42 protein-coding genes are annotated in these 50,492 nt (G+C 43.5%); 14 read left to right on the top strand and 28 right to left on the bottom strand.

The window, feature by feature from the left end:
• The 4 genes from WS40_RS02920 to WS40_RS02935 all read right to left on the bottom strand — a co-directional run.
• The coding region (locus tag WS40_RS02920) for a glycosyltransferase (RefSeq protein ID WP_046440051.1) at positions 1-497 on the bottom strand (497 nt) is incomplete at its 3' end.
• Entirely contained in the window at positions 494-1,096 is a 603-nt protein-coding gene (locus tag WS40_RS02925; RefSeq protein ID WP_046440053.1) for an acetyltransferase, read from the bottom strand. The genes WS40_RS02925 and WS40_RS02920, both read right to left, overlap by 4 nt.
• Positions 1,096-1,710, bottom strand: a complete 615-nt coding sequence (locus tag WS40_RS02930) for a sugar transferase (protein WP_046440055.1) — start codon at positions 1,708-1,710, stop codon at positions 1,096-1,098. Before WS40_RS02930 ends, WS40_RS02925 begins: the two co-directional genes overlap by 1 nt.
• The gene (locus tag WS40_RS02935; RefSeq protein ID WP_442973344.1) at positions 1,710-2,969 is read right to left on the bottom strand and encodes a DegT/DnrJ/EryC1/StrS family aminotransferase; all 1,260 of its coding nucleotides are present in this window, start codon (positions 2,967-2,969) and stop codon (positions 1,710-1,712) included. The genes WS40_RS02930 and WS40_RS02935 overlap by 1 nt, the downstream gene beginning before the upstream one ends.
• Positions 2,970-3,387: 418 nt before the next feature.
• Here WS40_RS02935 and WS40_RS02940 point away from each other — a divergent pair, with 418 nt between their 5' ends.
• Together WS40_RS02940 and WS40_RS02945 are read left to right on the top strand one after the other, a co-directional pair.
• A complete protein-coding gene (locus WS40_RS02940; RefSeq protein ID WP_118053555.1) occupies positions 3,388-3,570 on the top strand; it encodes a hypothetical protein in 183 nt (60 codons plus the stop codon).
• 195 nt (positions 3,571-3,765) lie between these two features.
• On the top strand, positions 3,766-4,380 hold the full coding sequence (locus tag WS40_RS02945) for a sugar O-acetyltransferase (protein ID WP_046440061.1): 615 nt from the start codon (positions 3,766-3,768) through the stop codon (positions 4,378-4,380).
• 58 nt (positions 4,381-4,438) lie between these two features.
• On the opposite strand, the gene WS40_RS02950 is transcribed toward WS40_RS02945, so the two are convergent.
• Together WS40_RS02950 and WS40_RS02955 are read right to left on the bottom strand one after the other, a co-directional pair.
• On the bottom strand, positions 4,439-8,596 hold the full coding sequence (locus tag WS40_RS02950; RefSeq protein ID WP_046440063.1) for a C1 family peptidase: 4,158 nt from the start codon (positions 8,594-8,596) through the stop codon (positions 4,439-4,441).
• Between the two features lie 75 nt (positions 8,597-8,671).
• Positions 8,672-9,136, bottom strand: a complete 465-nt coding sequence (locus tag WS40_RS02955; RefSeq protein WP_022287567.1) for a DUF3592 domain-containing protein — start codon at positions 9,134-9,136, stop codon at positions 8,672-8,674.
• A gap of 296 nt (positions 9,137-9,432) precedes the next feature.
• Between WS40_RS02955 and WS40_RS02960 the strand changes: the two genes are divergently transcribed.
• From WS40_RS02960 to WS40_RS11325, 5 genes are all read left to right on the top strand, one after another.
• Complete coding sequence (locus WS40_RS02960) at positions 9,433-10,017, top strand: TetR/AcrR family transcriptional regulator (RefSeq protein WP_046440066.1); 585 nt, start codon at positions 9,433-9,435, stop codon at positions 10,015-10,017.
• A gap of 83 nt (positions 10,018-10,100) precedes the next feature.
• Complete coding sequence (locus tag WS40_RS02965; protein ID WP_046440068.1) at positions 10,101-11,426, top strand: hypothetical protein; 1,326 nt, start codon at positions 10,101-10,103, stop codon at positions 11,424-11,426.
• 31 nt (positions 11,427-11,457) lie between these two features.
• Positions 11,458-11,604, top strand: a complete 147-nt coding sequence (locus WS40_RS11320) for a hypothetical protein (protein ID WP_022287570.1) — start codon at positions 11,458-11,460, stop codon at positions 11,602-11,604.
• Between the two features lie 388 nt (positions 11,605-11,992).
• Positions 11,993-12,181, top strand: a complete 189-nt coding sequence (locus WS40_RS02970; RefSeq protein WP_046440070.1) for an alpha/beta-type small acid-soluble spore protein — start codon at positions 11,993-11,995, stop codon at positions 12,179-12,181.
• 132 nt (positions 12,182-12,313) lie between these two features.
• The gene (locus WS40_RS11325; RefSeq protein WP_325208379.1) at positions 12,314-15,967 is read left to right on the top strand and encodes an Ig-like domain-containing protein; all 3,654 of its coding nucleotides are present in this window, start codon (positions 12,314-12,316) and stop codon (positions 15,965-15,967) included.
• A 169-nt stretch (positions 15,968-16,136) separates the two neighbouring features.
• On the opposite strand, the gene WS40_RS02980 is transcribed toward WS40_RS11325, so the two are convergent.
• The 8 genes from WS40_RS02980 to WS40_RS03015 form a co-directional block, all read right to left on the bottom strand.
• Positions 16,137-17,552: an SGNH/GDSL hydrolase family protein gene (locus WS40_RS02980; RefSeq protein WP_325208380.1), complete on the bottom strand. Its 1,416-nt coding sequence runs from the start codon at positions 17,550-17,552 to the stop codon at positions 16,137-16,139.
• A gap of 142 nt (positions 17,553-17,694) precedes the next feature.
• Positions 17,695-19,653 carry a type I pullulanase gene (gene pulA, locus WS40_RS02985; protein WP_046440072.1) on the bottom strand — a complete coding sequence of 653 codons (1,959 nt, stop codon included), beginning with the start codon at positions 19,651-19,653 and terminating at the stop codon, positions 17,695-17,697.
• A gap of 42 nt (positions 19,654-19,695) precedes the next feature.
• Positions 19,696-20,568, bottom strand: a complete 873-nt coding sequence (locus tag WS40_RS02990) for a phosphatidylserine decarboxylase (RefSeq protein ID WP_046440074.1) — start codon at positions 20,566-20,568, stop codon at positions 19,696-19,698.
• Positions 20,569-20,675: 107 nt separating this feature from the next.
• A complete protein-coding gene (locus WS40_RS02995; protein ID WP_022288453.1) occupies positions 20,676-21,305 on the bottom strand; it encodes a CDP-alcohol phosphatidyltransferase family protein in 630 nt (209 codons plus the stop codon).
• Positions 21,306-21,319: 14 nt separating this feature from the next.
• Positions 21,320-22,411 (bottom strand): lysylphosphatidylglycerol synthase transmembrane domain-containing protein, encoded by a 1,092-nt coding sequence (locus WS40_RS03000; protein ID WP_022288454.1) that lies wholly within the window; start codon positions 22,409-22,411, stop codon positions 21,320-21,322.
• Positions 22,412-22,470: 59 nt separating this feature from the next.
• Positions 22,471-23,466, bottom strand: coding sequence for a phospho-N-acetylmuramoyl-pentapeptide-transferase (locus tag WS40_RS03005; RefSeq protein WP_325208381.1), 996 nt, complete (start codon positions 23,464-23,466; stop codon positions 22,471-22,473).
• A gap of 153 nt (positions 23,467-23,619) precedes the next feature.
• Entirely contained in the window at positions 23,620-24,036 is a 417-nt protein-coding gene (locus tag WS40_RS03010; protein WP_046440078.1) for a putative toxin-antitoxin system toxin component, PIN family, read from the bottom strand.
• Positions 24,037-24,039: 3 nt separating this feature from the next.
• Positions 24,040-24,339 (bottom strand): type II toxin-antitoxin system RelB/DinJ family antitoxin, encoded by a 300-nt coding sequence (locus tag WS40_RS03015; RefSeq protein ID WP_046440079.1) that lies wholly within the window; start codon positions 24,337-24,339, stop codon positions 24,040-24,042.
• Positions 24,340-24,523: 184 nt separating this feature from the next.
• Here WS40_RS03015 and WS40_RS03020 point away from each other — a divergent pair, with 184 nt between their 5' ends.
• The 4 genes from WS40_RS03020 (at position 24,524) to WS40_RS03035 (ending at position 29,873) form a co-directional block, all read left to right on the top strand.
• Positions 24,524-25,498 carry a biotin--[acetyl-CoA-carboxylase] ligase gene (locus WS40_RS03020; RefSeq protein WP_046440081.1) on the top strand — a complete coding sequence of 325 codons (975 nt, stop codon included), beginning with the start codon at positions 24,524-24,526 and terminating at the stop codon, positions 25,496-25,498.
• Positions 25,499-25,814: 316 nt separating this feature from the next.
• Positions 25,815-26,291: a complex I 24 kDa subunit family protein gene (locus WS40_RS03025; protein WP_022288457.1), complete on the top strand. Its 477-nt coding sequence runs from the start codon at positions 25,815-25,817 to the stop codon at positions 26,289-26,291.
• Between the two features lies 1 nt (position 26,292).
• On the top strand, positions 26,293-28,185 hold the full coding sequence (gene nuoF, locus WS40_RS03030) for an NADH-quinone oxidoreductase subunit NuoF (RefSeq protein WP_256320618.1): 1,893 nt from the start codon (positions 26,293-26,295) through the stop codon (positions 28,183-28,185).
• An 8-nt stretch (positions 28,186-28,193) separates the two neighbouring features.
• The gene (locus WS40_RS03035; protein ID WP_038670850.1) at positions 28,194-29,873 is read left to right on the top strand and encodes a [FeFe] hydrogenase, group A; all 1,680 of its coding nucleotides are present in this window, start codon (positions 28,194-28,196) and stop codon (positions 29,871-29,873) included.
• 222 nt (positions 29,874-30,095) lie between these two features.
• Here WS40_RS03035 and WS40_RS03040 read toward each other — a convergent pair whose 3' ends face one another.
• From WS40_RS03040 to leuC, 9 genes are all read right to left on the bottom strand, one after another.
• Positions 30,096-31,250, bottom strand: a complete 1,155-nt coding sequence (locus WS40_RS03040; protein WP_046440086.1) for an AI-2E family transporter — start codon at positions 31,248-31,250, stop codon at positions 30,096-30,098.
• Between the two features lie 57 nt (positions 31,251-31,307).
• The gene (locus WS40_RS03045) at positions 31,308-31,886 is read right to left on the bottom strand and encodes a hypothetical protein (protein WP_046440089.1); all 579 of its coding nucleotides are present in this window, start codon (positions 31,884-31,886) and stop codon (positions 31,308-31,310) included.
• A gap of 26 nt (positions 31,887-31,912) precedes the next feature.
• Entirely contained in the window at positions 31,913-33,604 is a 1,692-nt protein-coding gene (ilvB, locus tag WS40_RS03050; protein WP_046440091.1) for a biosynthetic-type acetolactate synthase large subunit, read from the bottom strand.
• Positions 33,605-33,669: 65 nt separating this feature from the next.
• The gene (locus WS40_RS03055) at positions 33,670-34,635 is read right to left on the bottom strand and encodes a PP2C family protein-serine/threonine phosphatase (RefSeq protein WP_046440093.1); all 966 of its coding nucleotides are present in this window, start codon (positions 34,633-34,635) and stop codon (positions 33,670-33,672) included.
• Positions 34,636-34,669: 34 nt separating this feature from the next.
• Complete coding sequence (leuB, locus tag WS40_RS03060; protein WP_046440095.1) at positions 34,670-35,752, bottom strand: 3-isopropylmalate dehydrogenase; 1,083 nt, start codon at positions 35,750-35,752, stop codon at positions 34,670-34,672.
• A 1-nt stretch (position 35,753) separates the two neighbouring features.
• Positions 35,754-36,428, bottom strand: a complete 675-nt coding sequence (locus WS40_RS03065; RefSeq protein ID WP_046440096.1) for a hypothetical protein — start codon at positions 36,426-36,428, stop codon at positions 35,754-35,756.
• A gap of 73 nt (positions 36,429-36,501) precedes the next feature.
• Positions 36,502-36,981: a 3-isopropylmalate dehydratase small subunit gene (leuD, locus tag WS40_RS03070; RefSeq protein ID WP_022288466.1), complete on the bottom strand. Its 480-nt coding sequence runs from the start codon at positions 36,979-36,981 to the stop codon at positions 36,502-36,504.
• Between the two features lie 27 nt (positions 36,982-37,008).
• Entirely contained in the window at positions 37,009-37,398 is a 390-nt protein-coding gene (locus WS40_RS03075) for a hypothetical protein (protein WP_022288467.1), read from the bottom strand.
• A gap of 91 nt (positions 37,399-37,489) precedes the next feature.
• Positions 37,490-38,752 carry a 3-isopropylmalate dehydratase large subunit gene (gene leuC, locus WS40_RS03080; RefSeq protein ID WP_038670838.1) on the bottom strand — a complete coding sequence of 421 codons (1,263 nt, stop codon included), beginning with the start codon at positions 38,750-38,752 and terminating at the stop codon, positions 37,490-37,492.
• Between the two features lie 362 nt (positions 38,753-39,114).
• Between leuC and WS40_RS11330 the strand changes: the two genes are divergently transcribed.
• Positions 39,115-39,288 carry a hypothetical protein gene (locus WS40_RS11330; protein WP_022288469.1) on the top strand — a complete coding sequence of 58 codons (174 nt, stop codon included), beginning with the start codon at positions 39,115-39,117 and terminating at the stop codon, positions 39,286-39,288.
• Between the two features lie 50 nt (positions 39,289-39,338).
• Here the strand turns inward: WS40_RS11330 and WS40_RS03085 are convergent, their stop codons facing one another.
• On the bottom strand, positions 39,339-41,171 hold the full coding sequence (locus tag WS40_RS03085) for an SH3 domain-containing protein (RefSeq protein ID WP_325208382.1): 1,833 nt from the start codon (positions 41,169-41,171) through the stop codon (positions 39,339-39,341).
• A 408-nt stretch (positions 41,172-41,579) separates the two neighbouring features.
• Here WS40_RS03085 and WS40_RS03090 point away from each other — a divergent pair, with 408 nt between their 5' ends.
• Positions 41,580-43,133 (top strand): cohesin domain-containing protein, encoded by a 1,554-nt coding sequence (locus tag WS40_RS03090; RefSeq protein ID WP_046440099.1) that lies wholly within the window; start codon positions 41,580-41,582, stop codon positions 43,131-43,133.
• Between the two features lie 98 nt (positions 43,134-43,231).
• Here the strand turns inward: WS40_RS03090 and WS40_RS03095 are convergent, their stop codons facing one another.
• The gene (locus WS40_RS03095) at positions 43,232-44,983 is read right to left on the bottom strand and encodes a helix-turn-helix domain-containing protein (RefSeq protein ID WP_046440101.1); all 1,752 of its coding nucleotides are present in this window, start codon (positions 44,981-44,983) and stop codon (positions 43,232-43,234) included.
• 323 nt (positions 44,984-45,306) lie between these two features.
• On the opposite strand from WS40_RS03095, the gene WS40_RS03100 reads away from it, so the two are divergent.
• Positions 45,307-47,775 carry an InlB B-repeat-containing protein gene (locus tag WS40_RS03100; protein ID WP_046440103.1) on the top strand — a complete coding sequence of 823 codons (2,469 nt, stop codon included), beginning with the start codon at positions 45,307-45,309 and terminating at the stop codon, positions 47,773-47,775.
• 68 nt (positions 47,776-47,843) lie between these two features.
• Here WS40_RS03100 and WS40_RS03105 read toward each other — a convergent pair whose 3' ends face one another.
• Genes WS40_RS03105 through WS40_RS03115 form a run of 3 tightly spaced genes read right to left on the bottom strand, consistent with a single transcriptional unit; the run spans position 47,844 to position 50,130 of the window.
• Entirely contained in the window at positions 47,844-48,716 is an 873-nt protein-coding gene (locus WS40_RS03105) for a DegV family protein (RefSeq protein WP_046440105.1), read from the bottom strand.
• 28 nt (positions 48,717-48,744) lie between these two features.
• Positions 48,745-49,251 carry a tRNA (cytidine(34)-2'-O)-methyltransferase gene (locus tag WS40_RS03110; protein WP_046440107.1) on the bottom strand — a complete coding sequence of 169 codons (507 nt, stop codon included), beginning with the start codon at positions 49,249-49,251 and terminating at the stop codon, positions 48,745-48,747.
• Positions 49,252-49,272: 21 nt separating this feature from the next.
• Entirely contained in the window at positions 49,273-50,130 is an 858-nt protein-coding gene (locus tag WS40_RS03115) for a pyridoxamine kinase (RefSeq protein ID WP_038670828.1), read from the bottom strand.
• Positions 50,131-50,492: the final 362 nt, after the last annotated feature.

The raw sequence follows: 50,492 nt of genomic DNA on the forward strand, positions 1-50,492 counted from the left end.
AAACAGGTTTGATTCCTTGTAATGATTTTCTCGTCAAGGAAAATTTGCATATTTTCAGAGTTCTCAAAAAAAACAGTTTTAGCCATTTTCAAACTAATCTTATACATAAATGTAACAAGTTTTCTCAACAATCCATCTTTTTGAAATGCTGTTCCAAGACCTGTTATATTGACCGCATAAGGTATTTTTAGAAGCCGGCAGGCAAAGCCCCCGTATATGTTAGGCTTTATTGTATATGTAATAACTAAATCAGGCTCTAGAATCTTAAGTTTTTTCTTATACTTATGAAATAATGAGATATCTTTAATGGGATTTATTCCCCTTCTATCAATAGGTGTCTCAATAAGTTTTATTCCAATATTCTTTAGTTCAGAGACCATATCATCAAACGGAGTTAATGCAACAACCGAATTATCTTTTTCAACAAAAGTCTCTATTAATTCTTTCCTAAAGCTGTATAAACCGCCCGAATTATTGGCAAAAATTACTATTTTCATTTAATTTTCCTTATTGGCACCCCAACATAAGTACCACTTTCATTCACATCTCTAATAACAACAGCACCTGCACCGATAATACAACCCCCGCAAATACTAACATTATTGCTAACTGTCGCACCTATACCGATCCATGTCTTATTGCCGATATCAACCGTACCAGCAATATGAGCACCAACTGATATATGCACATAATCGCCGATTACGCAATCATGATCGACCGAGGCACAGGTATTTATTATACAGCCTTTTCCTACAACAGCGTCAGCATTGATAACCGCATTTGCCATAACGACAGTTCCGCTCCCTATTTGAGCAGACGGCGATATGACCGCACTTGGATGTATTAAAGTCTGAAAATTTCTGCTAGCCACGCTGTCTTGTATACGACTGCGGATTTCAGCATTGCCTATAGCTACTATGATATCGCCTTCGTACCTATCTATCTCAGAAGAATAACCTACAACTGTATGTTTTCCACACTTTTTCAAAGTTTCGTTATCGTCAAAAAACAAGATGCTATCATAACCATTCAATTCTGCAATATCCGCAACAACTTTGCCATGCCCACTAGCACCGACTATAAGTAATTGTTTCATTAACTTACCTCTTTAGTTCCCATAAATTCTTCCATAGTAGCCGATGTATCAGAACTAATACCGTCCCTTTTTAATACAACTTTAACTGTATCAATTATAACTTTTACATCTGTTATAAACGAAATATTGCGAGTATACCAAACATCCATTTTAAACTTTTCTTCCCAAGTAACAGCATTTCTACCGTGTGCCTGGGCATATCCCGTCAAACCAGGTCTAACATCATGACGATGACGCTGTTCTTCGTTGTATCTCGGAAGATACTTCACTAGCAGCGGCCTCGGGCCCACAATGCTCATATCCCCTATCAAAATATTGATAAGCTCTGGCAATTCGTCAAGCGAAGTACTCCTAAGTATCCTTCCATACTTATTCAAACGCACATCATCAGGCAAAAGCTTTCCGTCCTTGTCCTTGCGATTGTCCATGGTACGAAACTTTATGAGTTTAAAGATCTTCTCATCCTTACCCGGTCGTGCCTGAGTAAAAAACGGGTTGCCCCTCATAAACACCGCACCAAGAATTATCAATATCACCAACAGCGGAGACAGCACGATAAGTGCCATTAAACTCAAAACAAAGTCAAGTATTCTCTTTATGTATTTCGCATACATTACTCAAAACAACTCCTGATAGCCCAAATAATTCTCTCCTGCTGTTCCTCAGTCATCTTATTATCACTAGGCAGGCAAGCGCCTCTGTCAAAGATATCAGCGCCTACATCTTCTGCACCGCCTGCAATATAAGCATTTGTGCGGCATCTGATACTGCCAGCACGTCCAACGCACTCGTGCATTCTGTACATAGGCTGCATGTGCATTGGCTTCCATATTGGTCTTCCCTCTGCATTTATGCTTGCTATCGCTTCCAAAATTTCAGTAGGACAAGTCTTGCCAGCTTCTTTGATGTACAAAGCCTCGCTGTCATTTCTAACCTGCTTGCACATTGCGTCTTTATCTATGATAAGTGCAGACAGCCAATAATTCGGCTCTGTACCCTCAACGATAGGATTCATTTTAACAGGAAGCCCTTTAAGGCCCTCTTTGTATCTCTCGTATATTGATTTTTTCTGTGCAATATGCTCCTCAAGATGCGGATACTGACCACGAACGACTCCTGCAATAACATTCGACATACGATAGTTGTACCCGACCTCTTCATGCTGATACCATGCCGCATTCTCACGAGCCTGCGTTGACCACTTACGAGCCCTGTTTGCATCTTCAAGGCTGTTCGTCAGCAAACATCCGCCGCTAGAACCTGTTATTATCTTATTGCCATTGTAGCTTACAGCACTGTAATCGCCAAAGCTTCCACACTGTCTGCCGTCAATTGTAGCACCCATAGCTTCAGCAGCGTCCTCGATCAAAAGCGCACCATGCTTCTCGCATATCTTCTTTATCTCGTCCATTCTTCCAGGAAAACCGTATAACTCAGCGCTTACTACCAGCTTGACTTCAGGATACATCTCAAAAGCCTTTTCAAGCGCCACAGGATCCATGTTCCAAGTATCTCTGTCAGTGTCGATAAAAACAGGGATACCGCCCTCGTAAACAACTGGGTTGAGAGTAGCGTCAAAGGTCATGTCACTGCAAAAAACTCTTCTGCCCTCAAGAGCGCCATGAGATATAGCAGGCTTGCCATAAAGCCTCTCGCCAGCAAGCTTACAGCACAAGTGAAGCGCAGCCGTGCAGCATGAAAGACCAACAGCATACTTGACTTCAGACTTCTCCGCCGCTATCTTCTCGACCTCATTTATATTCTTACCGACTGTAGACATCCAGTTGGTATTATAAGCCTCAGTAACATATTCAAGCTCCTCACCATGCATTGTAGGTGACGCAAGCCATACTTTTTGTTTAAAGGGTTCTATTTTTTTCATTATTTTTCCCTCTTCCATATTTACTTCATATAAGTAACAATAATTACACTTGTTCACGTTAATAATTTTATCACAAAATTTTAATCTAGTCAAGTATTTGCCCCATACTTATGTATAATTTTTCAAGAATCGTACATTTTCAGTGTAATATACAATGCTAACCATTTACAAAAAGCTCAGTTTGTGCATTTTTATACTAAGCTGAAAGCTATAATTTTCTTCATTTAAAATTGTTAAATCATGAAACGTTTTGAAAAATATTTTTACCACAAGATTTTCGTTGCAGACAAAAGCTGACTTGATTTTTATCTGCATTTTACACGGCTTTTATTGATTATCAGGCAAAACCAGCATATAATCATAATAGTAATTATGGCGAAGTATGAGAAATATGATTGGAGCGGTGTTTATGATAGTAAAAATTTTCTGTGCGGTTTTGGTAGTCCTTGGAGTGAGCGTTGCAATTGTTCTAGGCGGTCTGATAATTTTGGCTTCTTGTGTTAGTGGCAGAAAAAAGCCTGCTGGTGACAATACCGCTGATGACGAGGACACATTTATGTACACAAATTATATGCAGGGATTTTACCTATAACTTTTTCTACACTGCCACGCTTTTTATATAGTATACAAAAAGTGGAGAGTGATTTGCCCATAAGCATTCTCCACTTTTGTATACCATTTTTTATTCTATCACTCGACCCCCAAAAAAACTATTGACACAGCCCGAAACTTGTGCTATACTCTCAACAAAATCAAATGAAACTACACGCAGAAAGGGCGTTTTATAATGACTGAAAAAGGAAAAATGCTTGCGGGCAAGATATATGACTCCTCCGACAAGGAGCTTGCAGAATTGAGGACAAAGGCTCACAAGCTTTCACAGCAGTACAGCAGTTTGTATGAAGATGATGAGAGAAGAAAAGCTATCCTTGACGAGCTTCTGCCCGACCATGGCGAGGGATTTTTTCTCCAAGGTCCTGTGTATTTTGACTATGGCGTTTTCACAAAGTTCGGCTCAGGCTGCTATGCAAACTTCAATCTGACAGTGCTTGACACCTGCCCTGTGACGATTGGCGACAACGTGTTTTTCGGTCCCAACTGCACCATTGCCACACCTGTTCACCCATTCAGATGGCAGGAGCGTAACATGAAGAAAAAGTCTGACGGCACTGTTTATGATGATGAATACGGCAAGCCTATCACAATACACTCCAACTGCTGGATAGCGAGCAATGTTGTCATCACAGGCGGAGTTACCATAGGCGAGGGCTGTGTTATCGGTGCAGGAAGCGTTGTCACCCGTGACATACCGCCAAATTCTCTTGCGGCAGGAAATCCATGCAGAGTTATCCGTGAGATAACAGAGGAGGATTCTATCAAGTACAAAGCAGAACTTTTCTAGGCACACCAAAATACCCCTGACCAGAAAATGATCAGGGGCATTTTTATCGTCTGTCGGATCATTGAGTATAGACCCATTTTCTATCGGACCACGCTCCGTTATAAGTCTTTCCGCCTTTGACAGTGTAGCTTCTTACACGTACGTAATATTTTTGATATCTTGCAAGCCCAGAAACTGTCTTTTTATCGGTGCGGTTGTTTGTTACCTTTACGCTTTTTGCTCCCTTAAAGTCGGAACGCTGTGAGTATGATATTTCATATCCCGTGGCAGACCCTTTCTGTGCATAATCTATAAAGAAGCCTGCATATGTGCCGTAAAGCTTCTGTATCACCTGCTTTGCAGGATAGATAGCAAAGCTTTTGGTGATAACTCCGCCGTAAATGCCCTTGCCTGTGATAGTCACCTTTGCGGTGCCGACCTTGGTGTTTGCAGAATATTTCACAGTGTAGTCTGTGCCGTTTTTAAGTGTCTTTGAGCCGTATTTTACTGTGATCTTCTGCGTTATCGCCTTGCCGGTAAAGCTTTTTGAAGAAATACCGCTGACCTTTGCGTTTGCAAAATTAGTCTTTGCCGTCACAATGCTTTTAGCGTCTGACCAATTGCCGTAATAGGTCTTTCCGCCCTTGACAGTATAAGAGCGAACTCTTACATAATATGTCTTTGAAGCCCCTAATCCAAGTACCGTCATCTTATCCGTCTTGTTGGTGGTGAATCTGTATGTGGAAGCATTTGAAAAATCAGATCTTGTGCCATACTGGACCTCATAGCCTGTTGCAGATCCTTTCTGCACAAAATCCACAAAAAAGCCCTTGTATCTTGTTTCAAGCACCTGTATCTGCTGTTTTGCAGGATTTATAACAAAAGAAACGGTCTGCTTGCCCTTATAGTTTCCGTAAAATTCAACTGTTATCTTGCCCGTGCCAACATTCACGTTTGAGAAATACATCACCATATAATCAACATAACGTTCAAGGGTCTTATTGCCGTCCTTTATAAGCACATCAGGTGTTATCTCCTTGCCGGTGAACGACAGTGGTGTAGCATAATAAAGCTTTAACTTGGAAGCGTCCTTTGGCTGGATAGTAAAGCTTTTTGCAACAGAGCCAATGTATTCGCCTTTTCCAACAAAGGTCATTTTTGCAGGTCCTGCGTTACAATTGGTCTTATAATAAACAGTGTAATCCACGCCCTCTTTAAGCTCTTTGCCCTCATAGGTGAGCGTTACGTCAGGCTGTTCAATATTCTTTCCTGTGTATGTGAAACTGTTCTTGAAGCCTGATATCTTGCAGTCTGCAATAAGCTTGCTGTCAGAATACTCCGCTGTGACAGTCATATCCTCTGTGACGTTTTTATAGTCCTTGTCCCAGCCTGTAAAACGCAGACCCTTCATAGCAGGGGCTTTCGGAGCTTTTGCAGACTTACCATATTCCACTGTCTGCTGACTTATAACCTTGCCGTCCTTATCCACAAACGTAACGTTATATGTATAAGGCTTCCATGCGGCATAAAGGGTCTTTGCGCCGCCTGAATATGAGATGCTTTCTATTCTTTCACCTGAAAGTGCAGCGTTATCATACCAGCCTGCAAAGTCTGCACCCTCTTTTGTCGGCTCGGAAAGCGTCACGCTTTCGCCTTTGCTGAGGTATTCTGGATTGCCTGTGCTGTTCGTGCCGCCATTTAAAACATAGTCGATAGTGACAAATTTTGCTTCAACAAGCTTTGCCTTTACTGTGCTGTCAGCAGTATAAACTGTGTTTGCATCGACAGCAATGCCGTTCTTGTACCATTTAAGAGCATAACCGCTTTGCACTTTGACAGCAGGATATTTCACCTTGCCGTCCTTATCAGTGCAGGCATAATGCTTGCCGTCGGGAGCTTCAAATGTTATCTTGTGCGAAGCCTGCTCCCCAGGACGAGTTAGCCTTGCTTTGCCGCCTGCCATTGTCCACCTGCCGCTGTCTGTCTGCTTTCCGCCAACGGTATTCAGCGAATAAGCTGCAGAGCTTGTAACGTTAGACAAAGCCGTTTTCTTTACCTTGCTGTCAGAAAAGTTGCTATTATACCAGCAACCGGCAGATTGCTGTCCATAATAAAAAGCGTCATTATCGATACTGCCCACCATAGCTTTAGCATTTGAACTGCTTGACTTTGCAAGGTCTGAAGCGCACTCTGTCAGGGTCAGACCACCTGCTTTGCCCACGATTCCGCCTGCCGAACTTGTACCCTTGACAGTTCCGCTGAACGTACAGCGTTGGATAGATACCGCATCAAATTCACCAACGACCCCGCCTGCGTACTTACCGCTGACAGTTATTTTCTCAGCACTGAGATCTCTTATCTGCGCTCTGTCCTCAGCATAGCCGAACAGACCTGCATAAGAATTGTTTTGGATAACAGCGTTTGTCAGAACGTGTCCGTTTCCGTCAAAATATCCGCAAAAAGGCTTTGAAGCCGTTCCTACTGCCGATATCTTTGCACCACCGAAGTCGATGTCTTTTTCAAGCACAACACGCTTTCCTGCAAAGCTTTCACCGCCTGATACACGCTTTGCGAAGTTTTTCCAATCCGTCGCTGTCTTTATAACAAGGCTTTGTTCCTTTATCTCTTTCGCCTTTGCCTTTATAAGAAGCTTGGCATTGGTGATATCGTTCTTTGAAGCGTTTTCATCTGCAATAACTTTCTTGCCGTTGTTGACCTCACGCTCATAACCGCTCTGCTTTTCATACTTTGCCACAAGTGTTTCAAGCTCGCTTTTATCAGACTTATCTATATCATCGGTATAGGCAAATATTATAGGCTGACCAGTATAAGCGTCCTTGTCGGTAACGTCGGTCCAACTGTCGCCGTCATTGGAAATATACGCCTGACCAGGCTTCATGACCCCGTCTGAATAGCCATAAACGGTCACATAACCTGAGCCGTCATCACCGCTGAATGTCATCACGACAGAATATCTTTCACCCTCGTCAAGCTCAACATCAGGGATATCCACGGTATAGAATCCGTCGCTCTGCACCTTTCCGCTGACCTCACATTCAAGTATCCCCACAGGAGTGCTGTCTGAAACAGAAGTGTAGACCTGCACGGTGTAGTCAGACTTTCCAGTGTAGCCAAGATACATAAAGCCCACTTTGTCAAGAAGCTCGTCTTTTTTTGCTGTAAAAACATCAGCACCGCTCATTTTGTTTTCATTGCTAACATAAAATATAGAATTATCCTTATTAGCAGGATAATGGTAATTATTATCACAGCTTTCAGTGAGGTCGAACGCCACCCAATCGGTCATTTCTGCCTCTTCATAGGATATCCAGTAATAACCGTCCGTGCCACTGGATACTCCCCAAGAGCCTTTCACAAGCCATGCCCCGTTTTTCTTTGGCTGATAGCCTGCAAGGAAATTTGACTTGCTGTAATTATCGTCCCAGCCCACTACGCTTACGGCATGATTTATTCCACTATATTTTGTAGTTTCCGGATCGTAATAGCTTTTGTTATCAAAGGTCATATACAGGTCGTCTGCATAATAGCTCACCATTACTCCGCCAAGCTCTTTTATCTTGTTTTTAATGGCGTTTCGTCCGCCTGTGATAGTGGAAGCGTAATTAAGCTGATATTCGCAAACGCCCTTTTTCTCCTCAGATACGATAGTGGCTTCCGTTCCGTCGGACACGAAAGGCTCATATTCATCATAGCAAAGTCCTCTATGAGCCGCCATTGCAAGGGACGAATCCATCCACGTTCCGCCGCAATCCCATATTGACTCGTCAAATCCGCCGTTAGCATATGTAGAGAGGGCAAGGCTCGGCACAGAAAACTGCACGTTTTGATTTTCAAGCCCCTTTTGGATAAGATTGCTCTCAGTGCAGGAAAGTGCCGCAAACGCCCAGCAAGTGCCTGTCTGGAACTGATTTTTGATAGTCGTCAGCGTATTCTTAGATCTGGGGTCATATTTCGCAGGCAGCGAAGCCGTTGCCTTTTGTGCATAAGCTGAAGCCCCATCGTCCGTACCGACCAAATCTTCATCAGCGATCTCCGATTTTTCCAGACCTTCCTTTTCGTAGCCATAACCATTATCAGTAAAAATTATCCTGCCCATCTTAAATTTCGGGCTGTCATTATCTCCGCCATGCTCCATATCCGCAAAAGCTGCGCAAGGAAACTGCACTGACAATATCGCCGCCGTCAAAATGGCGGCACATTTATAGATCACCTTCATAAAGATCTCCTTTCTGCTTTTCTGTTATTTAGTTGCACAAAGTTTCTTTTGGTTACTATTTTAATGATTACTTTTTTATCTTTTTCTCCCCACTGAGATAATATTTTTCTTAGTAAGCACAAGTAGCACAATGCCAAGCAAAAGTATCAGCGGCCAAGTAAGATACGGTCTTTTATCATTATCAATATCGGTCACGACCTTATCAGGCTCACCATTTTTATCAGTGTTGTAATACACGTTCACTTTTTCGTTCTGACTCACATAATATGTGCCTGTGAAGATCTCTCTTGTGTACTCCTTGCCGCCAACATCAAAAGCGACAGTTATGTAATATGTTTCAGCTTTGTTGCTTGCCTTTTTGTTATGTCCCCAAGTTTTCAACTCATGGTCTATCCACTTCACATAGCCTGTGGTTTTCTCAGCACTTGACATGAAAACCCTGTTTGAAACATACTTGCTGAGATTATAGATAGTAGAGAAACCACCCATAAGAATAAAAACGATACTCAGAGCGATAAGCCCTGCATTTTGCTTTTTCATTTGATATACCCCCTGAACAGAAATGTTGTGTTAATATGAATTTATTATATCATATGAGAACATGGAAAGTCAATAAGCCTATCCCATCTTTCCATAAGTCTTATGGACATATTTATTAGTACGGTTTTGATCGTTGAGGTAAGCCGCTATTTTCTTTCTGCTGTAAGGACTTTTTTTATAAGATCATGTTGAAACTTTATTTTCTTCATTTTTTGAACAATTCTTGACTTTGTTGCAAATCTGTGTTATACTAATCATAAACGAACGGTCGGTACGCATAAAAGGAGCGAAGCAACATGAAAACAACTGAGCAACAGCACAATGAGCGGAAACGTGAACTAATGGAAAAGTGCTTCGAGTGCTATGCGGAAAACGGGCTCACAGGCACAGGAATTAAAGCACTAGCCGATGCGTGCGGATGCACGAAAGCAAATTTGTATTCGTATTTTAAAAACCTTGATGAACTGATCATTGAGTCAACGGCATACTGTATGGAAAAGGTTGAGGACGACTTTATGGAGATGGCACCCACCGACCCCGAGGATGTTGTCCGTTTTGTGAAGGAGGTCCCGTATTGGACAGCAAAAAAGCACGGAAAAAAATATCGCCTGATGTATCAGATATATACGCACCCGAAGTATATCGAGCACGGCAAGAAATTCTTTGAGGGCGTGAACGAACGCTATACCGAGTACGCCAAGCGGCTTGAGCCGAAGATCGGCATTCCATATACGGTCATCACGCCGCTGATCTTTATATTCGTCCGCGCCTGCGTTCATTATGCGATGTTTGAGGATGAATATTATCTGAAAACCCAGATGGAGGTCTTAAAACAGGGGGTCGCCCTGTTTGTGGATAAGTACAAAGCAAACCAAGCATAAGCCTATCGACCGCCGCTCATTTACGGCGTGGGCAGCGGTGCAAAGCTCCGCCGTGATAAACAATTCCGAACGGAGGAAAAAAGATGAAAACAGAAAAAAAACTACTCACAGGTACACTTTTGGCGCTTTGCACCGCTCTTTTGGTGCTTTGCAGCGTGCTTGCAATAGGATGGAGCAAGGCGGCAAAAACAGGCGACGCACTGCCGGAGGTGCGAAACAACGGCACGGCGATTCAGTGGAAATACAGCGACGAAGCCGACTGGCACGACCTTGTGGCGCTTACTGAGCTGCGGGGCGCTGCCGGAGAAAACGGAACAGACGGTAAAAACGGTAAAGACGGCTCTGACGGCAAGAACGGAATAAACGGTACAAACGGAAAAGACGGCATTAACGGCTCCGACGGCAAGGACGGCATTAACGGAGTTGACGGTAAAGACGGCATTAATGCCAAAAGCATAGAGGTGCAGCGAGCTGAAACCCACATACAGTGGCGTTACGAGGGCGATGAGTGGCAGGACCTTGTGGCGATAGCCGACATCACAGGTCCCACCGGGCAGAAAGGTGCAGACGGAGCAAACGGAAAGACACCGGAGTTCCGTGTAAGCGAAAACACCCTGCAGTGGCGCTATGTCGGCGATGAAATATGGCTGAACCTGTACGATCTTTCGGTTTTGAAAGGTCTTGACGGCAAGGACGGTATAAACGGAAAAGACGGAGCCGACGGCAAGGACGGAACAAACGGACAAAACGGCTCTGACGGTGTGGACGGAAACACCCCGTTTATCGGCGAGAACGGCAACTGGTGGATTGGAGAAACCGACACCAGCGTAAAAGCCGCAGGCATTGACGGCACAGACGGCGAAAAGGGAGACAAGGGAGACAAAGGCGACAAGGGAGACAAAGGCGACAAGGGAGACAAAGGCGACAAGGGAGATAAAGGCGAAAAAGGAGATAAAGGCGACAAGGGCGATGCCGGTCAGAACGGCAGCTGTTCGGGGTATTTTCACGCCTCAAACGGCGGCACCGGCGCTTCATTCAATCAGCCGCTTCAGTTGTTTGAAGATTGCAATTCCGGAGGACTTTTTGTATGGGATCGAGCCAATAGAACCGTAACGCTGAAAGCCGGACATACATACAGTATTTCATTCAGCGGTTCGGTCTGCATTTCTCACGACATGGGTGGATGGTACTCGGTAGTATTGAAAGGCAGACAAGGCATTCTTAATGATACATTGATCGAAAGGTATATGAACGATGCAGATAATTCACGAGTGTGGATGCCGTTTGCATTCAACCGCATCTACAATGCCGGCAGTGATATTGTGCTGCAATATGAATTTATCCAGTTGACCCCCGGCACACAGCTGAACGGTGCTGTCTATAATATTACAATCATTGCTCTTGATTGAGCCGACATATACAAAACGGAGGTAGCAAGAAATGAAAAAACGAATACTCAGCATCCTGCTCACCCTTTGTATGGTTCTTTGCCTTGTGTCGACAAGTGTATTTGCCGAGGATAATATGGCAGCGAGTGGGACGGCGGAAGTTTCCACAGCGGCGGAACTGGTTTCAGCAATCAGATAAGCTTCATACGGAACAGTCAAACTGACGTCAGACATTACCATTTACACCACATTAGTGGTCAACCGCACCGTCACCCTTGATCTCAACGGTTATGTGCTGAAATACGGCAGCAGCAGTGCAGGGCATGTAATCACTGTGTCCAGTGGTATTTTGACAATTGAAAACAGTGACTATACAAAATCACACAATTTCCAAAAGAAGTATAATTTATATGTAAATGATTTTTTTTGAATTTTGCTCCGTTTAAAATCATACTAATTTTAGCTTTTAATTTTTTTCATTCCAAAAACCGCCCCATTTCGTTCTATAAATTACCTCTTATAATCAAATCATGCAGACATATAATATTATTGCAAACCCGAAAAACAAATGAAAAGGAGATACGAAAATGAAAGGTATCACAACTCAGGAAGGCAGAGAAACACTCAACAAGTTCAAGATGGAAGCAGCTAACGAAGTTGGCGTAAACCTCAAGCAGGGCTACAACGGCGATCTTACAGCTCGTGAGGTCGGCTCTGTAGGCGGTCAGATGGTCAAGAAGATGATCGACGCTTACAAGACAACAGGCAACAAGTAATTTCTCCCAAAAGTCCTAAAAACTCCGCCGTGGCATTCGCTGTGGCGGAGCTTTTTACTTGAAATCAGGCAAAAAAAGTAGTATAATATACACATAGGGTCGGGGTAAAGATCATAGTAAAGAGGGATAAATATGTTGACTAAAAAGATCACCGCAGGACTTACAGCTTTTGTTATAACAGCTTCTGCCGCACTGCTTCCGCTTCCAGAAAGCCTCAACGGCATATTGGGGAACACCGCTATATCAGCTCAGGCTTATTCTGCAAACGGCGCCGTAAAAATGCCGTCAGATTTTCTGGCTTTTAACAGCTCCGATCAGGTTTTCGTAAACGTGGTTTCTGCCACTAAAAACGGACTATACTATTATACTGTGGAAAACTACAAGAAGCTAATTAAATTCTATAGCTTTTCCAACAACTCCGTGAGAACTGTAGCAACGCTTGGTGACATTATAAATGTATATGCCAACAACTCCAAGATCTATTATATCGAAAGAGATACCAGCACATACAATTCCAGCGTAAAGGGCTCGTCATATTCTTATTACATAAAGACCTTTGACACCGATACGGAAAAGGTGACCAAAAGCGTTAATGTGAGCAAGTATACGCCCAATGGTATTTTAAATTACCCAAACTGTTTTGGCGTTGACGATAACGGCAGGATATATTACTATGTAACAGACAGCAGCGGTGCTGAAAAAGGCGATAATCTATTTGTCCTGGACTCAAACGGAAATAAGCTGTCCTCCTGCAGCACCGATGTTGCCATAACAAAGTTCTCAGGCTTTGACAGCACAAACGGAAACTTCTATTTTGAAAGAAACGCTGATTACGTTTATTGGGGCTATAGTCACAAAATGAACGCCCTTGGCTTTGGAAATATTTCAAATAACAAAATAACCGTGTCTGATAAATCTATCGACTATTTCTATCAGAAATATTACGATTATCATTATGACAACGCACAAATGCTTGGCAACGGCAAGCTTGCGTGGACTTCTTCTGCAAGCGGCACTGTAAACATCGTGGAATCTGCCAAATTTCATACATCAACAGATGATACATTATCTCTCTTTGGAAGCGTTTCAAGAGCGGAACATGAAAACAAAAATGATCTCTACAACAGCGTTGGAACAAGAACTGTATACAACAGCGAAAATGACAGCACTATTATGTATGTAAACAACAACACTCTTATGGAGTTCAACAATGATTTCAAGCAGGTGGCTTCATATAAAACAGCTTATCCTGTTTTCGCTTTGTATTATACGAACGGCACTGTGACAGCCATAGAGCGTGATACTGACGGCAATTTCTACTCAGAGAATATTGCTTGGAAAAAGCCTAGCAGTGTTACGATTTCAAATTCTTCTGCCACGCTCAAAACGGGCGACAGCCTTAAACTTTCTGCAAGAAGCAATTCCGATATAGACTACGGCTTCACATGGTCAAGCAGTGATAATTCTGTGGCTTCGGTTACAAAAGACGGCAAGGTGTACGGAAACAAGGCAGGCGTATGCACAATAACCGCTACCACCGACAACAGTGTGAAAGCAAGCTGTACAGTGACAGTTACGCCTATGGATAGCGACACAAAAGGCTCTGCCACTATACTCAGCGGACGTGCAACAGACAATGCTTCAGATAACCATTACAACACATGGTCATCGGTCACAAACTCTTATCTTGTACAAAACAGCGACGGAACGCTCACAAGGCTTGAAAACATATCAAGCGGCATTGTGGTAGAAAACTATTCCGCAGACGGCAAAAAGCTTATCTCACAACGCACTATTTCAAAAGAGCTTAACCTATTTGGTGGCTTTTATTCAGGAAAAGACTATAACTATCTCGTGTTCGGTCAGAACAACACTTCCGAAAGCGACAGCAAGGAAGTTGTAAGAGTAGTCAAATACACCAAGAGCTGGAGCAAGGTAAATTCATGCAGTATCTCAGGTGTCAATACAACAAAGCCGTTCTCGGCAGGCTCACTGAGAATGGAAGAAGCGGGCGGAAAGCTTTATGTTTACACCTGCCATGAGATGTATGCTGACAGCGACGGCATAAATCATCAGGCAAATATGCTTTTCACCATTGACAAATCCTCCATGTCCCTGACCGACTCAATGTATGACGTTTCAAATCTTACAGACGGCTATGTTAGCCACTCATTCAACCAATTCATCAAAGCCGACGAAGGTGGAAAATACATCTACAGAGTTGACCACTCAGAATCAAGCAACTACACAATGAACGGCTCTTACCTTTCTGTAAACGGCATTACTCTCACAAAATATAAGGCTGACGGAAAATCAACAGCCGTGAGCGTTTCTATCCCTGTTAAGTTCGATATGAACAAAAGCAACTACACGGGCGCTTCAATAGGCGGTTTTGAGCTTGGCAGTGGAAACTGTCTGATAGCCTATGCAAAAGACGTTTCAAGCAGTTGTAAGACAAGAAATGTTTACATAAGCGTCACAGACGAGCTTTTCAACGGCACACAGAACATTGCCCTCACAAACTACGGCACATCAAGTAAAGTGACCTGCCGCACCCCTCAGCTTATAAAGATAAATGACAATCTGTTCCTTGTTATGTGGGAAGAATACAACAGTTCCACAGGCAAGACCGTCACAAAGACAATGACAGTTGACTCAAACGGCAAAACTGTTACCAAAGCCATTTCTCACTCCTTCGGACTTTCAGATTGTCAACCTATTGTATGCAGTGACGGCATGGTAAAATGGTATGTCACAAATAATTCAGCACCGACCCTTTACAAGCTCTCACCATTTGCGCTTGACGATTATCATGAACACAGCTATACAAAAACAGTTCTCAGCAACGCCACCTGCACCACCGCAGGCACAGTAAAATACACCTGCTCATGCGGTGACTCCTACACCGAAACTATCCCAGCCACAGGTCACAAGTCAAGCGGTTGGATAGTCGACAAGGCGGCTTCTATCGGAGTTAAAGGCTCAAAACACAAGGAATGTACTGTCTGCAAGAAAATTCTTGAAACGGCTGAGATCCCTGCACTTTCAAGAATTAGCATTTTAAAGGCAAGCGTGACACTTTCAACTTCGATCTACGCTTATGACGGCAAGGCAAAGAAGCCTGGTGTAACGGTCAAGCTAAACGGCAAAACTTTGAAGAATGGTACAGATTACACAGTTTCGTACAGCAACAACACCAAGGTAGGCACAGCAAAGGTCACTATTAAGGGCAAGGGCAATTACACTGGCTCAGTTTCTAAGACCTACAGTATCAAAAATAACTTCAAGAAAGCCACAGTTTCGGGCATTTCCACAAAGGCTTTCACTGGCAAAAATATCACTCAGAGCATTACTGTTAAATACAATGGCAAAACGCTGAAAAATGGTACTGACTACACAGTTTCATACTCAAGCAACAAGAATATAGGCACTGCCACTGTAAAAATCGCAGGAAAATGCTCATACACAGGCACTATCACAAAGACGTTCAAGATAAATCCTGCCAAGCAGGAGATACAGAAGCTCACAGCTAAGAGCAAGGCATTCTTTGTGGATTGGGCACAGAAAGGTTCGGCTACCAGATACGAGATTCAGTATGCTACCAACTCAAAGTTCACAAGTGCAAAGAAAGTTACCATAACAAACAACAAGACCGACAAGATCACTGTTTCAAAGCTTTCAGGCAAAAAGAAATATTACGTTCGTGTTCGTTCGTACACAACTGTAAAGGGTACGAAATACTACGGCGCTTGGTCGGCTTCAAAGAGTGTGACTACTAAGAAGTAATTTTTATCGTTTATGAAAATATCCCACATGCAGAGGTTTTTCTGCATGGGGGAGTTTTTTGCGTTAAAGCGTACATTTTGTCGGCAAAGCCACCCTGAAATGTTACGACCGACAATAAAAAAAACACCGCACAAAGTCTTACCTCTGTGCGGTGTAAATATCTACTTTATTACTTCCTCTTAGAAACCACCATAGCTGCACCTGCAAGTGCTGCCAGACCTATACTTATGCCCATTGCCGCATCTGTATTAGGGTTTGTGGTGCTGTTAGGATTTGTCGTTGTCTTTGATGATGAAGCCGCTGTGCTGCTGTCATTTGTTGCTTCAGAAGAAGCCTCGGAAGATGACTCCTCTGCTTTGCTCTCGCTGCTCTCCTCACTTGACGACTCCTCAACAACGTTATTGAACTCAACGTCGTCGTCCTTTGTCATTTCGTCAACGCCGTCGTTAACTAACTCAACTCTCTCCCAGCCGTAAATGCCTTCAATAGCATATGTAAGCTCATAAGCTGCTGTCTTCTGTGAAACAGCTGATGGGTGGTAGTCAACTGCATAACCATTGTTTTCGCTGTCCTGAACGCTGAACTGGAAAACTGATACCTTGCTGTCGCCTGTTTCAGTCTTATAAGTGTCAACTGCATCTGTAATAGAAGGATAAAGCTCCTGTCCCATAATACCGAGTGTACAAAGTATCTCAGAATTTGGATTCTTAGCTCTTATCTCCTTGAGGAAATTTACATAGCCCTTTTCAAACTCAGCACACTTATCAGGGTCACCCTTTGTGTATGAGTTATCGTTTGTACCAAGATTTACAACGATAAGCTCAGGCTGATACTGTGAGAAATCCCAATCATAATTAGCTGTCTGTTCACCGTCGAACCAGCTCCATGTAAAGCAGAACTTATCATAGAAATTTGGCACAAGCAGTGCGTCATTTATCTTGCCGTTGCCTGAATAACCAGAGATCACACCTGCTCCGCTTACTGATACAAAGCTGTAGTCAGCGCCAAAATTCTGTGCTGCCTTGTAAGCATATGTCTTTGCGGCGTTCTCGTTGTAGATAGAAAATGACTTTCCAAGTGGATCGTCAACGCCGTATCCACAAGTGATAGAGTCACCAATAAACTCGATAGAATGCTTTGCTGCCTCTGTTGGCTGTGGCTTGCCGTCTACCTCAAAGCTGTCAATTGCGATAACACTCTGTGCAGCTTCTGAAAGCTTTATGAGCTTAACTGTGCTTTCGCCCTCAGGAAGCTCTACCTCAACTGCGTTTGTCTTCTTATTTTTTATGTAGCCCTGCTTAACAAGCTTGCCGTTTACAAATACGCCAATTCTTGCCTCACCTACGCTGCCGTTTACATTGAAAACAGCCTTTGTGCCTGTGCATTTGAACTCGATACCGCTTGCAGAATAGCCAAGTATCGTTGTGTCGCCCTTTCTGTAAGTACGACCGATAAGCTTAACATTGTCGCTTGTTGCCTCATAAGAGGTGAGCTTGTCCGTTGCTTCCGTGTCTGCCATGACTGTCATTCCCATGCAACCTACTGCAATTGCCGCAGCACAGAGGCCTGCAAAAAACTTCTTCATACTATGATTTCCTCCATTGTTTAATTTTTTTGTATCTTTTGCCTTAATATTTCTCGATCTAATAATTTAATTATACTCTATCTGCAAGATATATACATTAATTTATTATTAATATTTATTCGTCATTTTATTAACAGGACTGTTAGATATTCTTTATCCTCTTATAAACCACAGCCGACAGCGGTGGACAGACAAAACTGCCTGAAACAGGCTGTTTGTTCATCTTGCCACTTTCATCAAGCCTGAGATAAAAGCTTCCCTCAGGCAGACCGAAGCCCCTGTTCTCGTAGTAAGGATTAAGTGCGATAACATAGCATTCTCCGTCTTTTTCAAGCTTCCAACTTACGCAGTTCCAATCGTCATTGTGCATAAAATGAAGATGTGCGTTCACGTCCTCTTTAGTATACATTCGGAAAAGCGGACTTCCCTTTCTCAGCCTTATAAGAGCCTTGTAATACTCAAAGACCTCTTTATATTCAAGCTTCCTGTTCCACTTTATGGAGTTAGTGTAGTCAGGCGCATTGTAGCTGTCATGGGAATAGATGTTCACATCATTAGGCTCTTCACCCTCTTTAAGTATCCTCGGCTTTGATCTAAGGAAATCCTGACCAAGCTGTATGAACGGCATGCCCTGTGAAAGTATCACTATCGCCGCCGCAAGCTTATCCATTTTTATCCTTACGCCCTCACTGTCATTCTTTGCCGATATACAAAGCTTGTCCCACAAAGTATTGTTGTCATGAGCCTCACAGTAATTCACCGCCTGAGTAGGTTCAAAAGCCCAGCAAGCTTCTTTTGCGTCATTTATCTGATAGTGTGGCACAGAACCGGCTATACCACGCCTTAGAGTAGAAGCCGCATTTCTGTTTCCGCTGACAAAGCCCTTGTCATATGGATTGAAAGTACCGCCCTTAATGGAATCTCTGATGTTATCGTTGAAAAGTCCAACTCTTCCAAACTGATATGAGTTCCATTTATATGCAAGCCTGTCAGCAGGGAGCGGTGACTCTCCTCCCGTCCAGCCCTCACCATACATTAGTATCTGAGGGTCTATCTTGTTAAGCTCGTCCCTTATGATGTTCACAGTTTCAATATCGTGAAGTGCCATAAGGTCAAAGCGGAAGCCGTCTATCTTATATTCCGTTGCCCAAAATCTGAGAGAATCTATCATGAATTTTCTCATCATCATGTGGTTTGAAGCCGTTTCGTTTCCACAGCCCGAGCCGTTTGAAAATGAGCCGTCATTTCTTATTCTATGATAATAATATGGGAAAGAACGCTCAAAGGCTGACTCCTCGGTATAGTAAGTGTGATTGTATACCACGTCCATTACAACTCCAATGCCGTTCTCGTGAAGTGCCATAACAAGCTGTTTGAACTCTCTTATCCTGCACTTAGGGTCATAAGGGTCTGTGGAATATGACCCCTCAAGGCAGTTGAAGTTCTTAGGGTCATAGCCCCAGTTATATTGATTGAGCCAAGGCTTGCTCTCGTCCACAGTGGCATAATCTTCCACAGGAAGCAGATGAACATGGGTGATTCCAAGCTCCTTGAGATGCTCAATACAGGTATTCACGCCCTGATATTTCGTACCCTTATCGGCAAAAGCCACATACTTACCTCTATGCTCAGGAGCAACGCCTGATGAACTGTCCGCAGAAAAATCCCTGACGTGGCACTCATACACCACTGCGTCGCAGGCATTTCTGCACTTAGGCTTCTTGACCTTGTCCCAGCCCTCAGGGTCGGTGGTCTTGAAATTCACCACCGCACCAACGTTTCCGTTGACTCCGCAGGCTTTTGCATAGATATCTATAGTTTCATGCCTTGTTTTGTGGTCAAACTCAAATGTGTAGGTATAAAAAACACCGTCAAGGTCACGGAGTATCTCCACATACCAAACACCGTGGTCAAGCCTTTCCATAGGCAGGCTTTCAAGACGGCTTTTGCCCTCGCCGTCAAGATACAGATTAAGATAAACTCCCGTTGCAAGCGGCGACCATGTTTTGAACACAGTTTTGCCCTCTTTCATGATCGCACCCAGATCGTTTCCTATATATTGATTATCTCTGTCGAACTGTTCATAATTCAATCTGTACATTAACCATGCCCCTTGCCTATATTTTTTACGTCTTAGATATTTTTACTTCAGACTTTCGCCAAGCACCGAGCCTTGAAGAAGCTTAGTTTCAAAGCCCTCTCTCGTATTTTTAAGCAGGTCATCGCAAAGCTTTACCTTGTCCTTTTCAAGAAGCAGCAGGATAGTTGAGCCGCCAAACTCGAAATAGCCCTTTTCTTCGCCCTTTGTGACCTTTACGCCGCCCTCAGTGTGCAGATTAGTTATCCTGCCCACCATAAGAGCACCGACTTCCATTTGAATAATATCTCCGAACTGCTCCGTTCTTATCATGCAATATTCTCTGGAATTTTCCTTGAAAACAGGCAGATAATTGTTCACCACAGGGTTCACAGTGTGAAGAATACCATTTATCTTTCTGTTGTGGCTCTTTACACCGTCTGCACAATAGCAATAGCGGTGATAATCGTCCACTGAAAGTCTGATGATAACTGCATAGCCACCCTCATAACGCTTTGCAAGCTTGCTGTCCCTGAGAAGCGAGGCAGTATTATACACTGCGTTCTTTATAATAAAGGTATCAGACTGTGTTATCTTATAAGCAGTCACCTTGCCGTCTGAAGGTGACACCAGCAGATTCTTGTCCTTAGTGATAAAACGTCTGCCAGGCTTTATTTTTCTTGTGAAAAAATCATTGAATGAGCGATACATTCTTTCCTCATAGTCAAACATATCTATTCCGTTTTTTTCTGCAAAGCCGAAAATAAAAGGCACTGAGAACTTGCTGTCAAGTATCACTCTTGCACACTTTGAAAATATCGGACAGCCGAGAAATTTCATAAGCGCCCTGCCCATTGCCGAGCTGTAGGCAACCGCAAGAAAGCTATCCTGAGATGTGGTCTGTTCGTATTCTCTGCCCTGTCTGTCACGATATTTCATCTGTTTCTCTCCTTTTATTTACATTATTGTAGGGGACGACACACCAGACGTCCTGTTTTTCACACACCTGTCCGGCAAAAACATTTCCCATTCAGGTAACTTTTATCTTAGATTATATGCTGCATTTTAAGATAGCCGAGAAGGATTATCGCACCTATAGTAAAGAGTATCAGCACGCCTTTCATGGAAAGCTTCTTGACATTTATTTTTAATACGAAGAGTATTGAAATAAGTATCATAAAGCTATGGAAAACAAATGGAAAAATATTTCTCGGTATATTGTGCTGACCCATGAACAGCAGAGGAAGTATCATAGCAACTGTTGTAACAGGCAGACCCTTATATTCTTTTCTGTTCTCTGTTGTGTTTCTCTGACGCTCTTCCTCCATAACGTTGAAGTAGCCAAGTCTGATAACAGCGCCCAGAACTATCATAATGCTTGCGATAAGACGAAGCGGATAAACTGAATTGTAGTGATAGCCTATTACAGCAGGGAAAACACCGAAGCAAACAAGGTCGCACAGTGAGTCGATCTGTATGCCGAACACCTTTTCATGCTCTGTTCTGTTTTTCATGCTTCTTGCTATCTTGCCGTCAAAAAGATCGCAGATACCCGAAAGAAGCAGGCAGAGAAAGGCTATGGACATATGATTTTCAAAGACCTGAGTGATCCCGAACACTGACGAAACAAGTCCTATGTATGTGAGTATTACCGAATAATTATAAAAACCGATCATTTTTTCTTTTCCTCTCATTCTTTTTCGACTTCTTTTTTAACTTCCTGCGACCCCTCAAGACCATTCTTCTTATCATTCCTCATAACGATAAAGTGAGCCACGAACGTTACCAATGCGCTCATTATCAGCAGTAAATAGAAGCTGAGTCCACGGCTCAGTAGCATTGCAGGCTTTACAAGCTCTGCGGTGAAAATGCTCATGAACATATATGTGAAGCAGCCCTCTGTTACGCCTGCCGCACCAGGCAATGGCAGCATTTCAACTGCAACGCCTATCATAGTCTGAAGTGCGATAATATTCCAAAAACCTGTTCCGCTAAGGCCGTATGACTTATACACTATCCATGTGACAGCCAGAAGGAACAGTCTCTGCACCAGTGTGATAAGAAAAATATTTATCACAGTATGCACATTGCTCTTTATATATTCCGAACCGATCATGTAATTATCGCAGATACGCTTTATTTTGTTTATGTATTTTTCGTTGTTCTTTTCTTTGAGTATCCTTATGCGTGTCAGAAGATTTATAAGCTTTATGCCCATTTTTCTCGCCCACAAAGGCTTATAGAAAATAAACACAAGCCCTGCGATATAGGCGATATTCAGTATAAATCCGATAAGCAGAAGCCACCAAAGCCGTCCCACATGAAGCTTTATAAAGCCAAAGTTGAAAAGCAGGAACGCCACTGCAAGAAGCACCTGCACAGCCTTGAAAGCTATGGTGATGATAAGCATTATCAAGGTGGAAAAGCCTATCTTTATGCCGTCTTTCTTCATGTAATACATCTGCGCAGGCTGTCCGCCGGAAGCAGACGGCGTTATACAGCTAAAGAAAAAGCCTATAAACGAATATTTCAAACAACGCCTGAAAGGAGTTTTTACTTCAAAAAGCCTTAGCATATACTTTATTATGACCGACTCCCCTGCCACATAGCAGAACACGCACACAGCACCCACTGCAAGCCAGCTTTTCTTTGCAAGGTGAAGATCCGCCACTATGTCGGAAAATTCTTCTCCTCTGAAAAGCAGTCTGACTGTCAGCCAGCCTATGACCACAATAAAGAATATATTAAGAACATATTTCAGGTTCTTTTTTATTTTCATCATCTCCGAATTTTCAGCCTGTCCATTAAAAGGTCAGACCGTTTTTGTCCCGCACATATTTTTTACAGCACGAATGCCATAAAGCACAGATTTACTATTATCTGCAAAATTGTAAATCTTATTACTACCTGAGTATCAGACCAGCCCTTGTTCTTTCTTGCATGGTCGTGAAGAGGAGTTCTTATGCCCTCCATAAAATTCTTTATTTTCAGGAAACGTCTGAAAGAAAGCTTGAGAAGTCCAAGTCCGCCGTCAAGTATGATAACTATAGCCATAGGGATAAATGCGAACGGTGCGGCAGTTTTCAAAAACATCACTGCAAGGAAAACGCCCAGCGCTCTCGAGCCTGCGTCACCCATGAGCATCTGGCTAGGCGAGCAGTTGAACCACAGATAAGCCGCAAGCGTCACGAACATTATCATAGGAAGGAGCATATCAGCCGCACCACTCTTTGTCACCATAAATGCAAGTGGCAGAAGAACTGTCATGACCAATGAACCGCATAGCCCGTCAACGCCGTCTGTACAGTTTGTAACGTTTATAGCCGTCCAAACGAGGACGCCTGCAAGGATTATGAACAGCGGTGCAGGGATAGTGAAAGTGGAATCTGTGATATAAAGCTTCACCTGCGAGCCGTTATAAAAATAGTATGTAAACGCAATGCCAAGAGATATAACAAGGTCGATAAGGCCCTTTTTCAGGTTGCCCCAAGGAGTTTCAGCAGCATCGTCAAAATATCCGCTGAGCATGGCGGCATACACAAGCACGAGATAGATTATGTTCTCGATATCGAGAGGATGAAAAAGTGCTGTGCAAAGGGTAAAGGAAGTCACGAAGATAATTCCTGCGCCACGAGGCTTGCCCTCAGAAAGAGCACCGTTCACAGCGAACGCTCTGCCCTGATCTTTAGGCAAAATGCGTTTGAAGAATTTCAGGCTGAAAAAAGCAATAAGAAAACTGCACAGCATTGGCACAAGCAGCACCAATGTAGTATTATTCGTCTTAGCCAAAAGGTTATAAAACATTGTCATCGTCCTTTTCTGTTTCAATTCATACATATACTATTATATTATACAACATAGCTGTGCAAAATGCAAATATTATTATCCGTCATTTTGCACAATTTTTTCTTAATGGTTTCTTAATGTGGAAAATTTAAGGTAAGTGCCAAGCAAAACAAAATGCACAGCCCATATAGACTGTGCATAGGTTCATTCTGTTTCATTCAATATGTTCATCATTTCTGACGGCGTAACAATAAAATCTTTCATGGGATAATGTTTCTTATTTCCCGTGACAACATAAGCATTATTATCACGCTTTTCCATTGCTACCTCGTAGAAAATAAGATCGTCCATATCCACGAGTATCTCCCCTGTCGGTTTCGGGTCAACTTTAATTCCATTTGAAATAATAGAATTTATCATTGTTTGGATAGTTTCAGCTTTTAGGTGAAACTTAGGTCTGTTCAAGACTTCCGCATATTCATCTATTATGTCATCATGAAACAGCGGCGTTATCCTGCCGTCAAGCACCTCACGAAGCACCATACACGGCGGAGATTGCGAATTTTTAGTGATAAGAGCAGATACGATAACATTTGTGTCAATAACAGCGCAGACTTTCATTTATCATTTTCTCCTGTTCTTTCTCACTTCTGCTATTTCAGCGTTTATCTCGTCCAAAGACATTTCAGGGACGTCAGTTGCCTGCTCTCTAAGCTTTTCAAACGCTTCAAGTCCCTCTGCTCTTGTAACAGCATTTTCAGGAAGAACTGTTTCAAATGGTATTCCACGCACCATTTTGCTGCGCACCATAAACATTCTGAAAGCTGTAGGAAGATCCATTCCTAATGCACTGTATATCTCGCTTACCTCATTTTTAAGGTCACTGTCAACACGGAATTGAACTAAAGTCTGATTTTTTGCCATACAAAACACCTCCAAATATATTAAAATGTATGTGTTTATCTTTCAATTATATTATATCATCATTTATATATATTGTCAACACAGTACACTACAAAATACATTATCATGAAAAAATATATTTGCTCCTAAAGATTGAAAAAAACATTATTTTGTGCTATAATTATCTCATTAAGGAGGCATTTTTATGGCAATAAAAGACAAAGTGCTGGAACTTCTCGACCATAACAAGGGCAAATATCTTTCAGGTGAACAGCTTGCTGACACGCTGGGCTGTACCCGAGGGGCTGTTTGGAAAGCTGTGAAAGCTTTGCAGGAAAACGGCTACCCTATCTCTGCGGTGACGAACAAGGGCTATTCCCTTGATGAAAATACTGATATACTTTCCCTTGCAGGCATAAAAAAATATCTTGACCCTGATCGTCAGGGGCTTGAAATAGAGGTATACAAGGAAGTAAGCTCCACTAATCTGGTACTCAAAGACTATGCAAATCAGGGTGTGCCCGAGGGCAGGATAGTCATTGCAGGTATGCAGACCCAGGGGCGTGGAAGGCTTGGACGTTCTTTCTTTTCTCCCTCTGATTCGGGACTTTACATGAGCATTCTTCTCCGCCCTGACATGGCTGCGGCTGACGCTGTTAAGATAACCACTGCTGCTGCAGTTTCAGTTGCCCTTGCTGTGGAAAAGGTCAGTGACCAAAAGCCTGACATAAAATGGGTCAACGACATTTACATAAACGGCAGGAAGATATGCGGAATACTCACGGAGGCTTCTTTCAGCATGGAAAGCGGCGGACTTGACTACGCTGTGCTTGGTATCGGTGTGAACACCTACGAGCCGGAAGGCGGTTTTCCTGAGGCAATAAGAGATATCGCAGGACCGATATTCCACGAAAGAAAAAGCGATATGCGAAACAGGATAGCCGCAGAGATAATAAACAATTTCATGCGTCTTTATGACAGCTTTGAAGAAAACAGCTTTTACCCAGAATACAGAAAACGCTTGCTGTGGGTAGGCGAGAAGATAAACGTCATAAGAGGAAGCGAAAAAACTCCTGCCACAATGCTTGGGGCTGATGAGGACTGTCGCCTGCACGTCAGATATGAGGACGGCAGAGAAGAATATATTTCCTCAGGAGAGATAAGTATTCGCAAGGCTTAACATAATATACGAAATGTTAGGTATATCTAATGAAACAAACGGCTATGATTTTTTATAATTAATTCAGTTTATCAAATAGTATCAGCAGGTCGAGTCATTGAAAAATGGCTCGATTTTTTATGCATTATAACTATATAAACGTTTTCGTTTATGTGTATTTCTACAAGTTAGTCAATACTTATTCTATTTATATATAGCCCATGTAAATAAAAACATTATTCATTTTGTGTCATATAGTATATAATTATAGTTGACAGTATGTCTTGATTATTGACTTTGTAATCAAATTTAACTTTAATTATATGGAGGAAATTTTATGACAAAAGAATTTGATTATTCACCGATCGACAAAATTCTTGAAAATCATGAAAAAACAGCGGTCATAGCCATATTGCAGGATATTCAGGAGATATATCACTATCTTCCAAAGGAAATATTCCCATATCTTGCAAAAAAGCTTGGCACAGGCGAAGCAAGAATATACAGCGTTGCGACCTTTTATGAGAATTTTTCTCTCGAGCCAAAGGGCAAATACGTTATCAAATGTTGTGACGGCACTGCCTGTCATGTAAGAAAATCTATACCTATTCTCGAATATCTCAGAGGAGAGCTTGGTCTTAGCGAGAAGAAAACCACCACTGACGACCTGATGTTCACAGTGGAAACTGTTTCATGTCTTGGTGCTTGTGGACTTGCCCCTGTTCTCACTGTGAATGATGTTGTTCACCCTGAGATGAATCCTGACAAGGCTGCGGCTCTGCTTAAGGAACTGAGAGAAAAGGAGGCTGAATAATATGCTGCTGAAAACGAAATACGATCTTGACAACGCTCGTGAACAGTATGGTAAGCTTGTTGACAAGCAGGCTAGAAAAGTGCTTGTTTGCGCAGGTACAGGCTGTGTTGCAGGCGGTTCGCTGAACATATACCAGAAGCTTATAGAAACTATCTCCGCAAAGGGATTGGAGTGCGTGGTAGCACTTGCTGACGAGCCACATGATGATGATGTCCACGAGGGCGCTATCGGCGTAAAAAGAAGCGGCTGTCACGGCTTCTGCGAAATGGGTCCACTTGTTAGAATAGAGCCGGAGGGCTGGCTTTACACTAAGGTAAAGCTTGACGATGTTGACGAGATAGTTGACAAGACTATCTGCAATGGCGAGTGCGTTGAAAGACTGTGCTACAAGAAAAACGGCGAAATATATCGCCAGCAGTCAGAAATACCATTCTATAAGATGCAGCAGCGTATCGTCCTTGAACACTGCGGTCACATTGACGCTACTTCCATAAAGGAATATCTTGCTATAGGCGGCTACAGAGCCTTTGAAAAGGCACTTCTCAATATGTCACCTGAGGATATCCTCAACGAAATGACAGAATCTAATCTTCGTGGACGTGGAGGCGGAGGATTCCCTCTTGGCAGAAAGTGGACAAGCGTTGCAAAGCAGAAAAGCCCTACAAAATACATAGTCTGCAATGGTGACGAGGGCGACCCTGGCGCATTTATGGATCGTTCTATCATGGAGGGCGACCCACACAGACTTCTTGAAGGCATGATGATAGCCGGTATCGCAACAGGCGCGAAAGAGGGATATATCTACGTTCGTGCGGAATATCCGCTGGCAGTATCACGTCTTAAAGGTGCGATCGCACAGGCTGAGCAGTTTGGTCTGCTTGGTGACAATATACTCGGCACAGATTACTCATTCAGAATACATATAAACCGTGGTGCAGGCGCATTTGTTTGCGGTGAAGGCTCTGCCCTGACGGCTTCTATCGAAGGCAAGCGTGGTATGCCTAGAGTTAAGCCGCCAAGAACTGTTGAACATGGTCTTTTCAACGAGCCTACAGTTCTCAACAACGTTGAAACGCTGGCTAACGTGCCTGTTATCATCAACAACGGTGCGAAATGGTTCAGGAGCATAGGCCCTGAGAACTCCCCTGGAACAAAGGCTTTCGCTCTTACTGGCAACATCTCGAACACCGGTCTTATTGAAGTGCCAATGGGAACTTCTCTCAGAAAGGTAATATTCGATATCGGCGGCGGCATGAGAGGTGACGGAAAGTTCAAGGCTGTTCAGATAGGCGGTCCGTCAGGCGGCTGTCTTGTTACACCTAACCTCGATATCCAGCTTGACTTTGACTCGCTGAAAAAAGTCGGTGCTATGATCGGCTCAGGCGGACTTGTTGTTATGGACGATAAGTCCTGTATGGTAGAAGTTGCAAGATTTTTCATGAATTTCACCCAGAACGAGTCCTGCGGAAAGTGCGTTCCGTGCCGTGAGGGTACAAAGAGAATGCTTGAGATACTTGAGCGTATCGTAAATGGTAACGGTCAGGAGGGGGATATCGAACTGCTTCTTGAGCTTGCCGACACTATCTCCTCAACTGCTCTCTGCGGTCTTGGAAAGACGGCTGCATTCCCTGTTGTATCTACAATAAAGAACTTCCGTGAGGAATATGAAGCTCACATAAGAGATAAGAAGTGTCCATCAGGCAACTGCAAGAAGCTTGTGACATATCAGATCGACCCTGAGATATGCAAGGGCTGTTCAAAGTGTTCAAGAGTCTGTCCTGTGGGTGCGATCAGCGGCGAGATCAAAAAGCCGTTCAAGATCGACACCTCTAAGTGCATAAAGTGCGGAGCTTGTATTTCCAACTGCCATTTCAAAGCTGTCAAGGAGGTTTAATTTTAGCTATGAATAAAGAGTTTATGATAATCGACAATATCCCCGTTGCTATAAACGGTGAAAAAAATCTGCTTGAGCTTATCAGAAAGGCAGGCATCGAGCTTCCTACATTCTGTTACTATTCTGAGCTTTCAGTATACGGTGCTTGCAGAATGTGCATGGTGGAAAACAAGTGGGGTGGCATGGAAGCCGCTTGCTCAACTCCTCCGAGGAACGGTATGGAGATATACACAAACACACCAAGGCTGAGAAAATACCGCAAGATGATATTGGAACTTCTTCTTTCAAATCACTGCGGCGAATGTACGACATGCGATAAAAACGGTAAGTGCAAATTGCAGGAGCTTGCCGCAAGATTTGATATCCACAGGGTACGTTTTGACAATCCAAAGTCCAAGCCTTGTATCGATGATTCTTCTGTCTCTATAACTAGGGACGCCAACAAGTGTATCCTCTGCGGTGACTGCGTAAGAGTGTGCAACGAGGTACAGAACGTTGGTGCAATAGATTTTGCATTCAGAGGTTCAAAAATGAAGGTTGCCTGCTCATTTGACAAGCCTATAGGCGATTCAAACTGCGTTGGCTGCGGTCAGTGTGCGGCAGTCTGTCCAACAGGCGCTATAATCATAAAGAACGACAGCCACAGGCTTTGGAAAGAGCTTAATCAGGAAGACACTATTGCAGTGGCTCAGGTAGCCCCGGCTGTAAGAGTTGCAGTGGCAAAAGAGTTCGGCTACAACGGTGAGAACGTTATGGGCAAGATAGTTGCAGCACTTAGAAGAATAGGTTTCAACTACATTTTTGACACCTCAACAGCCGCAGACCTCACTGTTATGGAGGAGTCAAAGGAGTTTGCAGACAGGCTTGCAAACGGCGGAAAGCTCCCGCTGTTCACATCATGCTGTCCTGCATGGATAAAGTATGCTGAGAATGAGTATCCTGAGATACTGCCTAACATTTCCACTTGCCGCTCACCAATGCAGATGTTTGCTTCCGTAATAAACGAGAAGTTCAAGGGCGAGGGCAAGAAGATACTTTCTGTTGCTGTTATGCCTTGCACTGCCAAAAAGGGAGAAGCCGCAAGAGATGAGTTCAAGGACGAGAACGGCAAACCACTGGTTGATTTTGTCATCACAACTCAGGAGCTTATCATGATGATAAAAGAAGCCGGTATCGTGTTCAACGAGATAGAGCCGGAAGCTGTTGATATGCCGTTCGGCACTATGACAGGCGCAGGTGTAATCTTCGGTGTAACAGGCGGTGTAACAGAAGCAGTTATCAGACGTGTTTCCACAGACAAGTCACTTGCTTCCCTGAGAAATCTTGCATTCGAGGGCGTAAGAGGCTTCGAGGGCATAAAAGAGCTTGAAGTACCTCTTGGTGACAAGGCTATCAAAGTCTGCGTTGTAAACGGACTTCGCAATGTTGAAGTCATAATGAACAGAATGAAAGCTGGCGAGCATTTCGACCTTATCGAAGTTATGGCTTGTCCAAACGGTTGTATAGGCGGCGCTGGTCAGCCAAAGGCTACTATCGACGAGAAGAAAGAGCGCAGTGTTAATCTTTACAATGCTGACAAGCTTTGCACTTTGAAGCGTTCAGAAGAAAATCCGCTTATGGATAAGCTTTACGAGGGTATCCTCAAGGGCAGAGAGCATGAACTGCTTCATGTAAGCTATGTAAAATGACAAAATAGCATAAATAGCGAAAGGCTGCACGAAACTGTGCAGCCTTTTTTGTGTGTCGAAAAACTATAATAAATGGGCGACCTGAGGTCGCCCCTACATATGAACAGCGTATTTAAATAAATTGTAGGGGACGGCGCCCTCGACGTCCCGCTTATTTAGGACGTTGTCAATAAGCTCAAGTTTGTACGAAACTGTGCAGCCTTTTTTGTACGGACTATTTTATTATGATATATCCTCCACCTTGACAGCTCTCTTTTCATTTCTGTAGTTGACTACCTCTCCAAAAGTGCAGTATATAACAGAGAACACAGGAACAGCGATGAACATTCCGAATATGCCAAAGAGGTTTCCGCCTATGGTGATAGCGAAAAGTGTCCATAGTGACGGCAGACCAACCGAGTTTCCTACCACCTTTGGATAGATAAGATTGCCCTCAATAGCCTGAATAATGAACATGAACAACAAAAACAGCACAGCCTGCTTGAAATCCGTCACGCATATAAGCAGGAAGCCCACCACATAACCAAGAAAAGCTCCCACAATAGGGATAAGTGCAGTGCAGGCAACGAGTATGGCAATAAGCACCGCATTCGGGAAGCGGAAGATAGCCATACCAATACCGCAAAGTGAGCCGAGGATAATTGCTTCCGTGGTCTGACCCACAAGAAAGTTCGCAAAAGTGTCGATAGAGCGACGGCATATACGGCTTATGCGGTCGGTGATACGATTGCTGAGAAAAGCACAGCTTATGCGCTTGCACAGGTCTTTGAGCCGCTCTTTTGCGGCAAGCATATAGACCGCAAAGCAGATTCCCAAGAAGAAGTTCACAAGACCTGAGAAAAGATCTGTCACAAAGCTTACTGTTGAACTGAGTGTGTTCAAGATCACAACGCCGTCTTTCAGCCAGCTTGTAACCTTATCGATAATATCAGCAGTGCTTATATTCATTCTGTCAAGCCACCCTGCTATCTCGGGGGAATTGTTGAGTTTGTTGGAAATATTTGAAATAAGCACAGGGATATCGTCTGAAAGCTGAGAGAAAGTCTTTATGAGTGCAGGGATAATAAGCCAGCACACAAGTGCCACAACGCCTAGACAAAGCAGAAAGGTCAGCACTATCGAGCATGGTCTTTTCAGCGTTTCCACAGTTTTGGCATATTTCTCTTTTTTAGGCTTCTTAAAAAGCCTCTTTTCAATGCCTGACATTGGCACATTCAGGATAAATGCGATTATACAGCCAAATATAACAGGCTTCAAGACCCCGATCATTACGCCCAGAAGTCTAAAAAACTTATCATAGTTGGTCAATCCCCAAAAAAGCACTACGCCAAGAACCACAAGGGCTGCATTTTCTTTGAATTTTTTTGTGAATTTCATTAGTTTCTCCTTACAAAAACGAGCTGTACAGCCTTTGCCGTACAGCTCTCAAATCTCTTAGAAATTAGTGTTAAGGCTGAGATACTGTCCGCTCTGATAGAGATAGATCAGATATACCACAGACGCATAGATAGTCACAACAGCGACTATCAGTGATGTAATTGCAGCGAGAATGTTCAGTATCGGGATAAATGCCACAACAAGGCACACTGCCATGACAATAAGGCAGGTCTTGTTTACATTCCACACATGGTCGCCCTTGTTTGCAAGCCCGTAGTTCTTCACGTCCCTGAGCAGTTCGCCTGTTGATTTGCAGATATAGTAAAGCACCGCTATGTTCATTACATTGCCAGCAAAACTCAGAACATTTGATATCGCAGTATTGTCAATAAACGTGTCAACTATTGAAAAGATAAGATCAGCCACTGTGAAAACAAGAGCTGTCTGATAACCATTATGGTCTTTTGAAGCTTCAAGTATTCCCCATACGTTGAAAATAGTTGCGGCTACGGTACAAGTCATCAAAAGAAGTGCGCCTATCCCCGGTATAAAAGCAAGCGGAACTCCTATAACACCTATGATCTTTGCCAGAAACACCTTTTTGATACCGCTTGCGGCATTTGGATATTTTACCATTTTATTACCCCCTATATTTCGATTTCTTAATCAAGTTCGATATTCATTATCGGCTGTGAAACGTCTGCGCCGGCAGGTACCATTGGAAGAACGTTTATATCCTTGTTGATGATAACGTCCACAAGGCAAGGCTTACCGCATTTGAGTGCCTTTTCAAGCATTGGCTTTATCTCGGATTTCTTTGTTATCCTTATGCCCTCAACGCCAAATGCGTCGGCAAGCTTCATAAGGTCTGTTCCTCTTTCAATGTTAGTCTGAGAAAATCTCTTGCCGTAGAAAAGTCTTTGCCACTGTCTTACCATTCCGAGAACGTCGTTCTCGAAAACAAGCTCAACAAGCGGTATCTTATGCTTTGCAAGTGAAGAAAGCTCGTTGCAGTTCATGAAGAAGCTTCCGTCGCCTGCGATGTTTACTACTGTTCTGTCAGGGTTGCCCACTTTTGCGCCCATTCCTGCGCCAAAGCCGTAGCCCATTGTACCAAGTCCGCCGCTTGAAGCAAAGCTTCTTGGACACTTGAAGTTATAATACTGTGCAGCCCACATCTGGTGCTGACCGACTTCTGTGGCGATGATAGCCTTGCCGTCTGTAAGTCTGTCAAGCTCCTCGATAACGTCCTGCGGAAGCACCTCGTCCTCGCTCTCGATAGGCACCATTCTCAGTGCATACTGCTTTTTCCAATCCATAACAGTATTCATCCAAGCCTCGTGCTTCATATCAGGAAGCAACTCGCAAAGCTTTGCAAGGATATACTTAACGTCTCCAGTAACATGGCTGTAAACGTCGATATTCTTGCCTATCTCGGCAGGGTCTATATCAATATGTATGATCTTTTTATCCTTTGCAAATGTCTTAGCGTTGCAAAGAACTCTGTCGGAAAATCTCGAGCCAAGAACTATCATAAGGTCACATTCGCTGAGCGTCATAGCGGCTGTCTTTGTGCCGTGCATACCAAGCATACCGATATAGCAGTCCTTAGTATTGTCAAGTGCGCACTGACCCATAAGTGACAATGAAACAGGTGCGTCCACTTTTCTTGCGAACTCAGCCATTTCTTCTGTTGCGTCAGCAGAAACAACTCCGCCGCCTGCGTAGATAAAAGGCTTCTCAGCATTTTTTATAAGCTCTGCCGCAGCAGCTATCTCCTCGTTTATGCCCTCAGGATTATGATTTACTACCTTCTTAGGCTCTTTCTTCTCATAGACCATAAGTGCGCCTGTGATATCCTTTGGTATATCTATAAGAACAGGACCCTTTCTGCCCTCGTTTGCAATATAGAAAGCTTCTCTGATAATGTCAGCAAGCTCCGCAGGATCTTTCACAATGTAGTTATGCTTTGTGATAGGCATTGTTATCCCGCAGATATCTACCTCCTGAAAAGAGTCAAGACCAAGCAGATCTCTTGTTACGTTTCCTGTGATAGCCACCAAAGGGATAGAATCCATATAAGCTGTGGCGATACCTGTTACAAGGTTCGTAGCACCCGGACCTGAAGTTGCGATAACAACACCCGTTCTGCCTGTTGTTCTTGAATATCCGTCAGCCGCATGGCAGGCAGCCTGCTCATGGGCGGTGATAACATGGTGTATCTTATCAGAATATTTATACAGCGAGTCATATATGTTTAGAACTGCTCCGCCCGGATAGCCGAACACTGTATCGACGCCCTGCTCCAGCAAACATTCAATTATAACGTCTGAGCCACGTAACTCTTTCAACATTTTTTATTTCCTCCAAATTACAAAATACATCTAAGATCATAAAAATATATCAATATATGATTATACTATATCTGCTTTAAAAAGTCAATACTTTCATTCATTTGGCTCATAAGCTCGTCCACCGTATCAGAGAAAAGCTTTGTCTGCTCGTCAGGCTTCTTTTCCTCTACAGCTTCCGCCTTTTCAGGCTTCTTACTTTCAAGCATATCCTGCACGCTCACTGTCTTTTCCACAGCCTTTTTTGCTGTGAGCGTTTTAAGCTCATGATCGTCAAGATAAGGCTTTATGCCCACAACGGAAACATTGTCAGTTCCGCCGTTTGTGAGGGCAAGCTCCATTATAGCGCCTAGCTTTTCAGAAACAGAAAGGTCAAGACCAAGCCCCACCACCATTTCTTCCTCAGAAACGTAATCCGACACGCCGTCTGACACTATGATTATCATATCGTCAGGTTCTTTGCCAAAATCAGCCACCAATGGTGTTTGTGCCACATCAGGTTCATTGAGAGTGCTGCCGATAGAAGATATTATGGCATTCTGATACTGTGGCTCAAGCTCTGACACATCTTCTATCCTGCCATGCTCATACATATATCGTGCATAGGATTGGTCAACAGATATCTGTCTGATAGTGCCGTTCACATAGCGGTACATTCTGCTGTCGCCAACGTTTATGCACATTGCTCTGCTTTCCTCGTCCACCGCAAGGCAACACAGGGTGGTCTGCATATTTGCAGCGTTTTCAGCCCTTACGCCCTGCTTTTTTATTTTGTTGTGAACATCGATAAGCGTTCTTTTCATATCCACCCCTGAATTATATTCAAGAATGGAAAGATGCCTTAAACAAAGCTCCGAGGCGACCTCTCCTGCATTTTCTCCACCAACGCCGTCGCAAACGGCTGCAATAAAAGGAGCAGCGACAGTTGATTCATAGCTGCCGCTGTTGATGACCTCGTGGTCTATTAAAATGCAGTCCTCATTCTGTTCACGGTAATTTCCCTTGTCTGTTATTCCGAAAATATAATAATACATTTATTATCACCGTCTGAAAACTGGTATTGTGCTGTTATATCATATCTGCAACAAGACTGCCCATTTTCTTACAGCCAACGAGCTTCATGTCCTCTGACATGATATCCCCTGTTCTGTAGCCTGCCTCAAGCACCTTCTTGACAGCATTGTCGATTGCGTCTGCTTCCTTATCCATATCGAAAGAAAATCTCAGAAGCATTGAAGCTGAAAGTATAGTAGCGATAGGGTTAGCCTTATCCTGTCCTGCGATATCAGGTGCAGAGCCGTGGCTAGGCTCATACATACCGAACTTTGTGTCGTTCAGTGAAGCGGAAGCCAGCATACCAAGTGAGCCTGATATCATAGCGGCCTCGTCTGAAAGGATATCACCGAACATATTCTCTGTAAGGATAACGTCAAACTGCTTAGGATCTCTTACAAGCTGCATTGCGCAGTTGTCAACGAGCATATGCTCAAGCTCGACCTCAGGATAATCCTTAGCTACCTCGTTTACTACCTTTCTCCAAAGTCTTGAAGAATCAAGAACGTTAGCCTTATCAACGCTTGTAACTTTCTTTCTTCTCTTCATGGCGATGTCAAAGCCACGGATAGCAATTCTTCTTATCTCGTTCTCGTTATATGTAAGAGTATCAACGGCAGTTTCAACGCCGTCAACGTTCTCTGTCTTTCTCGCACCAAAATACAGACCGCCTGTAAGCTCTCTCATTATCATCATGTCGAAGCCATCGCCGATTATATCGTCCTTAAGTGGGCAAGCCTCTCTAAGTTCAGGATAAAGATTTGCAGGACGCAGGTTGGCGAACAGACCAAGCTCTTTTCTTATTTTCAAAAGTCCGGCTTCAGGTCTGAGGTTCGGAGCAAGCTTATACCATGGTGAAGTGGAAGTATTTCCGCCGATAGAGCCAAGCAGAACTGCGTCTGAGTTCTTTGCTATCTCGACAGCCTCGTCTGTAAGCGGAACGCCATATTTATCTATAGAACAGCCGCCCATAAGGATATCAGTATAAACAAACTTATGACCGAACTTTTCAGCAACCTTGTCGAGGACCTTCTGTGCTTCTGTTACTATTTCAGGGCCTATCCCGTCGCCCTTTATAACTGTTATTTTCTTTTCCATGTTATTTTTCCTCCTCAGAATTTAAAGTCGAAACGCTTATCTCGCAGGAATAGCTCTGCTTTTCGGCTGTCATGAACAAAATGCCTGTATAGACCGAACACTCGCCGTCAATAAGCTTCTTTTTGCAATAATCGTCAGCAGCCATGCCTTTGAGCTGATACTGCATATAACTGTCCGCCGTATCAGTGCCGTCAAAGTTCACCTGACTATAGTCTATCTCCTCGCCATCCATATAATATGACCAGTAGTAAGACAAACCGTCAGAGCCTTTGACCTTTATGCTGTTGGGTGAAACAGTGCTGTCTATGCTTGCTTCGTCTATATTCGCCCAAAGTCCGTTGAAAGTGGAAAATCCAGCACCATTTATCTCAGGCTTATTGCAGGCAAAGGTCTTTGTTGTAACGCCTTTTTTATCGATCTTTTCGTCCTTTTCCACAAGCACTATACTGCTGTTTGAAGCAGTTCCCCTTGCAAAACTGCCGCCAAGCTTTCTGTTTATCTCTGCAGAGCTTAGGGTCAGGTCTATCTTGCTGCCGTCCACCATTACCATAAAAGGCAGAAAATCCTTGCTGCTGTATTCAAATTTATTACTGCTCTCCTCTTTTTTCGAGCAGCCTGCGCTGCACACCAGCATTACCCCTGCTGTAAGTGCCGCAAATAGCTTTTTAGCTTTCATAGCTTCACCCCTTCATAGAAACAGTTCAAGGGCGACCCCTTTTGAGAGATCCCCCTTAAAGTTTCAAAATATCTTATTTAAGTGAGTTAAGAAGACCATTGCTGTTGATGATATTGATAAGAAACTCAGGGAATGACTGACCCTGATAGGTCTCATTCTTGGTCTTGTTTGTGATAACGCCACTGTCGAAATCTATCTCCACCTCGTCACCGTTATCTATCTTCTCAGCAGCTTCCTCGCACTCAATGATAGGAAGTCCGATATTTATAGCGTTTCTGTAGAATATTCTTGCGAATGTCTTTGCTATAACGCAGGATATCCCGCTCGCCTTGATAGCAGCAGGCGCATGCTCTCTTGATGAACCGCAGCCAAAATTGCTCTTTGCTACCATTATATCGCCCTTCTGAACGTTCTTTGCAAAGTCAACGTCAATATCCTCCATGCAGTGCTGTGCAAGCTCCTGCATATCAGGTGTGTTGAGGTATCTTGCAGGGATAATAACGTCTGTGTCTACGTTATCCCCGTATTTATGTACTTTTCCGCAAGCTTTCATTATGAAAACCCCTTTCGTCAAACTTTATCAGCCCTGCTTGAACTCTGACGAATGGAATATATTTTCTCCTATCGCCTGTTTTCTAAGCTCTTCATATATCTTTTCAAGATACGGGCCGTCTATAGTATCCTTGTTTCTTGTAATAAAATAGCAGATCTTTACCTTGTGGAACATTCCCTCTTTAACGAGAGCATACACAGGTGTACCCCCGATATTGGAGGTATAAAAGGTATTGAAGCCCTTCTTGTCAATAAGAGCCTGCGTCATTTCCACGGTAAATGTATTTTTGTCATGGAGTTCCTGAATGATCTCGTCAGCCTTCTCCTCACGCTGATAGTCATTTAGTGAAGTTCCGTACTTCTTTGTAACAATACTAAGAAGTATATCGGAGAATATTTCCCTAAGATAATTTTTCATCTGTTCTCGCCCCCAAGTCGTATATGCGGTCATGCCGCATATCAATTATTCCCCCAACGCAAGATCTGTCAGCTGATTTTCTCCCCGAATATCACATAACTTCCGACGGCTGTGAGATCTTGCCTGTCACAGCTGAAGCGGCGGCAACGTAAGGTGAAGCCAGATAAACCTCTGATTCTGGGTGACCCATACGTCCCACGAAATTTCTGTTTGTTGTTGCAACGGCTCTTTCGCCCTTTGCAAGAATACCCATATGTCCGCCAAGACATGGACCGCAGGTAGGTGTAGAAACCGCACAGCCTGCATTTATGAATATCTCCAGCAGACCCTCTTTCATGGCCTGCATATATACCTTCTGTGTGGCAGGGATAACGATACATCTAACGTTCTTTGCCACCTTTTTGCCGTCAAGTATCTCAGCGGCACATCTCAGATCCTCTATCCTGCCGTTCGTACATGAGCCGATGACCACCTGATCTATCTTGACCTCCGGGATATCGTCAAATGTTCTTGCGTTCTCAGGCAGATGCGGGAAAGCAACTGTAGGCTTTATCTGGCTGAGGTCAATAGTGTATTCAGCCTCATACTCAGCGTCATCGTCAGCCTTGTATATCTTATACTCTCTGTCTACCTTATCCTTGATGTAATCAAGTGTAACATCGTCAACTGCAAATATGCCGTTCTTAGCACCTGCTTCGATAGCCATGTTAGCCATGCAAAGCCTGTCCTCCATGGAGAGGTTTTTCAGACCCTCGCCTGAAAATTCCATAGACTTGTAAAGTGCGCCGTCAACGCCTATCATGCCGATTATATGAAGTATAACGTCCTTAGCGGCACTATACTTTGGAAGCTTGCCTACGATATTGAACTTGATAGCGGCTGGGACTTTGAACCAAGTCTTTCCCTTTGCCATGCCTGCGCACATATCTGTTGAGCCGATACCTGTTGAGAATGCGCCAAGTGCACCATATGTACAAGTATGTGAGTCAGCACCGATAACGCAGTCGCCTGGAGCGACAAGTCCTTTTTCAGGAAGCAGAGCGTGTTCAATGCCCATATCGCCAACGTCGAAATAATTCTTTATGTCATACTTTGAAGCAAAATCACGGCAGGTCTTGCACTGTGTAGCGGATTTGATATCCTTGTTAGGTGCAAAGTGATCCATGACCATTGTGACCTTATTCTTATCGAAAACATCTGTAAAGCCCGCTTTATTGAACTCGTTGATAGCCACAGGGGACGTAACGTCGTTGCCGAGAACCAGGTCAAGGTTCGCCATTATAAGCTGACCTGCCTTGACTTCGTCAAGACCTGCGTGGGCTGCCAGAATTTTCTGAGTCATTGTCATACCCATTTAATATTACTCCTTACTATCAGATCTCAGAGCATACCAAGATCCTTTATTTTTTATACCCATTTATTATACCACTATTTTGATGTTAATGCAAATACATATTTATTATATATCTATGAATAATATTTATACTAAACGTTTGAGATATGAACATACCTCTTTTACTTTTACATATAAATTGCAAAAATTTTAATCACATTTTATACAATAGCACTAAACATCAACTGAAAAAGCCTTCACAACACCACAAAATACGAACATTCACGGGAAAATACCGTCAACCCTCTTGACTTCATTTGCATGGCATAGCTGTTCTCTTACTGCGAAAAATAATATTACAAAGAAAAAAGGAGGAAACAGCAATGAAGATGAAGTCAATGATAACAGGCGTTTCAATGGCGATAGCCGCAGGAACAGTGGCTTATGCAGTCACAGAGGCGACATCAAGCGAAAAGAAAATGCTCAAAAGCCGCACAGGACGTGCTATCAGAGCTATCGGTGACGTAATGGACGGCATTTCAATGATGATGAAATAGCCTCATGCAGGAGCGTACCATGGTGGTAACGCTCCTGTTTTTTTGCATTTTTAACTCTGACTTATCTTTTTCAGTAGCGTAAGAGCGTCGATAACATCGACCTTTCCATCACCGTTCATATCCGCACGCTTTAGCTGAGCGGGATCAAGCTGCGTCTTGCCTGCATTGTAACGCAGCATGAGCAAAGCATCCACAACTGTCAGATACTTGTCACCATTCACATCTCCCTGCTGCAGTGTCTGTGAAGCGGCTTTTCTTGTTATTTTTATGGTGTACGTCCGTTTTACACCGCTTGCCGCCGTGCAGGTGACCTTGATGGTATTCTCGCCCGTTTTAAGGCTCACCTTGCCCTTTCCAGACACCTTTGCACTTTTGCCCAGCGGATTTGCATTAACAGTAACAGAAGAAACCTCCGCATTGACTTTGGCAGTATAGCTTGTGGTGAACTTATCGAATTTTGGTGAAATGCTCGTGCCTGAAACGCTGAGAGATTTAAGATAATTGTTGTTATCTCCACTGCTTGTAGGCTTTGGGCAAAGTTTATCAGGCATATTGTTGTAAACAGGTATCTTGAACTCCATTGCGCTATTCAAAATATCCTGAGAATAGGCGTTTTTTAGGCTTATTGCTTCATTCGCCTGACCGAAAACGCAGGTCATATACTGGTGGTAATAAAGCCCGTTTCCGCCGTCTACCATATCAAATTTTTGCAGATAAAGGGTATCCTGACCCTTTGTTATGTAGCCTGTGCCTAAGAATATCGAGCCGCCCACTATGGACTTGTACTGATTTGTCCAAGGAAGAAGATAGGTCGGATTAGTAGTCTTTGCATACTTACAGCCCATTTCTGCGGCTGTCATGGTAGAGGTCGCATAAGCCTGAATGTCAAAGAAGTTGAAATAATTCTCATAGCCTTTCACAGTACCAAGGGATTGCGGCGCACCATTTACGCCCTGCTCGTTCCTGCACCTTGAAGCAAGGTGATAAGGTGAAACGCCCGATTTCTTTGCAGCGTCCATAAAGGTCTGCGAATATGTATACTTTTTCTTTGTGTCAGGACAAGTGTAGCTTCGGCTCATAAAAGTGTCTGCAAGAATAGTTTTTACACCGCTTTCCGTCTGATACGAGGGATCATATGACTGATTTTCAAACATGAAAATGTATGTATCGTTGAGAAAATTTCTCGGATCCATATAATACATTATTATCTCTTTTGAAGCCGCCACCCACGAGCCGTCAAGCCCATACCAATAACCGCCGTTAAAATCATATGCACCCTTTTCCATTGACTTCCATGAAGCCAGTGCCGACGAGTGGACAAGGTTTCTGCCCACAACACATTCTTCCTTTAACGCAGTGTTCCAATCCACGCCAAGCTTCTGAGCGGTAAATATCCACTTTGGGTGCTGTTCATGGAGCGTTCGCAGATATGGCTTATAGCTTTCAGGAAAGCCCTGCTTTGTCATATACCTCTCAAAATCAGCGTCAGAACTGCCCTGCGAGCCGCTTGATGTTAGTTGAACATATGCAGCAGAAACATAGCCCGTCAAATTGCCGCATGATATCTTATACCATTTCGCACCGCTTGAGTCGGCGGTTTCGGAAAGTATAGTCAGGCTGTCGCCATAGCTTACTGTGCCTGTTTTAGAATAGCCTGTGCCTGCACCGCTGCGAACGTTCAGAACGTCTGCCGTACAGCTTCCCGTCATATTTGCCGCTGAAGCCGTCAAACACGAAGCCGCCATTGACGCTGCAATAGCAAATGACAGGATATATGAAATCATCTTTTTTATCAACTCGTTCACCTCAGAAGATATAGGCAATACCACAACAAGGCACGCCAATGTATAAGTCCTTATTTTTACACACATTAGTTTGTACATTTTTCTGTATCAAGTACAAAACTTCACCCTCATTATAGTACATTTCTCAGTGCTTTGTCAACAGTCTTTTTGATACATAAAAAATTTACATTTAGTAAAATGCAGCTTTCACTTAAAGGTTACAGATTTATTACAGCCTATTTAGTGGCTTTGCTGTTGATCGGTACATACATATTGTGACACAAATGCTCTCATTATAAATATATCCAAAAAAATATGCTTATTTTCGCTGTTTTGACTATTGACGTGCTACTTTATATTGTGATATAATCCTATTACGACAAAGGTAACAGAACTTGTAATATTTTATAATGAAATATTACAAATTAAAGACAAAACAATAGTAAACAAAATTAATCAAGAGCAAAATACTGACAGAAAAACACGATTTTGCAACGGAGGTATCAAATGAAAAAACTGAAAATAAACAAGATGGCGCTGTCGGTGGCAACAGCGTTTCTTATGCTCACGAGCATTGTTTCCACAGTGGCTAGTGCATCAGGCGGAAACGAGATAAAGCTCACAAGCGACAAGAACTTTGCACAGGCAGGCGACAGCATAAACGTAAAAGCGAGCCTTGAGCCTGATAAAACAGGCGTTGCAGGCTTCACTATAGACCTGCATTATGACCCGTCAAAGGTAACAGTATATGTGCCGACCGATGAGGAGAGCGAGAGTACATACAATGTGGGAAGCAAATTCTCTGTTATAACCAACTATGTTGCTTCATCGGGCACTATAAAAATAGTCGGTGCAAACCTTACAGGCTCTAACATAAAGGACAGCACAGACCTTGCCCTTGCGACTTTCAAGGTAAAGGACGGCGTAACAGGCAAGATAAACTATTGGGTAGAGGTTGAAACAATGGTGGCGGAAGCTGACGGTGGATACAAGTCAGTTTCATACTCAGCACCTACAGAGGGTTCACCGCTCACTGTCAGTGCAGGGGAGGAGATCACAACAACTCCTGCAACGACCACTACGACTGCTTCATCTAAGGCTGAAGCTACTACAACCACATCAAAGTCGACCACAACTACAACGACGACTACAGCAAAGACTACGACCAAGTCCGAAGCGACTACCACAACTACGGCTAAATCTGAGAAAGTTACAACAACTACAACAAAGCCTGTTGAAACCACCACAACGACTACAACAGCAAAGAGCGAAACTCAGACCACTACGACCGCAACATCTGCACAGCCTGAGTCCGAACCGCTTTTCACACACAAGCAGGGTGACGCCGACTTCAACAGCGAAACTTCCCTTCAGTTCGGCTTCAAGCTTTCTGACTACATAACAGACTATTCACAGCATTACAATGTAAAGGTCAACGTAAAGTCATCAGGCAACGCAAGCGGTGCAGTCGGTGCGTTGGTAGACGGAAGCTGGTCTGCACAGAGCACGAAGCTCACAGGTGGCGAGGAAGCACAGTGGATATACTCAGATCTTGACCCTTCAAGAACAAGTGACGAGGTTTTCGTACAGCTTTATTATTTAAAGGCAAATGCAGATTTTCAGATAGCCTCCGTGGAAGTAACGCCTGTCAAGGAAGCAGTTGACACATCAGCCGTTACAAAGGTCACAGCGGCAGAACCAAAGCCTGCTGACGATACAACGACCACAACTACAACAGTAAGTACAGAGCCAAAGGCTGACGAAAACACACAGCCTGAAAGCACCACCACAACAGCAGCCAGACAGCCTGAAAATGTCGGTGCGGCTGTTACTACAGTAAGCGAGGGCGACAGTTCGCAGGAGCTTACAGGATCACAGGCAACAGAAAAGATACAGCTGATAGTTGACGAGGCCTCATCGCAGGCTGACAGCTCAAAAGTAAATCCGTCAACAGGCGTTGAAATGACAAAGAACATTCTCACTGTCATTGCCGCAGGATATGTTATTTTTGCGATATTTGCAGTTATCTTCAACAGATTTGCCGCAAAGGACGAAGAATAATAACCGAATATATTTCTTTTGGCTATAAAAACGGACGTTTCCATCGGAAACGTCCGTTTTTCGTCAGGAACACCAAGGGGATAGTATGATCCTGCATTTTATTGATCTTCTATAACAGGCGGAATGAAATTCTCTAAGGCGCTGAGAAGCTTCGGGTGTCGTATAACAAAATGTATAGCAGGCGCATTTCCCTTTGATATCATCGCCCACTGACCTTCATGGATCAGTATTTGCAAATTGCAGAAGGTCTGCCTCTTAGCATATTTAAGGCTATAGTTTTCATGTGTCTGTGCATAGCGTTCTGTGCTTTTTAAATGTGCAGAATAATCATCATAGCTGTAAAGAACATCACTGGCACAGAATACACCCGACAGGTCAAGGGCATGGTGACGTGTTTCAAATTCCTCTTGGGAAAGACAGCATATCTCGTCCTCTATGGTCATGGTTTCCAGTATGCTCTCAACTCGCTTTTTACGCTCGCTGACATAAGCTTTTATATCTCTGCCCCGGCGGTCGTCAATACCGTTTCTGTCAAGTATACTATTGAGCAGGTCATTATCCATAGTATAAACAGGCAGAGCAGATAAAATACTCCTGCGCCTGCCACGTCTGTGAGAGTCGGCAGTGAGAAAATCGCTGAAATCTTTTTCCCTGTCACTTCGGTATATCTCCATAAGCGGGCAGGCGTTTGAAAGCAGATCATTAGCACGTTTACGATAATATCCAAGCTCCTTTTTGGACTTGGTCAGATAATATCTGCCCTCGCTGTGAAACCCTGCCACGGCTTCCCCTGAAAGAGCCGCCGCACCTGATACCTTCAGCAAATGCAAAAAAGCATTATTCTGTACGTTTTTCAAATAGTAAGGCGCTATCTGCCCCGTCATATACATCGGTATCCAGCTTTCAAGACCAAGCATCATATCATCTAAGGAGCGGTCAAAATTATGTATCTGACAAAGGTGCAGACCCTTTTTAAGCATCAGAGCCATACCGAACATCCACTTCTTCGGAAATTCAGGATCATCAGCCATTTCCTTCATAGGCATATCACTGTACATTATCACAGGCTCATTAGAACGTGACAAGACTGTGGCTTTCAGAAAATCAAGCTCACTTTCCATCATTTCCTTGATGCCAAAATAACTTTTTGACACAGGAAGCTGAAAAGGCAATGCAGGTACTTTCATTTCATCAAAACGTATCACCTTTATGTATTCGTTCAGGTCAAACTCATCAAGCTTATCAAGAAACTCTTCAATTCCACCGCTTTTTATCTCTCTGCTCTGTCTGGCATGATCGCTGAACAGCCATTTGCATATCACTTCATAACGCTGTGACACATCCTCTATATCACTTTCATTACAGCCCACAAGCTGTGCGACCGCTGATATCTCTGTGGGAGTTCTAAGCTCCCTTGCAGTAAAGCCTGCTATTGCGGCGACAAAGCGTTCTGGGTCGGCAGGCTTTCTAGTACCGTTCCGTATACGGAAAACAGTGGAAACATCATAATTTATCTCCTTGCACATACGCTTGATGTTTATATCAAGGGCTGAGATAAGGGTATTGAAATTTTGCCGCATAGACTCTCTGTCGGCAGGTATGATATCTTCACAGTCAAGAAAGGCTCTTTTTATATTCTCCCTTGTCATATCGCCATAGCCTTTTTCCCTTGCCACAGCCTCAAGAGCTTTGCAAAGCCCGTCAAACGCCACAGTGTCTATCTCAGGTATTCTCTCTCCGCTTCTGTATCTGCTAAATGTTGAGGGAGATATCCCTGACAACTCACAAAGCTCCTTTGCCGTGCAGGAAAGCTGTTCTATATACTTACCAAGCTGTTCGCAAAACTTCATTTTAACGATCCCTCCCGCTGTCATATGGTATTACGTTAATTATATATCATATTTATCAAAAAAGGAAGTCCCCCACGATATATAATTTCAAAATTGGCATATGACTATTATGAAATAAATCACAAATTTATTCATAGATTTGTTATAATGTGATAAAGGATATCACATTAGGGAAAATACAAAGTAATGGAGGTGTGCTTATAGGATAATAACGAACATGAGAAAAAATATAATATCAAAAGGAGATGTATATTATGAAAAAACGATCACTGCAAGGGAGAATAACCGCTTTTATCCTTACCCTATGTTTGGCAGCACCACAAATGTCTATGTTGACATTTGCTGAAAATTCTACAGTCAGTAATGAAACGGAACTGAAGTCGGCATTGGAAAATACGGAATTTGCAGAGATCAAGTTGGGCGGAAACATTGAGACCACCTGGGAACTAGATGTGGAGCGCACTGTTACTCTTGATCTCAACGGATATACCCTGAGCTGCAGCTCGACAGATGAGGATATAATTCGGGTGCGCAGCAGCGGAAACCTAACAGTAAAGGACAGCGGCACCAATGGCAAGATCGATGGGCAGAACAAGAACTGCGGATTTGAAGTCAAGGGCGGAACGCTTACTCTAGAGAGCGGCAGTATCGTGAATTGCACGGATGCCGACGGAGACGGCGGCGCAGTGGATGTATCCAACACTGGTGTAACGGAAACTCCGGTCAAGTACGGCAAGTTCGTTATGAACGGCGGTACTATTAAGGATTGCAAAGCAGGTGATGACGGCGCTGCTGTGGATATAGGCATGGGCTGCACATTTACAATGAACGATGGTACGATCAGCAACTGCAGAGCGGATGACGACGGCGGTGCTGTATTTGTCAAGCAGGGCGGCTTCTTCGTGATGAACAGCGGAACGATTGAAAACTGTTCTGCATGCAATAATGGCGGTGCAGTGAACATATACGAAAATGGCAGCTTCACCATGACCGGCGGCACAATTAAGGACTGCAAGGTAGACTTGGGAGGTCTCGGCAATGCAGTATATGGCAAAAACAATACGGCGATTGTTGTCATTTCTGGAGGTACGATCGAGAACTGTGGTGTATTTCCATGGTCTTTTGATGAGTTCACAGTGACATTTGATTCAGACGGCGGAAGTGCAGTGTCAGAGCAAAAGGTATTGAATACTTCTGCGATCGAGCCAAATGAACCGAAGAGGAACGGCTATGATTTTGCTGGGTGGTATCTAAATGATGCAAAGTATACCTTTGATACCAAGATCACTGGGAATATTACTCTAAAAGCACATTGGACGCCTGCGGCAACTTTAAGCAGTATTAACATGATCGATATCGAAAACGTGAAGCTCGATTATCAGCCGGGCAATGCCCCACAGGCATCGGCCAAGCGAACAGGCACTAATCAGGATAAATATGATATTCTCTTTGAGTGTTGGGAAAAGCAGGAAAAGGACGCCGACGACACAATGCACACGGTTGGCTACTGGTATTCTGATGAAAGCGTTTATTCGGACGACGATGTTCGATTCAATACCTTTGAAAAGGGCGGAAGGTATATATATTCCGTGAAACTTCAGGCAAAGGACGGCTATACCTTCGATCGCAATTTGAAAAATGAAAATGTTACACTGAATGGAGCAAGCCTGCCGTCTAGCGCGTGGGTCATGGTGATGGATGACGGCAAGACCTGTCTTATTAGATATGGAACAGAGCTGCGCCCCGGTCAGGCTGTTGAAGAAATCCGACTTAATGCCATTATCAACTTTAATGCCGGAGATAAACCGCTTTTCAGCACCGGTGTCATTGACCCTATCGTTGACACCGATCATCAGCGGTGGGACGCCAATGACGGCAGCGGTTATGGCATTACCTCCAGCGACTACTGGAACGAACGCTATAACGGTAAGCTCATTACGGAATTTGAAGCCGACAAAAGCTATACCTATGGCGTATATTTCAAGATTTCCGATTTGGGCATGGAAGAGGGCTACCGCTTCGATCAGAACACGAAGCTCTATATCAACGGCGAAGAAATCACCCTGACACCCGATCAGATCGATGTGGATGATAGCGGTGAAACCATTTGGTTCAGCAATGTATTGACCATGACGCCGTCCACCGTGAAAGTTATTGACGTGGTGGAGATCAACGACGCCACCATCAACTTCAAGGACGGCGACAAGCCAGTGTTTACAGGCAATGTGCCAGACGGCGCAAACTATGCGCTCCGAGCTGCGTGGTGGGAGCTTGACAGCAAGACCGGTCTGATCTCTACAGAGCCAGAGTGGGGAAGCGAAATTTATGAAAACAAGATCACCGCTTTTGAAGCCGGAAAGACTTACTATTATGGTGTGTATGTGACGGCTGTTGGTTTTGTTGAAAGTGAAAATACCTCTTACATATTCGGGCCAGACACTAAGCTGAAGATAAACGGCGAATTTGTAAATTACAAACGCTATGAAAATGATACGAGCGACGGCTCTGACGGCACCTTGTGGGTCATCACTGACCTTACTATGACGCCAAAGGCAAATGATACAAGCTCTGACAGCAGCGATACAAACTCAGACAGCAAAGACACAAGTTCAAATAACAGTGGCACAAGCACAAACAGCAACTCAAACACTGACAGCAAGAACCCTGTAAAGAACAATGCAGGAAGCACAAACCCTAACACAGGCAATGACCTTGGCGGTATCCTCTTTACTATCCTTATCACAGGAAGCGGACTTGTAGTTGCAGGCAGAAAATCACGCAAAAACAAATAACAACATGAGCTGACAAAAAAACGGGCGTTTCAAAGCGAAACGTCCGTCTTTTTATATCCATATCAAATTTACTTATTCTGTGCCTTAAAGATAACGCCCGTCACCTTTGGACCTGCGTTTATTGCAATTGCCGCACCTATCTGGAAACACTCCGCAGGTGGATAGCCCACCTTCTTCGTCATAGCCTGCGCCATTTCGTCCCTGACACTCTCGTCATTGCCGTAAACTATGCAGTAAGGTGTCTGCGGTATCATTTCCTTTACAGTCAGGTCAAGTATCTTTGGCACAATAGCCTTGTCGCCTCTTACCTTTGTTTCTGTAACGATAGCATGGTCATGTATCCTCATGATAGGTCTAAGACCCATTACCTCGCCCACAAAAGCAGCCGCAGACGGAATTCTTCCTGACTTCTTTGCATATTTGAGTGTATATGGTGCAAAGAAAATAACGCAGTTCTTTATCCAGTCCTCCATAAATGCCACGATATCAGCCGCAGGAACGTCCTTTGTGGCTTTCATTGCGCCCTGAACTACTGCATAACCATACGCTCCTGAGTAGCTCTCGCCGTCTATATTGTATATAGTGAACTTGCCCTTTGCTTCAGGGTGAACGGAATAAAACTCCTCTGCCGCCATAACAGCGTTGTTGTATGTTGCCGAGCCTTTTGAGTTTATGGTAGTGTTTATAACATCAGTATAGCCCTCGCTGTAGAGCTTCTCAAAAGTTTCCTGATATTCAAAAGCTGTTATCTGCGATGTAACAGGTATGCCGTCAAAATCGTCAAGCATTTTGTAGAATTTCTCGTTGTCGAAATCTATCCTTGATGTGTAGCTGTCATCACCCATTGCCACCTTGAAATTCATTATCTGGATATCCAGCTTCTTTTCAAGCTCATCAGTGATATCGCTCGCTGAGTCGGTAAGAAATTTTATTTTTGCCATAAATTCACCCTCCGTTTTTTTATTTATTTTATTCGTCCCATGTATATTGCGTCAGCTTGCCCTCTCTGCCAAGGTCGGGATAATCCCACTGCCTTAAAACCTCATAGCAGGCTATCGCCACTGAGTTTGACAGATTAAGGCTTCTGAGCGTTTTCCTCATTGGTATCCTCACACAGCTTTGGGGATTTTCATAAAGCAGTTTCTCAGGCAGCCCCTTGTCCTCTCTGCCGAAAATTATATACACTTCCCTATCCTGCGAATAATCCACATCTGAGTGTACCATTCTGCCCTTTGTGGTAAAAAAGTAAAACTCACCACTGTTTTTGGAGAAAAAGTCGTCAAGGTCGTCATACTCATGTATCTCCAGCTTATCCCAGTAATCAAGCCCTGCACGTTTTAGCTTTTTGTCGCTTATCTCAAAGCCGTAAGGCTTCACAAGATGCAGTGCCGCACCTGTCACTGCACAAGTCCTTGAAATATTGCCTGTGTTCTGCGGTATCTGCGGCTCTACAAGCACGATATTAAGTCTGTTCATCTGCGATCACTCTTCCCGATATCACAAATTCGTATAGTCCCTAAGCTCCTGATAGCTTGTGAGCCAAGGGAGCTGACCCTCTAGCATAAGACCATCTGTCCATGGGGTCTGGTAGCTGTATGTAGTCTTGACAGTAAGCTCTGTGAACGCTGTGGCTCTGTTCATTGCGATAGGCAGGCTGTCACCCTTGAGAAGTCCTCCAATAAGAACACTTGTGAACATATCTCCCGTTCCTGAATAGTGTGCAGGAACATAATCATTCTTTATTTTCCAAAAGCTATTATTTTCTTTATCATAGCCTACAGTTGACATTCCGCCGTCTGCAAGATTTACGCTTGTGATAACAACGATCTTTGCGCCCTGCTTTGAAAGCCTTACAAGCCATGATTTTATCTCAGAGCTGCGCATTGAAGCCGTAGGATATTCCTCGCCAAGAAGTATAGCCGCCTCTGTGAGGTTAGGCGTGATTATATCCGCCACCTTTACAAGCTCGACCATACGGCTGCAAAGCTCCTTTGTGTAGGTCTTATATGCCTTTCCGCCGTCACCCATAACAGGGTCTACGACCTTCAGGGCGTCAGGAAAAGCCTCGAAAAACTCAAGGCAGTGGTCTATCTGCTCGCTTGAAGCTAGAAACCCGCTGTACACACAGTCAAATTTCATATCCATTTTCTTATAGTGTTCCAAAGCCGGTTTCATGAAATCCGTAAGATCTCTCATGACAAACTCGCTGTAGCCCGTGTGAGCCGAAAGCACAGCCGTAGGCACAGGACACACCTGAATACCCATTGCCGAAAGCACCGGTATCACCACCGTCAGCGAACACCTGCCAAGGCCCGATATATCCTGAATGGAAACAACCTTTTTACAACCCTGCATAATAAAACCCTCTTAAAAAATACTCATAAATATTATTATAACATATCCATCAGGATTTTTCAATAGCCCATGGCTTGCCGGCAATATTTTTTTTGTAGTGCTACAATAGATATTGGACAAAATTAAGAAAAAAGAAAAGAGAGATAGACAAAAATCTGATAAAATAAAGTTACCACACCAAATTCAAATCAGAAAGGAAGCCTATCTCTCATGAATAGTATAACACAAGATATGAAGTTTCGTCAATCCTTAATGAATTACGCAAAGAAATATGGAGTGAGCCGAGCGAGCAGAAAATACAATAAATCACGTTCATATATATATTTCTGGCTGAAACGCTGGGACGGAAGTGTGGAGTCCCT

The organism is Ruminococcus sp. N15.MGS-57 (genome assembly GCF_000980385.1).
GTDB lineage: Bacteria > Bacillota > Clostridia > Oscillospirales > Ruminococcaceae > Hominimerdicola > Hominimerdicola aceti.

Coding starts and splice junctions, on each gene's coding strand:
- WS40_RS11320 (WP_022287570.1), top strand. CDS start 11,458: ATGAAAAAACGAATACTCAGCATCCTGCTCACCCTTTGTATGGTTCTT.
- WS40_RS03105 (WP_046440105.1), bottom strand. CDS start 48,716: ATGGCAAAAATAAAATTTCTTACCGACTCAGCGAGCGATATCACTGAT.
- WS40_RS03075 (WP_022288467.1), bottom strand. CDS start 37,398: ATGAAAAATTATCTTAGGGAAATATTCTCCGATATACTTCTTAGTATT.
- WS40_RS03020 (WP_046440081.1), top strand. CDS start 24,524: ATGGCAATAAAAGACAAAGTGCTGGAACTTCTCGACCATAACAAGGGC.
- WS40_RS03035 (WP_038670850.1), top strand. CDS start 28,194: ATGAATAAAGAGTTTATGATAATCGACAATATCCCCGTTGCTATAAAC.
- WS40_RS03110 (WP_046440107.1), bottom strand. CDS start 49,251: ATGAACAGACTTAATATCGTGCTTGTAGAGCCGCAGATACCGCAGAAC.
- WS40_RS03000 (WP_022288454.1), bottom strand. CDS start 22,411: ATGATGAAAATAAAAAAGAACCTGAAATATGTTCTTAATATATTCTTT.
- WS40_RS03010 (WP_046440078.1), bottom strand. CDS start 24,036: ATGAAAGTCTGCGCTGTTATTGACACAAATGTTATCGTATCTGCTCTT.
- leuC (WP_038670838.1), bottom strand. CDS start 38,752: ATGGGTATGACAATGACTCAGAAAATTCTGGCAGCCCACGCAGGTCTT.
- WS40_RS03115 (WP_038670828.1), bottom strand. CDS start 50,130: ATGCAGGGTTGTAAAAAGGTTGTTTCCATTCAGGATATATCGGGCCTT.
- leuD (WP_022288466.1), bottom strand. CDS start 36,981: ATGAAAGCTTGCGGAAAAGTACATAAATACGGGGATAACGTAGACACA.
- WS40_RS03040 (WP_046440086.1), bottom strand. CDS start 31,250: ATGAAATTCACAAAAAAATTCAAAGAAAATGCAGCCCTTGTGGTTCTT.
- leuB (WP_046440095.1), bottom strand. CDS start 35,752: ATGGAAAAGAAAATAACAGTTATAAAGGGCGACGGGATAGGCCCTGAA.
- WS40_RS03055 (WP_046440093.1), bottom strand. CDS start 34,635: ATGTATTATTATATTTTCGGAATAACAGACAAGGGAAATTACCGTGAA.
- WS40_RS02980 (WP_325208380.1), bottom strand. CDS start 17,552: ATGAAGAAGTTTTTTGCAGGCCTCTGTGCTGCGGCAATTGCAGTAGGT.
- WS40_RS03065 (WP_046440096.1), bottom strand. CDS start 36,428: ATGAAAGCTAAAAAGCTATTTGCGGCACTTACAGCAGGGGTAATGCTG.
- WS40_RS03025 (WP_022288457.1), top strand. CDS start 25,815: ATGACAAAAGAATTTGATTATTCACCGATCGACAAAATTCTTGAAAAT.
- WS40_RS02995 (WP_022288453.1), bottom strand. CDS start 21,305: ATGATCGGTTTTTATAATTATTCGGTAATACTCACATACATAGGACTT.
- WS40_RS11330 (WP_022288469.1), top strand. CDS start 39,115: ATGAAGATGAAGTCAATGATAACAGGCGTTTCAATGGCGATAGCCGCA.
- WS40_RS03015 (WP_046440079.1), bottom strand. CDS start 24,339: ATGGCAAAAAATCAGACTTTAGTTCAATTCCGTGTTGACAGTGACCTT.
- WS40_RS03100 (WP_046440103.1), top strand. CDS start 45,307: ATGTCTATGTTGACATTTGCTGAAAATTCTACAGTCAGTAATGAAACG.
- pulA (WP_046440072.1), bottom strand. CDS start 19,653: ATGTACAGATTGAATTATGAACAGTTCGACAGAGATAATCAATATATA.
- WS40_RS02955 (WP_022287567.1), bottom strand. CDS start 9,136: ATGAAAAAGCAAAATGCAGGGCTTATCGCTCTGAGTATCGTTTTTATT.
- WS40_RS02930 (WP_046440055.1), bottom strand. CDS start 1,710: ATGTATGCGAAATACATAAAGAGAATACTTGACTTTGTTTTGAGTTTA.
- WS40_RS03095 (WP_046440101.1), bottom strand. CDS start 44,983: ATGAAGTTTTGCGAACAGCTTGGTAAGTATATAGAACAGCTTTCCTGC.
- WS40_RS03045 (WP_046440089.1), bottom strand. CDS start 31,886: ATGGTAAAATATCCAAATGCCGCAAGCGGTATCAAAAAGGTGTTTCTG.
- WS40_RS02925 (WP_046440053.1), bottom strand. CDS start 1,096: ATGAAACAATTACTTATAGTCGGTGCTAGTGGGCATGGCAAAGTTGTT.
- nuoF (WP_256320618.1), top strand. CDS start 26,293: ATGCTGCTGAAAACGAAATACGATCTTGACAACGCTCGTGAACAGTAT.
- ilvB (WP_046440091.1), bottom strand. CDS start 33,604: ATGTTGAAAGAGTTACGTGGCTCAGACGTTATAATTGAATGTTTGCTG.
- WS40_RS03090 (WP_046440099.1), top strand. CDS start 41,580: ATGAAAAAACTGAAAATAAACAAGATGGCGCTGTCGGTGGCAACAGCG.
- WS40_RS02960 (WP_046440066.1), top strand. CDS start 9,433: ATGAAAACAACTGAGCAACAGCACAATGAGCGGAAACGTGAACTAATG.
- WS40_RS02940 (WP_118053555.1), top strand. CDS start 3,388: ATGATAGTAAAAATTTTCTGTGCGGTTTTGGTAGTCCTTGGAGTGAGC.
- WS40_RS02950 (WP_046440063.1), bottom strand. CDS start 8,596: ATGAAGGTGATCTATAAATGTGCCGCCATTTTGACGGCGGCGATATTG.
- WS40_RS03085 (WP_325208382.1), bottom strand. CDS start 41,171: ATGTACAAACTAATGTGTGTAAAAATAAGGACTTATACATTGGCGTGC.
- WS40_RS02965 (WP_046440068.1), top strand. CDS start 10,101: ATGAAAACAGAAAAAAAACTACTCACAGGTACACTTTTGGCGCTTTGC.
- WS40_RS02945 (WP_046440061.1), top strand. CDS start 3,766: ATGACTGAAAAAGGAAAAATGCTTGCGGGCAAGATATATGACTCCTCC.
- WS40_RS03005 (WP_325208381.1), bottom strand. CDS start 23,466: ATGTATGAATTGAAACAGAAAAGGACGATGACAATGTTTTATAACCTT.
- WS40_RS02970 (WP_046440070.1), top strand. CDS start 11,993: ATGAAAGGTATCACAACTCAGGAAGGCAGAGAAACACTCAACAAGTTC.
- WS40_RS11325 (WP_325208379.1), top strand. CDS start 12,314: ATGTTGACTAAAAAGATCACCGCAGGACTTACAGCTTTTGTTATAACA.
- WS40_RS02990 (WP_046440074.1), bottom strand. CDS start 20,568: ATGAAATATCGTGACAGACAGGGCAGAGAATACGAACAGACCACATCT.